Origin of the sequence: Alistipes sp. UBA1686 (assembly GCF_002320215.1) — a bacterium.
Lineage (GTDB): Bacteria > Bacteroidota > Bacteroidia > Bacteroidales > Rikenellaceae > Alistipes > Alistipes onderdonkii.
The window spans coordinates 57,672-115,342 of sequence record NZ_DCKA01000010.1; the positions used below are offsets into that span (position 1 = coordinate 57,672).

At 59.6% G+C, this 57,671-nt stretch carries 53 protein-coding genes and 2 pseudogenes (2 of these 55 cut by a window edge); 35 read left to right on the top strand and 20 right to left on the bottom strand.

The annotated features are described in order from the left end of the window. On the bottom strand, window positions 1-221 hold the beginning of the coding sequence (locus tag B3C38_RS03400; protein ID WP_286725339.1) for a sensor histidine kinase. The gene continues 1,738 nt to the left of window position 1, outside the view; the window shows 221 of its 1,959 coding nt (coding positions 1-221); its start codon is at window positions 219-221; its stop codon lies off the left edge, out of view. A gap of 11 nt (window positions 222-232) precedes the next feature. Beyond that, window positions 233-625, bottom strand: a complete 393-nt coding sequence (locus tag B3C38_RS03405) for a response regulator (protein ID WP_117507810.1) — start codon at window positions 623-625, stop codon at window positions 233-235. A gap of 349 nt (window positions 626-974) precedes the next feature. Here B3C38_RS03405 and B3C38_RS03410 point away from each other — a divergent pair. The 9 genes and pseudogenes from B3C38_RS03410 (at window position 975) to B3C38_RS03450 (ending at window position 10,264) form a co-directional block, all read left to right on the top strand. Continuing rightward, window positions 975-1,342: pseudogene (locus B3C38_RS03410) on the top strand (response regulator). Next, entirely contained in the window at window positions 1,339-2,505 is a 1,167-nt protein-coding gene (locus tag B3C38_RS03415) for a sugar transferase (protein ID WP_279143517.1), read from the top strand. Before B3C38_RS03410 ends, B3C38_RS03415 begins: the two are co-directional and overlap by 4 nt. Before the next feature lie 13 nt (window positions 2,506-2,518). Next, window positions 2,519-2,890, top strand: coding sequence for a hypothetical protein (locus B3C38_RS03420; RefSeq protein WP_286725348.1), 372 nt, complete (start codon window positions 2,519-2,521; stop codon window positions 2,888-2,890). An 18-nt stretch (window positions 2,891-2,908) separates the two neighbouring features. Beyond that, window positions 2,909-3,328: pseudogene (locus tag B3C38_RS03425) on the top strand (TolC family protein); the annotation flags it as partial. A 3-nt stretch (window positions 3,329-3,331) separates the two neighbouring features. Next, entirely contained in the window at window positions 3,332-5,539 is a 2,208-nt protein-coding gene (locus B3C38_RS03430; protein ID WP_141405092.1) for a GumC family protein, read from the top strand. A 13-nt stretch (window positions 5,540-5,552) separates the two neighbouring features. Then, entirely contained in the window at window positions 5,553-7,058 is a 1,506-nt protein-coding gene (locus B3C38_RS03435; RefSeq protein ID WP_286725352.1) for an O-antigen ligase family protein, read from the top strand. 1 nt (window position 7,059) lies between these two features. Next, entirely contained in the window at window positions 7,060-7,950 is an 891-nt protein-coding gene (locus tag B3C38_RS03440; protein ID WP_286725355.1) for a glycosyltransferase family 2 protein, read from the top strand. Next, window positions 7,947-9,149 (top strand): glycosyltransferase, encoded by a 1,203-nt coding sequence (locus tag B3C38_RS03445; RefSeq protein WP_022332622.1) that lies wholly within the window; start codon window positions 7,947-7,949, stop codon window positions 9,147-9,149. Before B3C38_RS03440 ends, B3C38_RS03445 begins: the two co-directional genes overlap by 4 nt. Beyond that, on the top strand, window positions 9,146-10,264 hold the full coding sequence (locus B3C38_RS03450; protein WP_286725358.1) for a glycosyltransferase family 4 protein: 1,119 nt from the start codon (window positions 9,146-9,148) through the stop codon (window positions 10,262-10,264). The genes B3C38_RS03445 and B3C38_RS03450 overlap by 4 nt, the downstream gene beginning before the upstream one ends. Window positions 10,265-10,441: 177 nt before the next feature. On the opposite strand, the gene B3C38_RS03455 is transcribed toward B3C38_RS03450, so the two are convergent. Further along, the gene (locus B3C38_RS03455) at window positions 10,442-11,689 is read right to left on the bottom strand and encodes an LruC domain-containing protein (protein ID WP_286725360.1); all 1,248 of its coding nucleotides are present in this window, start codon (window positions 11,687-11,689) and stop codon (window positions 10,442-10,444) included. Between the two features lie 226 nt (window positions 11,690-11,915). Between B3C38_RS03455 and B3C38_RS03460 the strand changes: the two genes are divergently transcribed. The 7 genes from B3C38_RS03460 to B3C38_RS03490 all read left to right on the top strand — a co-directional run bounded on the left by B3C38_RS03460 (window position 11,916) and on the right by B3C38_RS03490 (window position 24,642). Next, window positions 11,916-12,530 (top strand): acyltransferase, encoded by a 615-nt coding sequence (locus B3C38_RS03460; protein ID WP_022332625.1) that lies wholly within the window; start codon window positions 11,916-11,918, stop codon window positions 12,528-12,530. Next, window positions 12,523-13,467 (top strand): glycosyltransferase family 2 protein, encoded by a 945-nt coding sequence (locus B3C38_RS03465; RefSeq protein ID WP_286725364.1) that lies wholly within the window; start codon window positions 12,523-12,525, stop codon window positions 13,465-13,467. Before B3C38_RS03460 ends, B3C38_RS03465 begins: the two co-directional genes overlap by 8 nt. Further along, the gene (locus tag B3C38_RS03470; RefSeq protein ID WP_022332627.1) at window positions 13,464-14,918 is read left to right on the top strand and encodes a lipopolysaccharide biosynthesis protein; all 1,455 of its coding nucleotides are present in this window, start codon (window positions 13,464-13,466) and stop codon (window positions 14,916-14,918) included. Before B3C38_RS03465 ends, B3C38_RS03470 begins: the two co-directional genes overlap by 4 nt. A 4-nt stretch (window positions 14,919-14,922) precedes the next feature. Beyond that, window positions 14,923-16,050 carry a glycosyltransferase family 1 protein gene (locus tag B3C38_RS03475; protein WP_286725368.1) on the top strand — a complete coding sequence of 376 codons (1,128 nt, stop codon included), beginning with the start codon at window positions 14,923-14,925 and terminating at the stop codon, window positions 16,048-16,050. Beyond that, window positions 16,047-17,219, top strand: a complete 1,173-nt coding sequence (locus B3C38_RS03480; protein ID WP_022332629.1) for a glycosyltransferase family 2 protein — start codon at window positions 16,047-16,049, stop codon at window positions 17,217-17,219. The genes B3C38_RS03475 and B3C38_RS03480 overlap by 4 nt, the downstream gene beginning before the upstream one ends. Before the next feature lie 59 nt (window positions 17,220-17,278). Then, window positions 17,279-18,460, top strand: a complete 1,182-nt coding sequence (locus B3C38_RS03485; protein ID WP_022332630.1) for a hybrid sensor histidine kinase/response regulator — start codon at window positions 17,279-17,281, stop codon at window positions 18,458-18,460. Window positions 18,461-18,621: 161 nt separating this feature from the next. Further along, complete coding sequence (locus tag B3C38_RS03490) at window positions 18,622-24,642, top strand: carboxypeptidase-like regulatory domain-containing protein (RefSeq protein ID WP_286725375.1); 6,021 nt, start codon at window positions 18,622-18,624, stop codon at window positions 24,640-24,642. A gap of 42 nt (window positions 24,643-24,684) precedes the next feature. Here the strand turns inward: B3C38_RS03490 and B3C38_RS03495 are convergent, their stop codons facing one another. Beyond that, a complete protein-coding gene (locus tag B3C38_RS03495) occupies window positions 24,685-25,731 on the bottom strand; it encodes an endonuclease/exonuclease/phosphatase family protein (RefSeq protein ID WP_195338205.1) in 1,047 nt (348 codons plus the stop codon). A 92-nt stretch (window positions 25,732-25,823) separates the two neighbouring features. On the opposite strand from B3C38_RS03495, the gene B3C38_RS03500 reads away from it, so the two are divergent. Further along, window positions 25,824-26,783: a UDP-glucuronic acid decarboxylase family protein gene (locus B3C38_RS03500; protein ID WP_018697041.1), complete on the top strand. Its 960-nt coding sequence runs from the start codon at window positions 25,824-25,826 to the stop codon at window positions 26,781-26,783. A gap of 110 nt (window positions 26,784-26,893) precedes the next feature. On the opposite strand, the gene B3C38_RS03505 is transcribed toward B3C38_RS03500, so the two are convergent. Together B3C38_RS03505 and B3C38_RS03510 are read right to left on the bottom strand one after the other, a co-directional pair. Further along, window positions 26,894-27,877: an alpha/beta hydrolase gene (locus tag B3C38_RS03505; RefSeq protein WP_055210134.1), complete on the bottom strand. Its 984-nt coding sequence runs from the start codon at window positions 27,875-27,877 to the stop codon at window positions 26,894-26,896. Window positions 27,878-27,979: 102 nt separating this feature from the next. Beyond that, complete coding sequence (locus B3C38_RS03510) at window positions 27,980-29,380, bottom strand: Gfo/Idh/MocA family protein (RefSeq protein WP_286725385.1); 1,401 nt, start codon at window positions 29,378-29,380, stop codon at window positions 27,980-27,982. Between the two features lie 95 nt (window positions 29,381-29,475). Here B3C38_RS03510 and lnt point away from each other — a divergent pair, with 95 nt between their 5' ends. The 3 genes from lnt to B3C38_RS03525 all read left to right on the top strand — a co-directional run bounded on the left by lnt (window position 29,476) and on the right by B3C38_RS03525 (window position 33,270). Further along, complete coding sequence (gene lnt, locus B3C38_RS03515) at window positions 29,476-31,062, top strand: apolipoprotein N-acyltransferase (protein ID WP_286725388.1); 1,587 nt, start codon at window positions 29,476-29,478, stop codon at window positions 31,060-31,062. A gap of 15 nt (window positions 31,063-31,077) precedes the next feature. Further along, a complete protein-coding gene (locus B3C38_RS03520) occupies window positions 31,078-32,367 on the top strand; it encodes a bifunctional folylpolyglutamate synthase/dihydrofolate synthase (protein ID WP_286725390.1) in 1,290 nt (429 codons plus the stop codon). A 135-nt stretch (window positions 32,368-32,502) separates the two neighbouring features. Continuing rightward, the gene (locus tag B3C38_RS03525) at window positions 32,503-33,270 is read left to right on the top strand and encodes a TlpA family protein disulfide reductase (protein WP_117507848.1); all 768 of its coding nucleotides are present in this window, start codon (window positions 32,503-32,505) and stop codon (window positions 33,268-33,270) included. Window positions 33,271-33,315: 45 nt separating this feature from the next. On the opposite strand, the gene B3C38_RS03530 is transcribed toward B3C38_RS03525, so the two are convergent. Further along, entirely contained in the window at window positions 33,316-33,621 is a 306-nt protein-coding gene (locus B3C38_RS03530; protein ID WP_055202132.1) for a DUF3467 domain-containing protein, read from the bottom strand. Between the two features lie 194 nt (window positions 33,622-33,815). Here B3C38_RS03530 and B3C38_RS03535 point away from each other — a divergent pair, with 194 nt between their 5' ends. The 10 genes from B3C38_RS03535 (at window position 33,816) to yidD (ending at window position 42,099) form a co-directional block, all read left to right on the top strand. After that, complete coding sequence (locus tag B3C38_RS03535) at window positions 33,816-34,490, top strand: LysE family translocator (protein WP_117507850.1); 675 nt, start codon at window positions 33,816-33,818, stop codon at window positions 34,488-34,490. Next, window positions 34,480-35,178: a (d)CMP kinase gene (cmk, locus tag B3C38_RS03540; RefSeq protein WP_055202128.1), complete on the top strand. Its 699-nt coding sequence runs from the start codon at window positions 34,480-34,482 to the stop codon at window positions 35,176-35,178. Before B3C38_RS03535 ends, cmk begins: the two co-directional genes overlap by 11 nt. Window positions 35,179-35,215: 37 nt before the next feature. After that, entirely contained in the window at window positions 35,216-36,082 is an 867-nt protein-coding gene (locus B3C38_RS03545) for a 4-hydroxy-3-methylbut-2-enyl diphosphate reductase (protein WP_172678676.1), read from the top strand. Between the two features lie 139 nt (window positions 36,083-36,221). Further along, complete coding sequence (locus B3C38_RS03550) at window positions 36,222-36,692, top strand: hypothetical protein (RefSeq protein WP_055202124.1); 471 nt, start codon at window positions 36,222-36,224, stop codon at window positions 36,690-36,692. Continuing rightward, the gene (locus B3C38_RS03555; RefSeq protein ID WP_286725402.1) at window positions 36,685-38,349 is read left to right on the top strand and encodes a S41 family peptidase; all 1,665 of its coding nucleotides are present in this window, start codon (window positions 36,685-36,687) and stop codon (window positions 38,347-38,349) included. Before B3C38_RS03550 ends, B3C38_RS03555 begins: the two co-directional genes overlap by 8 nt. Before the next feature lie 9 nt (window positions 38,350-38,358). Beyond that, a complete protein-coding gene (locus tag B3C38_RS03560; protein ID WP_286725404.1) occupies window positions 38,359-39,537 on the top strand; it encodes a sensor histidine kinase in 1,179 nt (392 codons plus the stop codon). Beyond that, window positions 39,534-40,607, top strand: a complete 1,074-nt coding sequence (locus B3C38_RS03565) for a DUF4271 domain-containing protein (RefSeq protein WP_286725406.1) — start codon at window positions 39,534-39,536, stop codon at window positions 40,605-40,607. The genes B3C38_RS03560 and B3C38_RS03565 overlap by 4 nt, the downstream gene beginning before the upstream one ends. 38 nt (window positions 40,608-40,645) lie before the next feature. Then, a complete protein-coding gene (locus B3C38_RS03570; protein ID WP_286725408.1) occupies window positions 40,646-41,506 on the top strand; it encodes a uroporphyrinogen-III synthase in 861 nt (286 codons plus the stop codon). A gap of 7 nt (window positions 41,507-41,513) precedes the next feature. After that, a complete protein-coding gene (locus B3C38_RS03575) occupies window positions 41,514-41,882 on the top strand; it encodes a ribonuclease P protein component (RefSeq protein WP_082426542.1) in 369 nt (122 codons plus the stop codon). Continuing rightward, on the top strand, window positions 41,839-42,099 hold the full coding sequence (gene yidD, locus B3C38_RS03580) for a membrane protein insertion efficiency factor YidD (protein ID WP_018697015.1): 261 nt from the start codon (window positions 41,839-41,841) through the stop codon (window positions 42,097-42,099). The genes B3C38_RS03575 and yidD overlap by 44 nt, the downstream gene beginning before the upstream one ends. Window positions 42,100-42,271: 172 nt before the next feature. Here yidD and B3C38_RS03585 read toward each other — a convergent pair whose 3' ends face one another. The 8 genes from B3C38_RS03585 to B3C38_RS03620 form a co-directional block, all read right to left on the bottom strand. Continuing rightward, complete coding sequence (locus B3C38_RS03585) at window positions 42,272-43,165, bottom strand: cation diffusion facilitator family transporter (protein WP_286725414.1); 894 nt, start codon at window positions 43,163-43,165, stop codon at window positions 42,272-42,274. Window positions 43,166-43,170: 5 nt separating this feature from the next. Then, window positions 43,171-43,776 (bottom strand): response regulator transcription factor, encoded by a 606-nt coding sequence (locus B3C38_RS03590; RefSeq protein ID WP_286725416.1) that lies wholly within the window; start codon window positions 43,774-43,776, stop codon window positions 43,171-43,173. Beyond that, entirely contained in the window at window positions 43,773-44,531 is a 759-nt protein-coding gene (locus B3C38_RS03595) for a hemerythrin domain-containing protein (RefSeq protein ID WP_232045721.1), read from the bottom strand. Before B3C38_RS03595 ends, B3C38_RS03590 begins: the two co-directional genes overlap by 4 nt. 76 nt (window positions 44,532-44,607) lie before the next feature. Next, complete coding sequence (locus tag B3C38_RS03600) at window positions 44,608-46,446, bottom strand: LTA synthase family protein (RefSeq protein ID WP_286725419.1); 1,839 nt, start codon at window positions 46,444-46,446, stop codon at window positions 44,608-44,610. 292 nt (window positions 46,447-46,738) lie between these two features. Continuing rightward, entirely contained in the window at window positions 46,739-47,395 is a 657-nt protein-coding gene (gene upp, locus B3C38_RS03605) for a uracil phosphoribosyltransferase (protein WP_055202112.1), read from the bottom strand. An 18-nt stretch (window positions 47,396-47,413) separates the two neighbouring features. Beyond that, window positions 47,414-48,631 (bottom strand): GTPase HflX, encoded by a 1,218-nt coding sequence (gene hflX / locus B3C38_RS03610; RefSeq protein WP_414630897.1) that lies wholly within the window; start codon window positions 48,629-48,631, stop codon window positions 47,414-47,416. A gap of 170 nt (window positions 48,632-48,801) precedes the next feature. Continuing rightward, window positions 48,802-49,479 (bottom strand): energy transducer TonB, encoded by a 678-nt coding sequence (locus B3C38_RS03615; protein WP_286725423.1) that lies wholly within the window; start codon window positions 49,477-49,479, stop codon window positions 48,802-48,804. Between the two features lie 98 nt (window positions 49,480-49,577). Continuing rightward, on the bottom strand, window positions 49,578-50,261 hold the full coding sequence (locus B3C38_RS03620) for an energy transducer TonB (RefSeq protein WP_018697007.1): 684 nt from the start codon (window positions 50,259-50,261) through the stop codon (window positions 49,578-49,580). A gap of 158 nt (window positions 50,262-50,419) precedes the next feature. Between B3C38_RS03620 and rlmN the strand changes: the two genes are divergently transcribed. Both rlmN and B3C38_RS03630 read left to right on the top strand, forming a co-directional pair. Continuing rightward, window positions 50,420-51,451 carry a 23S rRNA (adenine(2503)-C(2))-methyltransferase RlmN gene (rlmN, locus tag B3C38_RS03625; protein WP_286725427.1) on the top strand — a complete coding sequence of 344 codons (1,032 nt, stop codon included), beginning with the start codon at window positions 50,420-50,422 and terminating at the stop codon, window positions 51,449-51,451. A gap of 38 nt (window positions 51,452-51,489) precedes the next feature. After that, complete coding sequence (locus B3C38_RS03630) at window positions 51,490-51,915, top strand: thioredoxin fold domain-containing protein (protein ID WP_286725428.1); 426 nt, start codon at window positions 51,490-51,492, stop codon at window positions 51,913-51,915. 10 nt (window positions 51,916-51,925) lie between these two features. Here the strand turns inward: B3C38_RS03630 and B3C38_RS03635 are convergent, their stop codons facing one another. From B3C38_RS03635 to B3C38_RS03655, 5 genes are read right to left on the bottom strand one after another with little or no spacing between them, the layout of a single operon-like run. Then, entirely contained in the window at window positions 51,926-52,255 is a 330-nt protein-coding gene (locus tag B3C38_RS03635; RefSeq protein WP_286725431.1) for an HXXEE domain-containing protein, read from the bottom strand. Continuing rightward, complete coding sequence (locus B3C38_RS03640) at window positions 52,219-52,458, bottom strand: HXXEE domain-containing protein (protein ID WP_286725433.1); 240 nt, start codon at window positions 52,456-52,458, stop codon at window positions 52,219-52,221. Before B3C38_RS03640 ends, B3C38_RS03635 begins: the two co-directional genes overlap by 37 nt. A 6-nt stretch (window positions 52,459-52,464) precedes the next feature. Next, the gene (locus B3C38_RS03645) at window positions 52,465-53,088 is read right to left on the bottom strand and encodes a 16S rRNA (guanine(527)-N(7))-methyltransferase RsmG (protein WP_286725435.1); all 624 of its coding nucleotides are present in this window, start codon (window positions 53,086-53,088) and stop codon (window positions 52,465-52,467) included. Between the two features lie 25 nt (window positions 53,089-53,113). Continuing rightward, the gene (locus tag B3C38_RS03650) at window positions 53,114-53,677 is read right to left on the bottom strand and encodes an RNA polymerase sigma factor (RefSeq protein ID WP_055202095.1); all 564 of its coding nucleotides are present in this window, start codon (window positions 53,675-53,677) and stop codon (window positions 53,114-53,116) included. Then, window positions 53,668-54,822 carry a glycosyltransferase gene (locus B3C38_RS03655; protein ID WP_286725439.1) on the bottom strand — a complete coding sequence of 385 codons (1,155 nt, stop codon included), beginning with the start codon at window positions 54,820-54,822 and terminating at the stop codon, window positions 53,668-53,670. The genes B3C38_RS03650 and B3C38_RS03655 overlap by 10 nt, the downstream gene beginning before the upstream one ends. A 91-nt stretch (window positions 54,823-54,913) precedes the next feature. Here B3C38_RS03655 and tgt point away from each other — a divergent pair, with 91 nt between their 5' ends. The 3 genes in view from tgt to B3C38_RS03670 are tightly spaced (at most 36 nt apart) and all read left to right on the top strand, a layout consistent with a single transcriptional unit that may run on beyond the window. Further along, window positions 54,914-56,044, top strand: a complete 1,131-nt coding sequence (gene tgt / locus B3C38_RS03660) for a tRNA guanosine(34) transglycosylase Tgt (RefSeq protein ID WP_286725440.1) — start codon at window positions 54,914-54,916, stop codon at window positions 56,042-56,044. A 36-nt stretch (window positions 56,045-56,080) separates the two neighbouring features. Further along, window positions 56,081-56,953 carry a hypothetical protein gene (locus tag B3C38_RS03665; RefSeq protein ID WP_286725441.1) on the top strand — a complete coding sequence of 291 codons (873 nt, stop codon included), beginning with the start codon at window positions 56,081-56,083 and terminating at the stop codon, window positions 56,951-56,953. A gap of 11 nt (window positions 56,954-56,964) precedes the next feature. Beyond that, window positions 56,965-57,671, top strand: partial view of an LptF/LptG family permease gene (locus B3C38_RS03670; RefSeq protein ID WP_055202093.1) — the 5' portion only. The gene runs 397 nt beyond the window's last position; 707 of the gene's 1,104 nt are visible here — the first part of the coding sequence; it begins with the start codon at window positions 56,965-56,967; its stop codon lies off the right edge, out of view.

Sequence of the window (57,671 nt, forward strand, 5' to 3'; positions counted from 1 at the left end):
TCGAGCGTTTCGACATAGATATCGCACGGGATGCCCGAAGCCATGATGTTGCGTTCGAACTCGGCGATGAAGCCCGACATGCGGCGCGTATCCGGATTATACGAGGAAATAATCAGGATACTCTCCCTCTCCTGCGGCGCTTGAGCCCGAAGCAATGCGGGCAACAGGGCGCAACACAGAAGAAGAAATATCCGATTTTTTTTCATTGGGTTCCTGGTCATAGTTTCCCTTTCTATCGCGAAAGCAGCGCCGCAATCCGCGTGCGGAGTTCATCCGCCCGCAGGGGTTTGGCAAGACATTCGTTGAAACCGGCCTGGAACATGCGTTGGCGGTCGGTTTCGAACGCATAGGCCGTGAGTGCGATGACGGGGACGTCGGGCGAAATCTCCCGCACGCCCCGGAGCGCCTCATAGCCGTCCATGACGGGCATGTTGATATCCATCAGCACCAGGTCGGGGCGGCAGTCGGCGAACAAGGCGACGGCCTCCTCTCCGTTCCAGGCGTGCAACAGGTCGTAATCACGGCGCAGCAACACCTCGACGAGCTTATAATTACTCGGATTATCCTCGGCTACCAGCAAGCGGGGACGGTTGCCGACCGGACTTACACTATTGCCACACTCCATCACTTCATCGGTTTAACAAAATAGCCCGACAACAATAAAGACCGGACAATTGCACAAAAATACCATTTTTTTGATTAATAATAAAATATTTCTTTAAAATTAATAACATCCAGAAAACGGAGGTGTAAAATCCGGACGTTTTTGCTATATAAATTACCTTAAAAAGTTTATAATGCCAATTATTTTACCGATATTTGCACTGGGTATCCGGATCAGGAGCGGGAAACGGCACGTTTTGCAACGCCCGCACCGGAATTCCAGGTAAATAATAAACAACCGACCGGAACCGGACAACGAGCATGCGACGCTTCCCGTTCCGGAAAAACCCGATGACAACGAACCGCCGAACATGAACCGCAAGAAAGTACTGATCGTAGATGACAAGGAGCAAATCGCAAAAATCCTTTTCGCATACCTCCACCAGGATTACGAATGTTTTTACATGCAGAACCCGCCGCAGGCCATCGAATGGCTGTTGCGGGGAACATGCCCGACCTGATCATCTCGGACATCCGCATGCCCGAAATGCGCGGCGACGAATTCCTGGCATACCTCAAGCTCAACGAACTCTTCAAACAGATCCCGGTCGTGATGCTTTCGAGCGAGGACAGCACCTCGGAACGCATCCGCCTGCTGGAAGAGGGTGCGGAAGACTATATCGTCAAACCGTTCAACCCGCAGGAACTCAAAATAAGGATTAAAAAGATTTTGGATTGAAGTACCCCGTCATCTACATCAAAGGCAGAGGCAACCACACGGCCCGTTTCACGGAGCTGACCGAGGGACAGATGCGTATCGCAGGGGACATCGGTGCGGCTATGGGCAAGTTGAGGCCGCTCAAGGACGACCACGCCTTCATCCTCTACGAACAGCAGGGCGAGGAGGACATCCGCAGCATCCGGTTCCTGCGTTCCTGGTTCCCGGGTGCCGGCATCATCCTCATCATCTCGGGGCAACTGACCGGGGAGGAGCGGCGCGCATACCTCGGAGCCGGCGTGAACAGCGCCGTACCGGGCGACATATCGCGCGCAGATTTCCTCCGCATACTGCAATTCATGACCGACTATACGTTCGTCCACAAACCCGTCGCAGGTAGCGGGAACGACGTAGAGTTGTTCCGCATGCCGCTCTGGAAACGGGCGTTCGACATCGCGGCATCGCTCTCGGCGATCCTCCTGCTCTCGCCCCTGCTCATAGCCGTGGCCGTGGCCGTCAGACTCGACAGCCCGGGGCCGGTCATCTACAAGTCGAAACGCGTGGGGAGCAACTACCGGATCTTCGATTTCCTGAAGTTCCGCTCGATGCGCTCCGACGCAGATCAGCGGCTCAAGGAGCTGGAGGATCTGAACCAGTATGCCTCGGAACCCGTCGCCGAAGACGATGCGAAGATGGCGCTCAACGACGACGAGATTCGCAAACTGCTGGCGGACACCGAAAACGGCATGCTCTATGCGGACGATTTCGTGATCCCCGAGGAGGCCCATCACCACCAGCTGGAAACCGAACAGGAAAACGCGTTCGTGAAGATCGAGAACGATCCCCGCATCACGCGCCTGGGGCGTTTCCTGCGCAAATACAGCATCGACGAACTCCCGCAGCTCTTCAACATCCTGCGGGGCGACATGTCGGTCGTGGGCAACCGCCCTTTGCCCCTCTACGAAGCCGAACGTCTCACGAGCGACGAATATATCGAACGGTTCATGTGCCCCTCGGGCCTCACGGGGCTGTGGCAGGTCGAAAAACGCGGGCAGGCAGGAAAGCTCTCGCCCGAGCAGCGAAAGCAGCTCGACATCGAATACGCCCGCCAAATGTCGCCGTGGTTCGACCTGAAAATAATCCTGCGCACGTTCACCGCATTCATACAGAAAGAAAATGTATAATAAACAGCAACATATGAAAAGGGCCGTCTTAACACTCTGGCTGCTGCTGGCTGTCGCCGCCGTTACGGCGCAAAGCGAGCCTACGCCTCCCGAATTCGAGTACAGCGACCTGCAACGGCTTACCCCGGAAGACTATATCGACATGCAGCTTCCCCCGCTCCACGTACTGATGGAGAATGCGCGCCACGCACCGCAGGTCGGCTATTACGAGTCGAACCGCGAGATCGAGGAGCGCGAACTGAAAACCGTGCGCCGCAACTGGATGCGCAATTTCAAGCTCAACGCCAACTACAACTACGGGTCGTCGGACATCTACAACCAGAATTATCAGGACAGCAACATCCCGATATGGACGACGACCACGACCGGGCGCGAGCAAAGCTAGTGGAACGTCGGGGCATCGTTTTCGATCCCGCTCGACGAGATTTTCAACCGCCGCAACAAGATCAAGCAGCAGAAGAAGCGTATCGAGAACACCCAGTACGACCTCGACCGCTGGTACGACGAGTTGCGCATGAAGATCATCGACGCCTACACCACGGCCGTCGAGCAGCTCTCGATCCTGCGGAGCGCCGCCGAAGCCAAGATCACGTCCGAGGCACAATACCGCATGACCGAAGTGGACTTCGTCAAAGGCAAGCTCGACGCGCAGACTCTGAGCCGCCAGAAGAGCCTCGAAAACTCGGCGACCCGCGAATACGAGCAGGTGCGGCGCAACCTCAACGACGCCCTGCTGCGGCTCGAGATACTCACGCACACGCCGATCATCAACAAACCCATATCAATGCCCGGGGTGTCGAAAGAAGCGCCCGAAACCGAATAGCATATGAATTACATCGCCTATACCGCGCGGTTTCTTTACCGCATCAAGTGGTGGCTGATACTCTGTCCGCTGCTGGTCGCACTGCTCGTCTACCTGAAGATGGGTACCAAGCCGCGCAACTATAAATCCACGACGACGATCTACACGGGCATCGTCTCGGGATACGACATCACGACCACCGAAGGCTCGCGCCAGGACTGGAACGTCATCAACAACGCGATGGACAACCTGATCAACATCATCCTGTCGCAGTCCACGCTCAAGAACGTCTCGCTGCGCCTCTACGCACAGGGGCTTACGCATCTCGACCCGGACAACGACAACCAGTACCTCTCGGCACGTACTTCACGGTACCTGCTGAGCAAAACCCCGCCGGACGTCATGGAGCTCGTCGACCACACTTCGGAAAAGAACACTTACGAGAATCTGCGCAAATACGAAGAGATAGACCATAACAACCACGTCTACGGCATGTTCCACTGGAGCCCTCCGTATTACAGCTACCAGGCGCTGAGCCAGATCAAGGTCAAGAGGCTGGCCAACAGCGACATGCTGGAAATCAGCTACGAGAACGACGACCCGTATATCGTCTACAACACGCTGATTATCCTCAACGACGAATTCGTCAAGCAGTACCGCGACCTGCGGTTCGGCGAGACGAACAACGTCATCGCCTATTTCGAATCCGAGCTGGAGCGGGTGGGCAACAACCTGCGCAACCTGGAGGATTCGCTGCGCGACTACAACGTCCAGCACCGTGTCATCAACTACGACGAGCAGACCAAGCACATCGCCGCCCTCTCGCGCGACTACGAATTGCGCTACGAGGAGATCCTGCTGAACTTCGAGAGCGCCGAGAAACTGCGTGCCTCGATCGAGGGGCAGCTCGAAGGGTTGCAGGAGACTTTCCGCAACAACGCCGAGTTCATCGAGAAACTCCATAAGATCGGGAGCATCTATTCGCGCCTGTCGGCCGCCGAGGCCTTCCAGCCCGAAACCGACGGCACGGAAGGTATTTCCGACCGGACGGCCATGCCCGCCAGCCGCAACGACACGGGGCAGTTACGCAGGAAACTGAGCGAGGAGACCCGCAGCCTGCAGGAGCTCACGACGAACATCGCCAACCAGCAGTATACGAAGGAGGGACTCTCGGCAAATTCGATCGTGACGGAGTGGCTCGCCGCCGTGCTGCTGGCCGAGAAATCCCGCGCCGAACTGGCGGTGATGAAGCTCCGCAAGCAGGAACTCGACCAGAAATATACGCAGTTCTCGCCCGTGGGCTCGACCCTGAAACGCAAGGGACGCGAAATCAACTTCTCGGAACAGTCTTACCTCTCGATCCTCACGGCGCTCAACACGGCCCGCCTGCGCCAGAAGAACCTGCAGATGACCTCGGCAACGCTGAAGATCATCAACGCTCCGGTGCTTCCCCTGGAGGCGGAACCGAGCAAACGCAAGATGATGGTTGCCGCGGCAGGCCTCGCCACGCTCCTGTTCGTACTGGGATTCTTCATCCTGCTCGAACTGCTCGACCGCACGCTGCGTGACAAAGTCCGCGCCGAGCGCATCACCAAGGGGCGGGTCATCGGGGCCTTTCCCGGCAAAGCCTATTTCGGGCAGCGGAGGTTTACCAAGCAATACCGCGAGATCGCATCCCGCTATATCGGCAATGCGGCAGTCAACTATTTCGACCCGGCAAAACAGCCCAACGTACTCAATATCCTGAGCACCGAGCGCGGGGACGGAAAGAGCCTGATCGCCGAACACTTGGCGGCATTCTTCCGCGAAGCGAATATGAAAGTCCGCATCGTATCGTGGAACAAGGATTTCGACATCGAACGCAAAGAGTACCTGCTGGCCGAGAAACTCGGGGATTTCGTGCACGACACCCCGGGCGAAGTTCCCCTCGCCGAGGCCGACGTAGTGCTGGTGGAATACCCGCCCTTCGCCACGAGCTCCGTCCCGAAGGAGTTGCTGCGCCATGCGGCGCTGAGCATCGTCATCGCCCCGGCGAACCGCACGTGGAAAGACACCGACCAGCTACTTTTCGAGAAGGCCGAAAAACTCTCGGGACGCACCCCCGTCGTCCTCTGCCTCAACTGTGCGGGGCGCGACGTGGTGCAAACCTTCACGGGCCTGATGCCCCCTTACAGCCGTCTTCGCAGGCTGGGGTATCAGATCAGCCAGTTCGGATTCACGGCCGTCAAATAAACTGCGGCACGTCATGGAACACTACGGCAGCATAACCACCCCGGTCAGCGTGCCCCGGCTCATCGTAGGGGCAATGCTTGCCGCCGGCGTGGCCGTGCTCATCATGGCGTTCACCAAATACGGGTTGCTCGCCGGCCTGGCCGTCTCGGTGATCCCGGCTGCACTGTGCATCCTGTGGGTCACGCTGCGCAACCCCGCCATATCGATGCTCGGGCTGTTCGTGGTCAACTATTTCATCATGACGCTCACGCGTTATGCCTACGACCTGCCGTTCGGGATGATCCTCGACGCACTGATCTTCTACAACTTCCTGATAATAACGCTGCAAGCCCTGATGCGCCCCATCGAATGGAAGCGAGCCAGCTCGGGACTGACCGTTGTGGCGGCGATCTGGATGGCCTACTGCATCCTCGAAATAGTGAACCCGGAGTCGGTCTCGGTCGCGGGATGGTTCTCATCGGTGCGGTCGATCGCGTTTTATTTCTTCTTTATCGTCGTGCTCACGCAGCTCACGATGACCGAGTACAAATACCTGAAATACATGCTCGCCGTATGGTCGGTGCTGACGCTGATCGCCGTCGGAAAGGCCTGCATACAAAAATTCTTCGGCTTCAACGCTGCGGTGAACTACTGGCTGTTCGTGCTGGGCGGCCGTTCGACACACATCATCCACAGCGGCGTGCGCTACTTCTCGTTCTTCAGCGACGCGGCCAATTTCGGCGGCTCGATGGGGCTGTCGATGGTCGTGTTCTCGATTTCGGCGCTCTATTACCGCAACTCGTGGATGAAGCTCTACCTGCTGCTCGTGGCGGCCGCGGCATGCTACGGCATGCTGATCTCGGGAACCCGCAGCGCACTGGCCGTACCGTTCGTGGGCTACTCGGCCTTCATCATGATGTCCCGCAATATCAAAATGATCGGCGCGGGTATTTTCCTGGTCATCGCAGCCTTCGTCTTCCTGAAATTCACCACTATCGGGCAGGGGAACAGCATTATCCGGCGTGCCCGCAGCGCCTTCAATACAAACGACCCCTCGTTCCAGGTGCGCCTGGCAAACCAGGCCAAACTGCGCGAGCTGATGGCAGACAAGCCTTTCGGCGCCGGACTGGGGCACGGTGGCGGCAAAGCCAAGACCTTTGCCCCGGACGCCCCGCTGTCGCAGATCCCGACCGACTCGTGGTTCGTGATGGTCTGGGTCGAAACGGGCGTCGTCGGCATCCTGCTGCACATCGGCATCCTGCTCTACATACTGGCGCGTGGCGCCTACCTGGTGGTCTTCAAACTGCGGAACACCCAGCTGAGGGGATTCACGGCGGCGCTTACGGCGGGAATCTCGGGTATCGTGGTCATGGCCTATGCCAATGAAATTCTGGGACAGATCCCCACGGGCGCCATCCTCTACATGAGTATGGGTTTCATCTTCCTCGCGCCGCGTTTCGACCGCGAACTGGCGCGCAAGGAGATACTGGACAGGGCGATGTCCGCACAACGGCCACACGCAAGGGAAAATTACGAATAGCATGAAACCGCTGATTTCGGTCATATCGGTCAACTACAATGGCTACGCGCTTACCTGTGCCATGGTCGAATCGCTGCGGCGGCACGTCACCGCGCCGCTGGAGATCATCGTGGTGGATAACGGCTCCGCCCGCGACGAGGCGGCCATGCTGCGCGAACGCTACCCGGGGATCAAGGCACTGCGCAGCGAGCGCAACCTGGGATTCGCCGGAGGCAACAACCTGGGGTTCGCAGCCGCGGCAGGCGATTACCTGCTGCTGCTCAACAACGACACCGAGGTCGAAGACGACACGCTGCACTACCTCTGCGAAACCCTGGCGGGCAACCCTGCGATCGGCGCCGTATGCCCGAAGATCCGGTTTTTCGCTCCCCCGCGGCATATCCAGTTCGCCGGGTATACGCCCCTGACGCGCGTCACGCTGCGCAACGCGCTCATCGGCTTCGGGATGCCCGACGACGGGTCGTTCGACACGCCGCGCGACACGCCCTACGCCCACGGCGCGGCGATGATGGTACGGCGCGAAGTACCCGCAAAAGCCGGAACGATGCCCGATATCTATTTCCTCTACTACGAAGAACTCGACTGGTCGGTGCGTATCCGTGAACAGGGCTGGCAAATAGCCTACGACCCCCGTTGCACGGTATTCCACAAGGAGAGCGCGACGACCGGACAGCAAAGCCCCCTGAGGAGTTACTACCTGACCCGCAACCGGTTGCTGTTCGCATGGCGGAACCTGCACGGCACCGCCCGGATGCTTTCCGTCGCCTACCAACTATGCATCGCCGTCCCCAAAAACATCGCCGCGGCGCTGGCACGCGGGCGCGGCGACCTGGCAAAGGCCGTACTGCGCGGTGCCGGGGGCTTCTTCACCCTGAAAAACAAAACGGCATGACGCTACTGCTCGACATCCTCGACTGGACATTCGTCTTCGTACTGGGACTCCCGGTGCTCTACCTCTTCGTCTTTGCGGCCGCCTCGACGCGCGCACGCAAGGACACCTATCCCCCGGCACGGCGGCAACGCCGGTTCGTGACGCTGATCCCGGCCTACAAAAGCGACGCGGTGATCGTCCATGCAGCGCAGTCTGCGCTGCAACAAGACTATCCGCAGGAACTGCACGAGGTAGTCGTCATCGCCGACCGACTGCAACCGGCCACGCTCGCCCAATTGCGCCGGATGCCGATCCGCGTACTGGAAGTCTCCTTCGAAAACAGCTCCAAGGCTAAGGCGCTCAACTTCGCCGTAGGGGAAATCGGCCCGGACGGCGCGGAGGCCGTGGCCATACTCGACGCCGACAACCTGGCGGGCAGGGAATTCATCGCCCGCATGAACGACGCCCTCGACAGCGGCATCCAGGCCGTGCAGGCACACCGCACGGCCAAGAACCGCGACACGGACACTGCCATACTCGATGCGGCGAGCGAGGAGATCAACAACTCGATTTTCCGTCGCGGGCATGTGGCGCTGGGATTCTCTTCGGCGCTGATCGGCTCGGGCATGGCCTTCGATTACAAATGGTTCCGCGACAATATCGCCCGCTGCACCACTTCGGGCGAGGACAAGGAGCTCGAAGCGCTGCTGCTGAGGCAGGGCATCTACATCGACTACCTGGACGACGTGCGCGTGCTGGACGAGAAGGTACAGGGCGAAGGTGCCTACTACAACCAGCGGCGGCGCTGGATAGCGGCACAGTTCTACGCCCTTTCATCGGCCGTAAGGCAGCTTCCGGGCGCAATCCTCTCGGGGAATACGGATTACTGCGACAAGCTGCTGCAATGGTGCCTGCCGCCGCGCATCCTGCTGCTGGGGCTGGTGCCCCTGTGGGCCGTCGTGATGACGGTATGCGCACCCATGGGTTCGATAAAATGGTGGGTGGCCGTCCTGCTGCTGCTCCTGGCCATGGCGATGGCGCTGCCCGACGAGCAGGCCGACGACCGGCTGGGACACGCCCTTAGGCGAATGCCCGTCCTGTTCCTGCTGACGCTGGCCAACCTCTTCCGGCTGCGGGGCACCAAAGACAAATTCATCCACACCGAACATACCGGGGCCGGAAACAAAGCCCCCGGAAACAATACCGGAAACCGACCATGAAAATTGCGATCGAGGCACAGCGCATCTTCCGCCCCAACAAACACGGCATGGACTTCGTGGCGCTCGAAACCATCCGCTGCCTGCAACGGCTCGACACGAAGAACGAATACTTCATCTTCACGGGCGAAGGCGAAGACCGTTGCCTGGAGGAGAGCCCCAACATGCACATCACGACGCTCCGCTGCCCGAGCTACCCGCTGTGGGAACAGTGGGCGCTGCCGCGCGCCGTGGCCCGCGTGAAACCCGACCTGCTGCACTGCACGAGCAACACGGCGCCCGTATGGGGGAATACCCCGCTGATCCTGACGCTCCACGACATCATCTTCCTCGAGCAACAGGCCGCGCGCAACAAATCGCTCTACCAGTCGCTGGGGCGCGTCTACCGCCGCCTGGTAGTGCCGCGCATCCTGCCCAGATGCCGGATGGTCATCACCGTCTCGCAATTCGAGTGCGACCGCATCCGCACCGCACTGAACTTCGACCCCGGACGCATCATGGCCATTCACAACGGCTACAACGACCGGTTCCGCCCGATGGAAGGCACGGCGGAAACCGTCTGTAAATACCTGCAAGACCCCGAATTCCTCTTTTTCCTGGGCAATACCGACCCAAAGAAGAACACGCCCGGCACGCTGAAGGCTTATGCCGAATACGTACGGCGCTCCGAAAAGCCGCTGCCGCTGCTGATCGCAGACCTCGGGGAACAACCCGCGGAAGCGATCCTGCGGGAGATCGGCGAACCCCGGCTGCGCGGGATGCTCCGCCTGGCGGGATATATCCCCAACAGCGACCTGCCGGCCATCTACAACAGGGCTTCGGCGTTCCTCTACACCTCGCTGCGCGAGAGTTTCGGCATCCCCCAGCTCGAAGCGATGGCCTGCGGCACGCCCGTGGTGACATCCGCGACCTCGGCGATCCCCGAAGTGGCGGGCGAAGGCGCCATCCTCGTCGACCCGACCGACCCGAAGGCAATCGCCGACGCCCTGCTGCGGCTCGAAACCGACGCAGCGTTCCGCGCAAGGCAAGTCGCCTACGGCCTCGATCGGGTAAAACAATTCTCGTGGGAAAAGACCGCCCGGCATTTGCTGACACTCTACGAATCGCTCGGGAAGTAACCCGGACACAGCGCAAACGATTGAAAAAACCCGTCGTCCGGAAGCGGACAACGGATACATCGCGAGTTCTTCCGACAATCCGGGAACCCGCACATCGGCGGACAGGACTCCGGCGACGAAAAGAGGGTGCCCGCACTTGCGGACACCCTTCTATTCAGGAAGTTCCTTGCTACCTGTTTATTTCTTCCTCACCAGGTATTGCTCGACCCCGTGCAAATACCAATCCTGCGATTTTGCACCGCCCGACTGCGCCCAATCGGCCATCTCGGGATAAGCCTTCAGGAAATCCACCTTCTCATAGGTATGCCGGATATCATGGGGAATGTTGAGCGCCCATACCAGCCTGTCGTTCGAATAATAATAATCGCCGGCCTTGTCGGTAGCAGCACTCCCGGCTTTCAGGAAAGCGTAATCGGGTTCGGCATCGGGAGTCGGCTCGAATCCGCCCATATGAATTTCGATGTTGTTGCCGTCACGTTCGCGGCTGAGGAAGAAATCGAACGTGTCGAAAGCCACATCCCCGATAGCGATCGAATTACGGAACTCGACAAAGAACGAGGCATTGACCAACTGCTCCTCCGTCATTTCGTACCCTTCCTCGGTATTCACATAAGCGGCGCCGGACTGCCGGTTGGGATTGGTGCGGATATTCTCGAAGCGCAGGACGGCAGGGTCTTTCACGTAGTTCGCCGAATTGAGCGCCACGAGCCGGGCATTGCCGGTATTATACATTTCGACAGGCTCGATCCCGTCGATCTCACCGCCTTTCACACCTTTCATCGCAAGGCAAAGGTCATAGGGCAAAGACCCGCCGACCGCTTTCACACGAACGCCGATATGCATGCCCCAAACCTTGTTCTTGTTGTTCATATGGAGCTGCACCTTATAATTAATGACGAAATCGTTGAAATCGAAATCACCGTACGACGGCCACAAATCCTCGAAAAGAAGCGTTCCCCAACCGCTTGCAGGCATATAAATCACATCGCCGATCGTGGTGTTCTTGTCCCCGTCCTCGATGCCCGTATAATCCTTCCCGTTCGAAGCGAGCGCATACGATACGGCCGAACCGGCCACAGGAACGGCCTCTTGCGGCGACAAGCCGTTTTCAGTTTCATAACTTACGTAAAGCGTCTTGGCCGTGACAGGCAGATCCAGCTTCACGGCATCGGCACCGTCGCCTACCATGAACGAAGCGAAAGGCTCAGCGCCGCGTTGCGCAGCCACATGCACACGCGAAAGGTGCGGTGCGGTGAACTCGCAGGCCACAGGAGCCGTCGTTTTCCAATCGAACGATGCGGGAACGGACATATCCACGACCCGCTCGACATCTTCGGGAATGCCATTCGGATTCGAAGGAACCTTTTCCACACATCCGCCCAGCAACAAGGCGAACATAGCCGTAAAGAGGGATAGGTTTTTCATAATCAACGTAATTTTCAAACGTAATTAACACCCGGATCCGGATGTAATTTAAAACTGCACAAATGTAAACATTTTAATTCTATTTTATATCAAAAAAGCCCGAAATATTTTCAGCCCCGCATTCTTCCGCCGCAAAACGCCCTTTTTGCACCGAAAAAACACCCGGAATGGCAAATCCCGCAAAGTTTGCTTATATTTGCATACTGACGCATATGGATACAACAAGATGATCGACCGAATCAAAAATAATCCCCGGCTCAAACAATTCGTCATCGGGCTGATTTCGCCGCACAAGCACCCCCGGCCCCGTCTTTGGGTGCGCTGGTTCGTGAACCCTTTTGTTCACAAAAAAGGCCGCGGTGCGCTTATCCGCCGCCACGCGCGGCTCGACGTTTTCCCCTGGCGGCGCTTCGAAGTGGGACGCGACGCCCTGATCGAGGATTATGCGGTCGTCAATAACGGTGCGGGAGACGTGGTGATCGGCGACCAGGCGCGCATCGGCATCGGATCGGTGATCATCGGCCCCGTGCGCCTGGGCGACCGGGCCGGACTGGGCCAGCATGTCTTCATCTCGGGGTTCAACCACGGTTATGCCGACGGGACACGAGACTCGAATGCACAGGAACTCGTGCGTAAAGAGGTGACGATCGGACGTGAATCGCATATCGGCGCCAATTCGGTGGTCGTGGCGGGCGTCACGATCGGCGAACGCTGCCAGATCGGCGCCGGGAGCGTCGTCACCAAGGACATCCCTTCGTACAGCGTCGCCGTAGGCAACCCGGCGCGCGTAATCAAGCGTTATGACGCCGCACGCGCAAAATGGATACGTGTCGATGAATAACCCGAAAGTCAGCGTCGTCATTCCCGTATACAATACGGAGGCCTATGTCGAACAGACCCTGCGTTCGATCATGGGACAGACCCTGCGCGACATCGAACTCATCGTCATCAACGACGGTTCGACGGACGGCAGCCTCTCCGTACTCGAACGCATAGCCACCGGAGACGACCGCATCCGGCTCTACACCCAGCCCAACAAAGGGCTTTCTGAGACCCGCAACGCAGGGATCGACCGTGCCCGGGGCGAATTCATCTACTTCATGGACAGCGACGACCTGCTGGAACCCGACGCCCTCGAACGCTGCTACGAACGCTGCCAGTCAGACCGGCTCGATTTCGTGTTCTTCGACGCCGAAAGCTTCGGGGCAGCGGCCTCCGACGCCGCATGGTTCGACTACCGGCGTGCAAAATATTTCGGAACGGAGGTCTGCGACGGCACCGCCCTGCTGCGCAGGATGCTCGCACTGCACTGCTACCGGGCTTCGGCCTGCCTGAGTTTTATCCGCACCGCCTACCTGCGCGGGCTGGGACTGCGCCTCTACCCGGGGATACTCCATGAAGACGAACTCTTCACCCCGCAACTTTACCTCGGGGCGTCGCGTGCAGGTGGAATCGAACGCTCGTTCTTCAAGCGGCGCATACACGGGGATTCGATCATGGGACGCGGGTTTTCGCGCCGTAACCTCGAAGGCTACACTACCGTCCTGCGGGAACTCAACCGCTTTGCCGCGCCGCGCGACGCCGGCCAGCGGCAACTCATACGCACGCTCACGAGGCAGATACTGCGCCCCGTGATGCGCAACGCCTGGGCACTTCCGGCCGGGGCACGCTGGAAACTGGCCTGGGATGCCCTGCGGCACTACCCGGGCAGCATCGACGGCCGTGCCCTGGCGACGCTGCTGTTCAAGAAACCGCTAAAAAAAGAAAACGGGAAATGAGTGTCAGGCGGGAATTGGCTTCGGGCGTATTCTACACCTCGATCGCAAAGTACGCGGGCATCGTCGTAACGCTCGTGGTGACGGGTATCCTTTCGCGCCTGTTCACCCCCGAGCAGTTCGGCGTGGTGAACATCGCCACGGTAGTGATCGCCTTCTTTGCCATCTTCAGCGATCTGGGCATCGGCCCGGCCGTCATCCAGCACAAAAACCTCGACAGGCACGACCTGGGCGGGATATTCTCGCTCTCGGTATGGTCGGGGGCAGTCATGGCGCTGCTGTTTTTCGCAGCAGCCGGCACGATCGCCTCTCTCTACGGCGATTCGCAGGTGCTGCGCAACGTCCTGCGCATCCTCGCGCTGAACCTCTTTTTCGCCGCGGCCAACATCGTCCCCAATGCACTTATCCTGAAGGAGAAACGCTTCCGGTTCGCCGCCATGCGGTCGCTCACGGTGCAAATCGCAGGGGGCACGGCCGCCATCGCCGCGGCCTATGCCGGGGCAGGCATCTACGCACTGACGATCAACCCGGTGTTTTCGAGCCTGATGCTCCTGGCGATAAACTACCGCCAGAACCCGCTGCCGCTGCGCCTGCGCCCGGGACGCAAGGCGCTGGGCAAAGTATTCTCGTTCTCGGCCTACCAGTTCTCGTTCCAGTTGATAAACTATTTCAGCCGCAACCTCGACAAGCTGCTCATGGGACGTTACATGAGCCTCTCGCAACTGGGTTATTACGACAAGTCGTACCGGCTGATGATGCTCCCGCTGCAAAACATCGCCTATGTCATTTCGCCCGTCATGCACCCCATTTTTTCGGAGATGCAGCACGACCTGAAGCAGTTGGGCGCCTCCTACCTGAAAGTCGTCCGGCTGCTGGCGTTCATAGGGCTGCCGCTCTCGGCCGTGCTCTTCTTCACGGCGCAGGAGCTGGTGCTCATCATCTTCGGCGACCAGTGGGAGCCGTCCGTCCCGGTGTTCCGGATACTGGCGCTCTCGGTCGGCATCCAGATCGTGATGTCCACCTCGGGCTCGATCTTCCAGGCCGCCAACGCCACGCGGATGCTCTTCCTCTGCGGCGTATTCTCGGCGGCGCTCAACGTCGCGGCGATCTGCACCGGCATCTTCGCATTCGGCACGACCGAAGCCGTGGCCTGGTGCATCTGCGCCTCGTTCGCCGTCAACTTCGTGCAGTGTTACCACGCGTTGTTCTGCCTCACGCTGCGCACGGGATGGCGCCGGTTCTGGCGGAATTTCCTTTCGCCGCTGCTGCTCACGGCACTCGTCGGCCTGCCCCTGGCAGCAGTCGGATGGCTTCTCCCGCCGATGCCGCTCGTGGCGTCGCTCGCCCTCAAGGGGACGGCGGCACTCGGCGTATGGCTCCTTTATGTGCACCTGAGCGGCGAATACGACCTGAAAGGACTTGCAGGACGGCTCCTGGCCCGCAAAAAACGATAACAACATGAAAGGATTATTTGTCGTCTTCCACGGGTTTTCGGCCCACAGCGGCATCAGCAAGAAGATCTTTGCCCAATGCGACGCACTGCGGCGCAACGGTGCCGACATCGAGTTGTGCCACATCGAGATAGCGCCCGACGGCACGCAGCGCCGAATGGTCGGCGGACAGGCGATCCGCACCTTCGGCAAGGGATTGCGGGCCAAGCTCGAAAAAAGGGTCTCGCTGAGCGACATCACGCGCTACATCCGCCACGAAGGGGTGGAGTTCCTCTACATCCGCCACGACCACAACGCCAGCCCGGTGCTGATCCACTGGCTGCGCAAGGTCAAAAAACTCGGCGTGCGGATCGCGCTTGAAATCCCGACCTACCCTTACGACGCCGAATTCGCGCAGTCGCCCGCGGTGCGGAAGCTCAAACTGCGCATCGACCGCATGTTCCGCTGCCGCATGGCCCGCTACATCGACCGCATCGTCACCTTCTCCGACGATACGGAGATATTCGGCCGCCCGACGATCCGTATATCCAACGGCATCGACTTCCGGAGTATCCCGCTCAAAACCCAGGTACACGGGGATCACCACAACTTACGGCTGCTGGCCGTGGCGAACATCCATTTCTGGCACGGCCTCGACCGCGTGATCGAAGGGCTCAGGGAGTATTACGCCGCCCCGCACCAGTGCATCGTCCGCCTGCGTATCGCAGGCGACGGCGTGGAAACGCTCATCGCAGAATACCGCCGCAGGATCGACGCATACTCCCTGGCAGAGTATGCCGAGGTCATCGGCCCCCGTTCGGGCGCGGCGCTCGACGCCGAATTCGAGTGGTGCGACATGGGCATTGCCAGCCTCGGGCGCCACCGCAACGGCATCACCGGTATCAAGACGCTCAAAAACCGCGAATACGCCGCACGCGGCATCCTGTTCGTATACTCGGAACGGGACAGCGACTTCGACGGCATGGACTACGTGATGAAAGCCCCGGCCGACGACACGCCCCTCGACATCGCGGCGCTCGTGCGTTTCCACGACGGGCTGCATCTCACGCCCGCCCAGATCCGCGGCACGGTCGAGGGACGCCTCTCGTGGGACAACCAGATGAAACAGGTATTAACCGAACTTTTCGAAGCATGACGACCGTAGCGATACTCTTCTGGGCGGGGGTATTCCTCGTCTTCTACACCTACCTCGGATACGGCATCCTGCTGTGGCTGCTGGTGAAGATCCGCGAAGCCGTGCACCCGGCACGGCGGTACGCCTTTCCTGCCGACCCGCCCGAGGTGACGCTGCTCATCGCCGCCTACAACGAACAGGAGGTCGTGGCGGAAAAGATGGCCAACTGCCGGGCATTGGATTATCCGGCCGGAAAGCTCCGCGTGACGTGGATCACCGACGGCTCGACCGACCGCACCGTCGAACTGCTCGCCGCCTACCCCGAGGTGACGGTGCTGCACGACCCGCGCCGGGGCGGTAAGACCGCGGCGCTGAACCGGGCGCTGGGAATAGTCCGCACGCCGCTGGTCGTATTCACCGATGCCAATACGATGCTCAACCCCGAAGCCGTGGCGCAGGTCGTCCGCTGCTTCGAAGACCCCGCAGTGGGGTGCGTGGCCGGCGAAAAACGCGTCGCCGGGACAGGGAATACGGGCGCCGCCGCAACGGAAGGCGTCTACTGGAAATACGAGTCGAAGCTCAAGGAGCTGGATCACCGCCTCTACTCGGCGGTGGGGGCAGCGGGGGAGTTGTTCGCTGTGCGGCGCGAACTGTGGCAGACGCTGAGGGAGGATACGCTGCTCGACGATTTCGTCTGCTCGATGCTGATCGCGGCACAGGGATACAGGATCGCCTACTGCAAGGAAGCCTATGCGCTGGAGAGCCCTTCGGCCGACATGGGCGAAGAAGGCAAACGCAAGAAGCGCATCGCGGCGGGCGGGCTGCAATCGGTATGGCGGCTGCGCAAGCTGCTCAATCCGTTCCGTTACGGGGTGCTGTGGTTCCAGTACGTATCGCACCGCGCGCTGCGCTGGACGCTGACCCCCGTAGTGCTTGTCGCACTGCTGCCGCTCAACGTCGCGCTGCTGTGGTCGGGCCATCCGGCGCTCTATGCCGCGATCCTCGCCCTGCAATGCGCATTCTACCTGGCCGCCCTCACGGGATGGGCGCTGGAGCGCAGCGGGCACCGCAACAGGCTGCTCTTCATCCCCTACTATTTTCTCTTCATGAACCTCAATGTTTTCCGCGGGGCATCGTACCTGGCGACCCACCGCGGAAAGGGTGCCTGGGAGAAAGCCCGCAGAGCCTGACCGATTTTTGAACGGAACCTGAAATATTATGCTATATTTGCATGTCTAAACCTCTCCTCATGAAAAACATCGCCATAAATCCCGAGGACTACACGATCCTGGCCGTCGACGACATTGCCACCAACATCATGCTGCTGAAAGCCGTGCTGAGCCGTGCCAAATACAAGATCGTCACGGCATCGGGAGGTAACGAGGCACTCGAAAAGGCCGCGACGGAGCTCCCCGACCTGATCCTGCTGGACATCATGATGCCCGACATGGACGGCTACGAGGTGATCAAACACCTGAAGGCTGATCCCGCATTGCAGGACATCCCGGTGATTTTCCTCACGGCGCTGCACAACCCCGAAGACATCGTCAAGGGGTTCAAACTGGGAGCCAGCGACTACGTCTCCAAGCCGTTCAACCACGAGGAGCTGATCACCCGCGTATCGCACCACATCTATTTGGCGGCGGCGCAGCGCACGATCATGCAGCAGCGCGACGAATTGCAGGCCACGGTCGACGCCCGCGACAAGATGTACTCGGTAATAGCCCACGACCTGCGGTCGCCGATCGGCACGTTGAAGATGGTTTTCAACATGCTCTCGATAAACCTTACGCAGCAACAGATAGGCGAAGACAACATGGAGATGATCACGATGGGCAACAACATCACCGAGAGCACCTTCATGCTGCTGGACAACCTGCTCAAATGGACGAAGAGCCAGATCGGACGCATGAACACGGTGTTCCAGGAGGTCGACATTTCGGAGGTCGTGGTTTTCGCCAGCAAGATGTCCGACCTCGTGGCACAGGTCAAGAACATCGCCGTCGAATACGACATCCCCGGCCCGATTACCGTCCCGTGCGACGTAGACATGGTGAAAACGATCATGCGCAACCTGATGTCGAACGCCATCAAGTACAGCAACGAAGGCGGACGGATCGTCATCAGCGTGCGGGAAACCCCCACCCATGCCGTAATAAGCGTACGCGACTTCGGCACGGGTATCAGCGAGGAAAACCTGCCCAAACTGCTCAACCCCGAAATACACTACACCACCTACGGCACCAAGAACGAAGAGGGATCGGGGCTGGGCCTGCAGCTCGTGCAAGACCTCACGCGCCGCAACGGCGGGGAGCTGACCATCGAATCGACACTGGGCGAAGGCTCCACGTTTACGTTCACCATCGCCAAGGTGCAACCTAAGTCCGAGACCGTAGAAGACTCGGAGGGGGGGGGTATTGCGCGTCCCTGAGCGATAAATGGTTCGATAGTCTGACCGCATTTTTCCGCGTGGAAAAGGCGGAAGAGACGATATCTCCGTAAAATCCGGACGGACACGCACAGATAGTTCCCCGAAAAGGTCGCCATGAGCGATCTTTTTGTTATATTGCAGGATAAAACCCCGACCTCGCCATGAAGTATTGCAGTACGATCCTCGTGGGGCTTCTCTGCACGGCCGCCTGCCTGGCGCAGACCCCGCTGCCCGAAAGCCGCCGCACCTCCCCGGAAATATTCATCTATAAACCCAATGCCAAAGAGCTCCGCGAACTGCATGTGAAAGGCAAGGCGCCCGACGAAGAAATGCTGCACACGTTCGTCGGCAAATATGCTGCGGCAGGAAAGATCCCGCAGCTCTCCCGGGGAAACTACCTGCGGGTCTGGACGGACGGAAACGAACTCGTATACAGCGACCATGTCGTGGACAATTTCTACTACCGGCTCGTCAGGGACGAGCAGGTGATGCTGATACTCTGCGACACGCTGGGCAACACCATCGACGATGCCGTGGTAAAACGGGGCTCGAAACGGATGAAATACGACCCTGCCACACGCACCTACAACCTGCCGCGCATCCGCGGCGAAGAGGCCACGGTCGAAGTAAACAACGACGGCGTACTGCATTACATCACCATCGGGAACGAACCGGACTACACCTACCGTCCCGGGTTCTTCAAAACGGCCTGGGGAACGGTCAAAACAGCCTTCAAGCGGGTTTTCGCACCGGGGAAGCTGCCCGCGCGGAACAAGTACGACGGGTTCGTGGTATTCAGCAAACCCAGGTACAAACCCGGGGAAACGGTGAAATTCAAGGCGCACATCAACCGCAAAGGCAAGCCCCTCGACGGGAAGGTCGACGTGGCACTCGTTTCGTATTACTCCCCGTCGATAGACACGACCCTCGTATCGCTGGCGCCCTACCGTCCCGGCATGTACGAATGGGAGTTCAGGCTTTCGGACAGCCTCCGCCTCCGTCTCGACAAGGATTACACACTCCGTTTCCGGACGGACGACAAGCGTGCGAATGACGTCACGGGCCGTTTCCGCTACGAGGAGTACGAACTCGGGAAGCTCACCTTCACGGCCAGGGCCGACAAGCAAAAATACGCCCGGGGCGACACGGTGAGGATTTCACTGAGCGCAGCGGACGAGAACAACATGCCGGTATACGACGGGCGGGTAAAGGTCTTGGTCAAACCCGCCAGGTACATGGGCTGCAAATTCCTCGCCCGCACGGCATTCGTCCCCGACCGGCTCTGGGAGCATACGTTCGGCATGGAGGGCAAGTCCACGAAGGAAATCATTCTGCCCGACTCGATATTCGTCGACGGCGTGTCGATGTATTACGACGTCGCCTGCTCGTTCTTCGATGCGGGCAACGAACGCAGGGATGAGCGCATAAGCCTGTACCGGGACGCAAGGCGGAGGCGGATCGACTATTCGGCCGACCAGGGGATGCTCGCCCTGCGTGAACTGTACGACGGCAAAAGCGTCGAAAGCCGTGCCCTGGTAACCGCCTACAACCCGGAATACGGGATCGTATGGCAGGATTCGGTTACATTGCCCTGCAGTGTGCCGCTGTCGTGGATCGTCAGCGAATACGAGGTGCAGAGCGCCACGGCATCGGAGGACATCGAGGTCGGAAAGCTGCCGGGCGAACTGATCGGGCACCGCTTCTTCCGCCGGGACGGCAACGTCCGGCTGGTGGTGAACAACCCCGCGAAATTCCCGTTCTGGTACACCATCTGCATGGGGGACAAGACGATTGCCAAGGGGTATGCCACCGAACTCGACTTCGCGCGCAAGGACAACGGCCGCAAGGGCTATTCGATGCAGATAGCCTACCTGCAGGGCGAGAATGCCCGGACGATACGCGGCGAACTGCCCTTCACGGAGAAAAACATCACGATGGAGGTAACGACGGCGGCGACCGTCTACCCCGGACAGAGCGCAAAGGTCGAAGTGGCGGTCAAAGACCGCAAGGGACGCCCGGTGAAAAATGCCGACGTGACGGCCTATGCGTTCACCTCGAAATTCGAAGCCCTGCCGCCGGCAGTGGCGATATACGGGAAGTCGGTGTCGGGAAAGGCCATCACCCCGAAGAACTACGAGGCCGACGAGGATTTCCTCTACAACACCCGCAGCAGGATGGATTGGCCGCTGTGGCGGCAGCGCATGGGACTCGATTCGATCGAATACTACAAATTCCTCTACCCGGAGCCGTTCTACGCCTACACCGAGGAAGCCCCCGGAAGGCTCACCCAGCTATCCCCCTATGTGGTCGTCGACGGGGAGGTGCAGGGCATCCATGTCCTGTGGATCGACGAACAACCCCACTATTTCAAACAGGCGCAGCAACTGACGCCGTACAGCTTCCCGATATGGCCGGGATTGCACACGCTGCGGCTGCGCACCTACGACAGGGAGGTGACCATCGAGAACGTCTATGCGGGCGAAGGGCTGAAAACCATCGTTTCGGTAGACGGCGGACGATCCGCAGTGCAACCCTGGGAGGCTTCCGGGGACAACCATCCCGTGCGGATCTCCGTCCGGGAATACGGAAGAAAAGAGAAAGGCATGCTCACGCAGCGCGAGACAGCGCTGCTGACGCGGCACATGATTACGGTCGACAATACCTTCGGGAAAGCAACCCTGCTCACAGGACAGCCGGACAGGCAATCCTCCTACACGGTTGAAACCGAGCTGCCGGGCATTATAAATGCCGGCGGGGTCGGCTACTACCTCAACGGCGCGGAGAAGCAGGCCCGCCGCTACCGCTGGGACAGGCCGCAGGCCGAAACGGCGATCCTGGCCGGGCCGTTCCCCTACCGGGGATTCACCACCGGGGGCATGCAGGTCGGAACGCTCTATTCGGATACGCTTGCAGTCAACAGTTTCGAGATCGAGGGCGGCTACCGTTACGACATTCGGAACAACTACCTGAAACAACAGAGTTGGGAGCAGAACCCGATCCGGAGGCAGCTCGAACCGTTCACGCAGGAGGTCTGCTTCGGGCAGGACGCGCTTACGGCCGAATCGATCCACGGCATATTCAGGCGGCAGCTCGCCGACATGGTCGAAAACGAATCGGGGCTGATCTCTGCCGTCCCGCAGATATCGCTCATGGACAGCTGCCGCCTGCAACTGTCCACAGGCAAGCTGGCGGACGGCACAAGGGCACAGCCGATCATGGTGTTCCTGCAATCGACGGGCAAGTACCCCGCCAGCAGGCTCTACTACGGCACGACGACCGAAATCGACAGGCTGCCGGAGGGGAACCTCCGCGTAGACCTCATCTTCAGGGATACGACCCGCTGTTCGGCCACCATAAGGCTGCGGAAGGGCGGCATCAACTACCTGCGGATGGATTCGCTCGTAAAGGAGCCGGCCGACGACCGCAGCCGCGCGCTGTTCGGGAAACTGGAAAGAATGTTGCGCGTATCGCGCCCCGCGGCACCGCTGGCCGACTACAAGCCCGCGGAGGCGGAGCGGGACAACCCGTTGCGGAACCCGGGACGCATCAGCGAAGCCAACCTGACGGGCAAAGTCGTCACGGGCACCGTGCGCGACCCGTATGGGGAGCCCATTGCCGGGGCATCGGTGCAGATCGACGGGACTAACGTCGGAACCGTCACGGATACGGACGGAAAATTCACCCTTTCGGACACGGGACGGGGAACGCTCGTCGTCAATTATATCGGCTACCGGAATTTCGCCACCAAACTGATCTCCGGCTACAACTATAACATCGCCCTGGAAGAAGATTACAACGCACTGGAAGAGGTCGTGGTCGTAGCTTACGGAAAGTCCGGAAAGAGGGCCGTGGTGGGAAGCACGGCCAATTCCGCGACGGTCACAACGGAAGTGGCATTCGCAGAATTCGACGAGGAAACGGAAACGCTCACAAGTACGCTCGCGGGCATGTCCGCCGGGATACAGGTGCGGGGAACGGGCACAATCGCCGGCCAGGCCCCGATGATCGTCGTGAACGGCGTACCCTACGACGGGGCGCTGTCGGACTTCGATCAGGGAAGCATCCTGTCGATGAACATCGTCAGGGACGCGAACACAGCAATCTACGGGACGAGGGCCGCAAACGGGATCATCTTCATCGAAACCACCGACCGGAACGGGGCGGGCGGCGACCGCTTCCCGCTCGAGGCCGGCATGCCGAACACGCTGCGCACCGATTTCCACGACGACGCATTCTGGAAGCCCCGCCTGACGACCGACAAAGCGGGGCGGCTGACCTTCGAAGTGACTTATCCGGACGACATCACCAGCTGGGACGCCAACTTCATCGCCGTAGGCGGCCGCAGGCAGGCGGACAGGAAGCAACTGCGCATAAAATCGTACAAGCCGCTCAACGCCCAGCTCTCCGTCCCCCGCTTCGCCATCGCGGGCGACAGCCTCAATGCTGCCGGACGGCTGACCAACCACACCGGCGACACCTTGTCCGTACGCCGCACGATCGAAACCGACGGACGGACAGCCGAGGAGCAAATACGCATCGCCACCTCGCATACGGACGCAATACCCGCCGTCGCAGGGGATGCCGACAGCATCCGGATCGTCTACTCGCTGACGACGCCCGGAGGCTATTTCGACGGGGAGCGGCGTGCGATCCCGATCTACAAGGCCGGAATCCTGGAAACCCACGGGGAGTTCGCCGTCCTCAACGACACCGCGGCCCTGCGGTTCACGCCCGACCCGGCGCTGGGCACCGTGACGATCCACGCCGAGGCATCGGCCATGCAGGCATTCCTCGACGAGATCGAAAACATCGACCTCTACCCCCACCTCTGCAACGAGCAGATGGCTTCGAAGGTCAAGGCGCTGCTCTCGAAAAAACGGATATACAGCCTGTTCGGACGAAAATTCAAGGACGACGACAAGGTCACGAACCTGCTGCGCAAACTGACGGCCAACCAAAACGACGGCAAGTTATGGGGGTGGTGGAACCGGGAACAGACCGAACTGTGGATCTCACAGCAGGTCGTGGAGGCATTGCTCGACGCCGAAACGGAGGGTTATAAGACCGGCCTCGACCGGCAGGCACTGACGGACGCGCTGCTGGCCGGCCTGAACCGCCGTATGCCGGCAGCGGCATCCGACACGACAGGGATGCGAAAAAACGAACTGCTCTCGCTGGTGGGGCTTCTGCGCAAGCTGGACGCCAGGATCGACTACCCGCGCTACTGCGCCTTCATCGCGTCGATCCCCGATGCGACGCTCGGCAACCGGCTCCGGACGGCGGAAATGCTGCAACAGCTCGCCCCGGGTGGGATGCCCGCCGCGGATTCGCTGCTGGCACTGGCCTCCCGAACCATGATGGGATCGTTGTACTGGCGCGACAAAGCGCCGCTGGAACCGACGCCCCGCAGGTTCGCGCAGCCGGACATGAGCGACGTCGAGAACACGCTCACGGCATACCGCATCCTGCGCGCCGCGGGCAACCGCAAGGCCGAGTTGGAAAAGATCCGCAACTACTTCTTCGAACAGCGTAAAAGCGGTTCGTGGCGCAACACCTACGAATCGTCGCGGATCGTGGAAACCATCATGCCCGACATGCTGGAAAAGGACGGCGGCGCGTTCCGCGAAGCGAGCCTGACGATCGACGGACAACGGTTCGGCAAATTCCCGCTGACCCGGACATACGAGCCCGGAAAGGAGATAACCGTCCGCAAAGAGGGTTCCATGCCCGTATTCTTCACAGCCTACCAACAAGCCTGGAACGACAAACCGGAACCTGCGGCAGAAGGCTTCACGGTCTCTACCCTGTTCCGCAAGGACGGCAAGCCCGTGACAACACTCCATGCCGGGGAGCGCGTCGAACTGGTGGCAACCGTAACGGCCGATTCCGACGCCGAATACGTCATGGTCGAGATCCCGATCCCCGCGGGCTGTTCCTACGACTCGAAAGAGAAAGGCGATTTCTGGAAAGAGGCGCACCGGGAATACTACAAGGAGAAGGTCGCCGTCTTCTGCAACAAGCTCCGCAAGGGGACGCATACCTTCACCGTCAGGCTCCTGCCCCGCTATACAGGCTCCTACCGCCTCAACCCGGCGCGTGCCGAACTGATGTACTACCCGGTATTCCATGGCCGCAATGAGATGAAAAAGTGCGGCGTGGCCGAGGCACAGGAGGCCCGCTGATCCCGGGAAAAAGACATGACGGCAGCGTGACGATTGCGTCCGCTACCTGAACCGCAGTTCAGCGACCACGGCCTTGTGGTCGCTGACGTCTTCCGGAGGCATGTAATAACGGATGCCCTCGAAAGCGTCGTCGTAAAAGATGTAGTCGATGCGCAGTACCCCTCCCAGATAGCGGAAAGTACCGCCGTAACCGCTCCCGCTGTCACGGAAACCGTCGGTCATGTCCCCCTTCATCGTACGGTAGGTATAGGACGAAGGCGTATCGTTGAAGTCGCCCGCAAGGATCACCGGATAGGGCGAAGCATCCATTTCGGCACGGATTTCACCTACCTGCCCGGCACGGATACTACTGTTGTGTTCCAGTTCGCCCAAGATTTGCTCGACGGGGGCGTCGCGGTCGTAATCCTTCCGGAACCGGTGCCTGAGCTGGGCAATGCCCGAAGTCTGGAGGTGGACAGCGAAGAGTCGCACCGTATCGCCGACGACGAGCAGGTCGGCACGCAGGTAGTCGTTGCTCGTATCGGCAAACCGGACGTATTTATGATCGAGAACGGGATATCGGCTGACCAGGGCCGCACTGCCCTCATGCAGGAAATAGGGCATCCGCGGGGCAAAGACCTTCCCGATGCTGTCGGCCGGGAATTCCCTGCTGTCCATAAACTCCTGCAGGCAAAGCACGTCGACCTGCTCGCGGTTCATCATGCCGGCGATGGCCCTGGCCGTAGCGGGCATGGAACCCAGCCTGCGGAATCCGTTTACGTTGAGCGTGGCGATGCGGATGTCGTGCGGGTCACCCGAGTCCTTGAAATCGGGAAGCTGTACCATGGCCGAAATATACCCCAGGTTGAGCACCAGCGCGACCAGTGGCATCAGCAGGACAATCCATTTGCGGCGAACCGTCCACCAGACCAGCGCAACCACGTTGGCCAGCAGCACGACCGGCATGAGCAAAGCGAGCGTCGCCCAGAATCCGCCCTCCCCGGGGGAGACGGACGAAGCATACCGGCACAGGACGGCGGCGACCAGAAGCAGCCCGGTGAGCACCACCGAAATACCATAAAAAAGAATAGAAACGGCTTTGCGACCCATTTTGTTCACTATTTAAGCGATTTGCGCGTACAAAGATATGCTTTTCAAAATATATTTAGTATATTTGACGATCAAAAAAGACGCAAATTGGAATGAAGAGGGTTTTAATCTCCGGCGGTGCCGGATTCATCGGTTCGCACCTATGCGAAAGGCTGCTTGGTGAAGGAAACGACGTAATCTGCATCGACAACTATTTTACCGGTCACAAAAGCAACATCCGGCACCTGCTGAAACACCCCAATTTCGAAGTCATAAGGCACGATATAATCTACCCCTACATGGCAGAGGTCGAGGAGATCTACAACCTCGCCTGCCCCGCCTCGCCGATCTACTACCAGCACGACCCGGTCAAGACGACGCAGACTTCGGTCATCGGTGCGATGAACATGCTCGGCATGGCGCGTTACAACCGCGCCAAGGTCTTGCAGGCTTCGACCTCGGAAGTATACGGCGACCCGCTGGTACATCCGCAGACCGAGGATTACTGGGGCCACGTGAACCCGCTGGGACTGCGCTCGTGCTACGACGAGGGCAAACGCTGTGCCGAATCGCTCTTCATGAGCTACTACCGCGAACACGGCATCCCGGTGAAAATCGTCCGTATTTTCAATACCTACGGCCCCAAGATGGACATCAACGACGGCCGCGTAGTCTCGAATTTCATCGTCCAGGCATTGCGCAACGAACCGATCACAATCTACGGCGACGGTGAACAAACCCGCTCGTTCCAGTATATCGACGACTTGGTCGAAGGGATGATCCGCCTGATGGACGATACGCCCGACGACTTCACGGGCCCGGTCAACATAGGCAACCCCAATGAATTCACCATCAACGAACTGGCAGCCATCGTCCTGGAACTCACGGGTTCGAAGTCGAAGATCGTACACATGCCCCTGCCATCGGACGACCCGCAGCAGCGCAAACCCGACATCTCGCTGGCCCGCAAGATGCTCAACGACTGGGAACCCACGATCCAGCTGCGCGACGGACTGGTAAAGACCATCGCCTATTTCGAGGATATCCTGTCGCGGGGGAGCGTCCGGCACTGATCCGCCCCTGACATCGGCCCGGCCCGCCCTTCTTTGAACACCGTCAGCCTGTTGAGCACCGCCCGCCTGTTTGAGTACAGCCCGGCACAATTCCCAATGCAGCCCCAATCCTATTTTTCCAGGTAATCCCGCAATACGGAGCCAACCAGCCGTATCAGCGTGCGCGTCGGATGCAATGCGGCGAACCCGTTGAGCATTCCCCAATCGTGTACCACACCGTTGAAGCGCACGGTCGTCACTTCGACGCCCGCCTCGTCCAGACGACGCCCCATCGCCTCGCCCTCATCACGCAGGATGTCGTTCTCGGCAACGGCGATCAGCGTCGGAGGCAATCCCCGCAGCCGTTCGGCAGAAGCACGCACGGGCGACATGAGGTCGTTGCCGCGCTGAGCCGGGTCTGAAACGTACTTGCCGAACATCCATTTCATCAACGGCGCGGTCAGGAACCGCTGGCGGCCGTATTTCACATACGAATCCCAGTCGTACCCCGCATCGGTCACGGGCCACATCAGCACGAGCGTGCGCAGCCGCGGCCCGCCGTGATCCTCGGCCACGAGCGCCGCCGCAAGCGACATGTTACCGCCGACGCTGTTGCCCGCCAGCGCCAGCCGGCTGCCGTCGACCCCGATCTCCCGGCCGTTTTCGGCCACCCATTTCACTGCGGCATACACCTCCTCGACAGCCTTCGGAAAATGCGCCTCGGGCGAAGGCGTATAGTTGACGAATACCGCCGCACAACCCGACTCCACGACAAGGTCGCGCACCAGCCGCCTGTGGGTGGGATAGTCGCCCAGCACCCAGCCCCCGCCGTGAATGAACACGAACGCCGGAAGATGCACGCGCCCCGCCCCCGAAGGGCGGACGAGGTTCAGGCGCAGCGTATACCCTTCGCTTTCGACCGTCCGTTCGGACTCCTCGATGCCCGACAGATCGACATGCACGGCCGCCTGCACATCGGTCAGGACGCGACGGGCCTCCCCGACCGGCAACGATTCGACGGGAGCGCCGCCGTTCAACACTTTCAGATAAGCTTTGGTTCCCCGCGACAGGTGGTCGTCCTGCAAATAATCCGGAGCTTCCTTCAGATGATCCATAACAAACCGTTTTAAAGTTTATGACACGGACTGCAAAGGCGCTGCCACAAACGAAAAAAGCCGGACGAAATGTCCGGCTTTTCGGTATGTCATAAGCGGTTTTTACTGTGCCATGGCATGACGGAACCCGTCCACCTTGTCCCAGTCGCCGCGCGTGAAGTCGGGCACGGCGACCGGCATACTGTTGTGTTCGAGCGACGCCGCGGTCAGCGACCCGATGCACGACCATTCGGCAGCGTCGTAAACGTCCTGATCGAGCGGCAGGCCATGCTGCAGGCAGTAAACGAGGCGATAGTCCATGATGAAATCCATGCCGCCGTGGCCGCCCACGCGGCGGGCCTTCTCCTCGATGTCCCGGGCGATCGGATGCTTGTAACGCTCCATCAGCGCCGCCTTCGCCGCCTGGGGGATGAACGAATGCTCGCTCAGATTCTCGTGGTCGGGAATCTCCTCGCCGGCGATTTGCTCGGGACGGAACGCATAGCCCTCGACAGGGTATTTATTGGCGAAGCCCTCGGTGCCCGTAAGCTGGTACATGCGGCTGTAAGGACGGGGCGTATAGACGTTGTGTTCGAGCAGAATCGTGCGTCCCCGCTCGGTCTTGATGAGCGTCAGCGTCTGGTCGGCATTGGCGAAGGTCTCGGCACCCATCTTCTCCTTGGCGAGTTTCAGGCCGTTGACCGACTTGGTATCCATCGCCACGAGGTAATTCATCTTGTCGCCGCGGTGGATGTCCAGCAACTGGCAGGCGGGGCCGAGGCCGTGCGTGGCATAGACGTCGCCGCGGTGCGACTGGTTGAAGTCGAGGCGCCAGTTGCCCTGGTAATAATCCCAGTAGGGTTCGAGGTTATGAATATAGGAGCCTTCGGTGTGGAGTATCTCGCCGAACAGCCCGTGCTGGGCCATGTTGAGCGTCGTCAGCTCGAAGAAGTCGTAGACACAGTTCTCGAGCATCATGCAGTGGCGCTGTGTCTTCTCGGCAGTGTCGACCAGTTGCCAGCACTCGTCGAGCGACATGGCGGCTGGGACTTCGACGGCGACATGCTTGCCGTGCTCCATGGCATAAACGGCCATCGGGACGTGCAGCTGCCACGGGGTGCAGATGTAAACCAGGTCGATGTCATCGCGCCGGCAAAGTTCCTTCCACCCCTCCTCCCCGCTGTACGGGGCGGCGGCCGGGAGGTTATGTCCGGCGAGGATCTCCTGCGACTTGTCGACACGCTCGGGGTAGAGGTCGCAGAGCGCCACGATCTCGACCCCGTCGATATTTGCGAAGCGTTCCACGGCGCCCGGGCCGCGCATACCCAACCCGATGAACCCTACGCGTACGACCGGGATCGGGTCGACCGTCAGCCGCAATACGGAATGCTGGCCCTCGGCGCGGGCCGGGACGTCGAATACGATCACGCCGTCGACGATGCTGTAACCTTCCTTCGGCGAGGTGCTGCAACCGCAGAACAATACGGTCGCCGCCGAGAACAATAAAAAGGCAAATTTCTTCATTATATCCGGGATATTTAGATGTTTAGACAAAAGTATGAAATATTTTGAAATCTGCGCTCATTTGACTACTTTTGCCGACGTAAAAATCACACACCATGTTTCGTAGATTAGCGGCGGTAATCCTCTCGGTCGTCCTGCTCTCACCGGGCTGGCTCGGCATGACGGGGCTCACGCTGCCCTTCGCCATGATCCCGCTGCTGTGGATCAGCGCATCGTACGACCAGACGCGCCGCTCGTGGTGGCGCATGTTCGGCTGGGCGGCGCTGACCTTCGCGCTGTGGAACATCTCGACCGTCTGGTGGATATGGAACGCCACTCCGGTGGGGCCCGTGGCCGCGACGCTCGCCTCGACGACGCTCAACATGATCGCCTTCATGTTGTTCCACACCGTCTCGAAGAAAGGGCCGAAGGCTCTGGCATACACCTTACTCATTGCCGGGTGGATCGCAACGGAATACTGGTATACGGTCGGCGAATTCTCGTGGCCGTGGCTGATCCTGGGCAACGGGTTCTCGCACGACGTATGGCTCGTACAGTGGTACGAATACACGGGTGTCTTCGGCGGTTCGCTGTGGGTGCTGCTCTGTAATATCCTCTTCTTCGAGGCGCTGCGGGCACGCCGCAGCATCGGGCGGTGGATCCCGGCCGCGGGCGTCCTGCTCCTTCCGGCCGCCGTGTCGCTGAGCATCTGGTGGAGCTGGGAGCAGCCCGACGAGGGGACGGCCGAGGTGAGCATCCTCCAACCCAACGTCGACTGCTACGACAAATTCAACGGCCGCGCCGACTGGCAGGAAGATAACATCACCGACCTTCTGGCACAGGTGCCCGCCGGGGCGCAATTCATCCTGCTGCCCGAGACTGCCGTCCCGGGGCATTACTGGGAACCGGGTCTTTCGGAATTCCGCCCGGCCGACGAACCGGGCATGTTCTGGCAGGAACTGACCGACAGCCTGCGCCGGTCGCACCCCGGGGCGCTGCTCGTCACGGGCGCCAACACCCTGCGTTATTATGCCGCCGGGGTACAACCCCGCACGGCACGCAGGGACGGGTTCGGCGAAGGTTACTACGACGTATTCAACACGGCCGTAGGGCTCGACTCCGCAGGCCGGATGCAGCTGCACCACAAAGGCAAACTGGTGATCGGCGTGGAAAATACCCCGACACTGCTCTTCGACATCCTGCAATTCCTCGTGATCGACCTGGGCGGCGTCGTGGGACAGATCGGCATGGGCCAGCACGGCACGGCCTTCGAACACCGGGGCATGAAAACCGGCCCGGCAATCTGCTACGAAGGACTTTACGGCGATTTCTTCGGCGATTTCGTGCGCCGCGGGGCGCAGTTCATGGCCATCATCTCCAACGACGGCTGGTGGGGCGACACGCCCGGCTACAAACACCTCTTCACGATCTCGCGCCTGCGCGCCGTCGAACACCGCCGTGCCATCGCCCGGTCGGCCAACACCGGCATGTCGGGCTTCATATCGGCCCGCGGCGACATCGGCCAGACGCTCGGCTGGGAAAAACGGGGCGTGCTCACCGCGGCCGTGCCCCTCAACTCCGAACTCACCTTCTACACCCGGTACGGCGACTACCTGGGACGCATCTCAGAATACCTGATGCTGCTCTGTGTGCTCTACTACATCGCCTACCGGGCCAAGAAAAAGAACCACCTCGTAAAATAAAACCCGAAACCCGATATGAATTACACCCAGACCCTCGAATTCCTCTTCCAGTCGCTGCCGGCCTTCGAAACCAAAGGCGCAACGGCCTACAAGCCGGGATTGGAGCGCATCACCGCATTCTGCCGCCACATCGGCAACCCCCAGCGCAATTTCTTCACGATCCACGTGGCGGGCACAAACGGCAAAGGTTCCGTATCGCATATCATCGCCTCGGTATTGCAGCAGGCCGGCTACCGCACGGGGCTTTTCACCTCGCCCCACCTGCAGGATTTCCGCGAACGCATCCGTGTCGACGGCGAGATGATTCCCAAACAGAAGGTCGTGAACTTCGTGGACAAACACCACGACAAGATGGTCGAGCTGGAACTGTCGTTCTTCGAAATGACCGCGGCACTGGCTTTCGACTACTTCGCACAGAGCGACGTCGAGGTCGCGGTGATCGAAACGGGACTGGGCGGACGACTCGACGCCACGAATATCATCGTACCGGTCGTAAGCGTCATCACCAACATCGGGCTGGAGCATACGGCGCTGCTGGGCGACACGCTCCAGAAGATCGCAGCCGAAAAAGCCGGGATCATCAAGAAGAGCATCCCAGTCGTGATCGGCGAGGGCGACCTGCGCTACAACGACGTGTTCGAGCAGGTCGCTGCGGCCAACAAATCGAAAGTCATCTATGCCGAAAAGGTATTCTCGTGCCAAGAGTGCGGTTGCCGGGAAGGGCGGCAGCACTTCTGCATGCACCGCATGCGCGACGACCGCAAATTCGAGGTAGACCTCGACCTTACGGGCAATTACCAGCGCCATAATATCCTGACGGCCGCGGCGACGGTCGATTTCCTGCACGAGGAGACCCCGCTGACGATCTCCCGCCGTGCCTTCCTCGAAGGGACGCGCGATGCGGCGGCCATCACCTCGCTGGCGGGACGCTGGCAGAAGCTGGGTGAAAATCCGCTCGTCGTCTGCGACACGGGGCACAACCCCCACGGCATCGCCTACGTGGCCGAACAGCTCAAAGCGACGCCCCACAAGGAGCTTTACTGCGTGATCGGGTTCGTCCGCGACAAAGACCTGGCACACATCCTGCCCCTGCTGCCGCGCGACGCGCACTACATCTTCACGCAGGCACAGACCGAAAGGGCATTGCCCGCCGCCGAACTGACAGCCAAGGCTGCGATCTACGGGCTCAGGGGGGAAACCATCCCCGAAGTGCCGGCCGCCGTGGCACACGCCCGGGAACTTGCCGCTGCGGACGATATGGTCTTCATCGGCGGCAGCACCTATGTCGTCGCCGAAGCGCTCTGATACATACGATATTCAGAACCCGTATAAAGTCCGTCCGAGTGTCTCGGACGGACTTTCTTTTGTCATCGCGAATAAAACTATAAAAAATAGTTTCATGTGAAGATTTTTTAGTTATATTTGCAGAAAACCAATCGCATGAAACGAATCCTTCCGCTCCTGGCGGCCATGATCGCATTGACAACCGTACTCCCCGGCAAGGCGCAAACCGGCAAATATTACATCGACGGACGGGAAACCACCCGTGAAGAGCTATTGAAGCTACCCGCGGGTACAATCGAATCCATGGCGAATTCGGTGGAAAACGGATTGCCCGTAGTGCGTATAAAATTAAAACCCGAAGGCGGGGAACAGGCTCCGGCCACCGGGCAACAGGAAAAAAACACTGCGACCCCGCATGAAAAAGCGATGCAACTGGTACGAGGAATCTACGAGCAGCACACCCTGCTCAAGGAGGGCGACCTGGCGGCCGATTTCCGGGCCGCGAAATATGCCGGAGGGGATCTCACGCTTACAGCCCTGCGCGGCAAAGTCGTGCTGCTGAACTTCTGGGCTACCTGGTGCGGCCCCTGCCTGCGGGAACTGGCGCCGGAAGCCCTGCCGAAAATCATTCTCGAACGGTTTGCCGCAGACAGCGAATTCGTATTCCTGCCGGTCGCCTATACCGATTCGAAAGAGAGCCTCGACAAGTTTTTCGCAGGCGACGAACAGCATAATTACGCTTATCTGCGCGACCTGACGGCAATGGATCCGGATAAACGGGTATTCGGCCTTTATGCGGAGCAGGGCGTCCCGCGCTCCTTCGTAATCGACCGCAACGGCCGCATCGTCCTCGGGTCGCTGGGTGCGGCACAGGAGGAGCTGGAACGCATAGCGGCGGCTATCGAAAAAGAACTTTCCAGATAACGGATAAAAACAGCCCGGCCGAAAAACGGTCGGGCTGTTGCGATTTTAAGCTTCACCCATCTTGGGACCCGTTTCGGGAACCGGCGGAGGAGTGGGTATTTCGATCTTGCCCACATTGCTTTCATAACGCACGATATTCTCCTGCAGCGAACGCAACAGCCGTTTGGCGTGTTCGGGCGTGAGGATAATGCGGCTCTTGACGCGGGCTTTCTGCACGCCGGGAAGCACCGCGGCAAAATCGATAATGAATTCCGAGGTGGAGTGGGATATGATCGCCAGGTTCGAATAGTGGCCCTGGGCCACCGTATCGTCGAGTTCGAGGTCGATCCCGAATTGTTTCATTTCTGCCATAGGCCCGCGCTTGTTGTTTCTGCAAATTTACCGACTTTCGACTGTCAGTATACAACTCTGCGGCCAAAGTTTTCGATATTTTATCAACATATCGGCCATTTCCGACAATCGGCCGCGCCCTTTTTTCACCCGGCCTTGACGGATGTCCGAGGTTTTTCGTATCTTTGTTGCCTGAAACTCCGCAACCGAAGAAAATGGGATTGGAAATCTTGGACATTATGTTCCGTGGCATCTGCGTAGGCGTGGCGGCATCGATCACGGTAGGCCCCGTGGCCGTGCTGTGCATCCAGCGCACCCTGTCGAAAAGCCGTCGTTCGGGAATCGTCTCCGGCCTGGGCGTAGCCTGTGCCGACACCTTCATGGCCATGGCAGCGTTGTTTTTCTACTCGATGCTCCAGACCCAGATCGAACAGTACAACACCCTGCTGCGCGTGATAGGCGGCATCTTCGTGGTAATCGTCGGCGTCTACATCTTCGCCCAGAACCCCGTACCGCAGATACGCCGCAACCGGGCGGGCAAGACGTCGCTGTGGCAGGACTTCGCCTCGATCTTCGGGCTGACGATCGCCAATTTCATCATGGTGATCCCCTACATCCTCGCCTTCTTCGCGGTATTCAAGATTTCGGGCGGCGACATCACGCACGAAGGCGTGGGAGGCTTCTTCCGCGCCATGTTCATCATCGCCGGATTCTTCGGCGGCGCCGCAGCCTGGTGGACGATGCTGGCCTTCGTCATCAACCTTTTCCGCCGCCGCTTCCGCCCGCGCCACATGCTGACGATCAACCATGTCGCCGGCCTTATCATCGGGATACTGGGTATTTACACGATACTTTCAACATTCTTTGATATATTCCCCAATGTCGGATAACAAACACAAGATCATAATCGCCATCGACGGCTTTTCGTCGTGCGGCAAGAGTACGTTCGCCAAAGCCATCGCCCGCGAGCTGGGTTACATCTTCATCGACACCGGTGCCATGTACCGCGCCGTCACGCTCTATGCGTTGGAACACGGTGCGATCCGGTCGGGCATCGTCGACGAGGACGCAGTCGTCAGGCTGCTCGACCAGATCGCCATCACGTTCCGTTTCAACCCCGAACGCGGTGCCAGCGACATCTACGTCAACGGCGACCTGGTCGAAGGCAAGATCCGCACGATCGAGGTGAGCAACTGCGTGAGCCGCGTGAGCGCCATCGCCGCAGTACGCAGGAAACTGGTGGCCATGCAGCAGGAGATGGGGCGCCGCCGCGGCGTGGTGATGGACGGCCGCGACATCGGCACGGTGGTTTTTCCCGATGCCGAACTGAAGATTTTTATGACGGCCGACCCGCGGGTTCGCGCCTGCCGCCGCTATGACGAGCTGCGCGCCAAGGGAGACCCGGTGTCGCTCGAGGAGATCGAACGCAACGTGCGCGAGCGCGATAAGGCCGATATGGGGCGTGCGATATCGCCGCTCAGGCAGGCCGAAGACGCCATCGTACTCGACAACAGCTGCATGACGGTCGGCGAGCAGATGGCGTGGTTCAGGAAGGAATTCGAACAAGTTACCAGATAGAAGCACGGATCGCCGTGCGCAGGGCACAGTGAAAGGGTTGCGAATAGAGATCGATGACAAATCGGGCTTCTGCTTCGGCGTAGTCCGGGCTATTTCGGAGGCCGAGAAAGCCCTCGCCGAGGGGAGTACGGTCTATTCGCTGGGCGACATCGTCCACAACCGCATCGAAGTGCAGCGCCTCGAACGGCTGGGGCTGCGCACCGTAACCCACGCCGACATGCCCGCACTGGGCGGCCGGCGGCTGTTCATCCGCGCCCACGGGGAACCGCCCACGACTTTCGCGCGCGCGAAAAAGCTCGGCATCGGGGTGATCGACGCCACCTGCCCGGTGGTCGCCCGTTTGCAGAACCGCGTGGTGAAGGCACACGAACAGATGCACCCCGTCGGAGGACAGGTTGTGATCCTCGGCAAACGGGGCCATGCGGAAGTCGTGGGGCTCACGGGACAGGTGCAGGCACCGACCATCGTCATCGAAGGCGAGGAAGACCTCGGCCTGATCGACTTTACGCGGCCGGTCTATTTCCTGTCGCAGACGACCCAGAGCATCGCCCTGTTCGAGGCCCTGGGTGCCGAGATGCGCCGCCGGGCAGCACATCCGGACGGGGTGCGGATCGATGACACGATCTGCCGGCAGGTATCGAACCGCGAACAACACCTGGCAGAATTCGCACGCCGCTTCGACGTGGTGGTGTTCGTCTGCGGGCGCAAGTCGTCGAACGGCAAGGTGCTCTCGGAGGTGTGCCGCAGGGCGAACGCCCGGACACATACGGTCGAGGAGGCCGCCGAGATCGACCCGGCATGGTTCCCGGGTGCCGAGTCGGTCGGAATATGCGGCGCCACGTCGACCCCCAAATGGCTGATGCAGGAGGTTGCCGACCGCATCGGGCAAATTGGGAGAAGATGATAAACAGAAAAACGACCGCATGCAACAAGCCCCTCCCACAGAAGAGGTTTAGGATGAGGTCAAAATTGCAAACGGCGCCGGCGGCGGCTACGACCGACAACGGCATTGTAACGATACAAATCCAACAAAAATCACTGTTATGAAATACTTCATCCGCTCGTTAAAATATTTCGTCGCCCTGTGCGTTATCTGTGTAGCCATCCTGGCCCTGATGCTCGCAACGGGGACTTCGGCACTGACCCTCGACCAGACAGTCTACGTAATGTTCCACACCAGCCGTTACGCGACGCTGTTCGCGGCAATCGTGGTGCTTGCGGCGCTATACCCGAAATTCGGGTTCGTGGTGCGCAAGGTCGAAGGCGACGTGGAGGAGAACCGCGAACAGATCATCAACGCCTTCAAGTCGGCAGGCTTTTCGCTGCGCGGAGAGGAAGACGGGGTGATGACATTCCGCGCCGACGGCCCGCTGCGCAAGCTGATGCTGCTGGGAGAGGACGAAATAAAGGTTTCACAATACGGACAGTGGATTCAGATCGACGGCATACGCCGCGGCGTCGCCCGGGTCGAATACCGGCTGGATTCGTACATACAAATGAGTAAACATGATTAGGAAAGGATACAGATACCTGCTCACGGCCGTCATTGCGGCCTCGGCGGCAGCCCTTTTGACCTTTGCGGCCCGCAACGACTTCGGGCTGGGGCGCAACATGGAGATCACGGTCAATATGATGCGCGAACTTTCGCTCGGCTATGTCGACCCGGTAGACCCGGACAAGCTGATGGAAGGTGCCGCAGAAGGCATGGTCAGCGACCTCGACCCCTACACGGAGTTCATCCCCGAAGACCAGATGTCCAACTTCGAGCTGCTCACCACCGGTAAATACGGCGGCGTGGGTTCGCTCATCCGCAAGAAAGGCGACTGGGTAACGATCGCCCAGCCCTACAAGGGATCGCCCGCCGACCGCGCCGGGCTGAAGATCGGCGACAAGATCCTCGCCATCGACGGCAAAGATGCCAAGGGCTTCACCACCGAGCAGGTCAGCTCGCGCCTCAAGGGAGACCCGGGCAGCAAGGTCAGGGTGACCGTCGAACACCTGACGGGCGGCACCGAGACCGTCACCCTGCAACGCGAACGGATCGCCATTCCGGGCGTACCCTACGCGGGATGGGTGGCCGAAGGCATCGGGTACATCCGCCACAGCGATTTCACCGAAGGTTGTTACGAGGATATGCGGGCGGCCATCGAACGGCTGCGTTCGGAGGGCGAACTGAAGGGGCTGATCCTCGATTACCGCAGCAACGGCGGCGGCATCATGCAGGAGGCCGTGAAGATACTGGGGATGTTCGTCCCGAAAGGCACCGAAGTGGTGAGCACCAAAGGCCGCACGGAAGATTCGCGCCGGGTATACCGCACCGAATCGGAACCGATACTCCCGGACTTGCCGCTGGCGGTGCTCGTCAACGGCAACTCGGCATCGGCATCGGAGATCGTGACGGGAGCGTTGCAGGATCTCGACCGCGCGGTCATCATCGGCCAGCGCAGCTACGGCAAAGGGCTCGTGCAGACCCCGCGCCCGCTGGGATACAACGCCATGCTGAAGCTCACCACCGCCAAATACTACATCCCTTCGGGACGCTGCATACAGGCCATCGACTATTCCCACTCGCAGGAGGGTACCGTTCGCTCGGTACCCGACTCGCTCATCTCGGAATACACGACCCGCGCCGGACGCAAGGTCTACGACGGGGGCGGCATCATGCCCGACATCCGCACCGAACCGGAGTACATCAGCCGCTTCGCCATGACGCTCTATGCGCTGGGATTCATCGAGGATTTCGGGGACGAATACGTACGCCGGCACCCGGGACAACAGATCGACATCCGCACGTTCTCGATCACGGACGGTGATTACGCCGAGTTCGCCGAGTTCATGAAGGACAAGGAGGTTCCCTATGAGTCGGATACGCGGCGGGCACTCAAGAAACTGCGCGAGGCTGCCAAAACGGATCGCTTCGAAGAGGTGGAACAGCAGATCGCAGCCATCGACTCGACGCTCCGGGACGACACGGCGACCAATCTTGAAACCTACCGCAAGGAGATCGTCGAGTCGATCAACAACGACATCGTACTGCGCCACGGCTATTCGGAAGGCGTCATCGAGCATTCGCTTCCCGACGACGGGGACGTGCTGAAAGCCATCGAAATACTCGGCAACAGGCAGGAGTACGCGCGGATCGTCACCGAGCAGGACACCCCGCGTAAATAAACACAGGCCATGAAAATCCGCCGCGACATATTCTCGTTCCGCAACCGCGTGGTGGTCATCATCGTGGGGGTATCCCTCGGCATGGTGTCGCTGCTCTACACCAACAACATGGCCAAGCGCCTGAAGGAAAAGGAGCAGCACGACGTGGCACTGTGGGCCCATGCGATGGAACGTGCGAACCGCAACGTGATGGGAGGCTCGATGGAAGACCCGCTCATCACCGACATCGTGTCGAACGGCAACAACATCCCGTTCATCATGACCAACGAGAACCTGGAGGTACTCCAATTCCACCTGGTTCCCGAAAAGATCATCGACCACCCCGACCGGCTGCGCAGGCAGATCGACAAATTCACGGCCGAGAACACCCCGCGCACGGTGCGCTTCTGGTGGTCCAACGACCACTACCACATCATCTTCTACGGGCGATCGGCACTGCTCAAATCGCTCTACTACTTCCCCTATGTCCAGATATTGGTCATAACGGCCTTTATCCTGCTGGGGTTCATCGCATTCCGGTCTTCGAAACACGACGAGCAGAACCGGGTGTGGATCGGGCTGGCGAAGGAGACGGCACACCAACTGGGTACCCCCACCTCGTCGTTGCTCGGGTGGATCGAATACCTGCGCTCGCAGGACGTGGATCAAAGCGCCGTGGAGGAGATGAACAAAGACCTCACGCACCTGATGAAGATCGTCGACCGCTTCTCGAAGATCGGCTCCGAAACGCCCCTTACCCCGGCCAACATCAACGAAGTCGTGGGCGAATCGGTCATGTATTTCCGCAAGCGCATCCCGCGCAACGTGACGCTCGACTATAACGGGCTGGCCATCGCCCCCGTGCAGGCCAACATCAACGCCGCACTGTTCGAATGGGTGGTCGAGAACCTGATGAAAAACTCGCTCGACGCCCTGCAGGGGCACGGGTCGATCGACGTGCGCATCTCGTCGGACGACAAGAACGTGATGATCGACGTCAAGGATACCGGCAAGGGCATCCCCAAGGGGAACTGGAAGCGTATCTTCGAACCGGGATTCACGACCAAGACCCGTGGCTGGGGGCTCGGGCTCTCGCTTTCGCGCCGCATCGTGGAGGATTACCACCAGGGGAAGATCGGCGTGACGGAATCGGAGATCGGCAATGGCACGACGATCCGCATCACGCTCAAACGTATATTCGAGGAATGACCGACACGCTGAGACATACCGTGCCGGTTCCGCTGCCCCCAACGCAGGAATCCGGCGTTGCGCCGATACACGGCACCGGGGGTTCCGCCACGCCACAGGCCGCGGCCCCGTCCGGGGATTCCGTACCGCATCGCCATGCAGGTATGCCCGCGACGCGCCCGGGGGACTCGCCCGCAGCACGGACGCTCCAGGCACAGTCCCCGACGGACAATACGGGAAATACGACCTCAGGCGACACGCTCGCCGCAGACAGTGCCGCGGACGGCGAATTTCCGTTCCTCCCCTTCGGCGACCCGTTCCCGGAGCTGCCGGCAACGCCCTGGCACGACGTCCCGGCCGCGGAGGTCTTCGGCACGGCATCCGTGCTGGTTCCGCAGCAGCCGATATATTCCGCCCGGGCGGAGTCGCTCACCGAAAATCCCGTTTTCCAGGGTTTCGTGCTGTTGCTGGCCGCAACCTATGCCATGCTCCTCTACCGCAATCTGGAAGATGTGCGCCTGCTGCTGACACGTGTTTCGCGCGACAGGGCCACGGGAGAACGCCTGACCGAAGACCCCGGCGGCAGCGGGTTTTCGCGCTTCCTGAATATCGCCACGACGATCGGCATGCTCTTCATGGGGGTCATGGTCGTCAAATACGGGGATTCCCTGATGCCGGGACGCCTGACCGAACTCCTTCCGCACGGAGCCGTGCTGGCCCTGAGCCTGCTGGCGACGCTTGCCTGCATGGGGGTGGTGCTCTTCCAGCTGGCAACCGTAAGGATGGCCGGGGCGGTAACGCTTTCGCAGCCCTTCATCTCGCAGGTCATCCTGCTGAAACGCACCTACTTCACCCTTGCCGTCATCGTCACGTCACCCGTACTCCTGCTCTTCGCCCTCTGTCCCCGGGGTACCGGAGGCGTCTGGTTCTGCATCATTGTCATCGAGTTGATCGTAACGGCTATCTTATACCTCAGGGAGGTGCTGAACCTGTTTATTTCCAAAAAAGTTTCGATTTTGCATTGGATTTTGTACCTTTGCATCGTGGAAGTCTTCCCGGTCAGCCTGTTATGGCTGCTCGTGGCAAGGTGATTCAGTGATTGAAGAACAACGTAAAACTTAGGTCAGCATTGAAAGTTAAAAAAGTATTGGTTTCGCAGCCGAGGCCCGCAGTTATAGAGAAGTCCCCGTTCTACGAATTGTCCGAGAAATACAACGTAGAGATCGCCTATAAACCTTTTATACGTGTCGTGGGCGTATCCCTGAAGGAGTTCCGTGCCCAGCGGGTCGAGATACTGACACATACGGCCGTTATTTTCACGTCGCGCACGACGGTAGACAGCTTTTTCCATATCTGCGAGGAAGCCCGCATCACCGTGCCGGAAACCATGAAATACATCTGCCAGACGGAAGCCGTGGCACTCTACCTGCAAAAATATATCGTTTACCGCAAACGCAAGATTTCGTTCGCCGACGGATCGTTCACGTCATTCATCGAACTGATAATCAAACATAAGGACGAGAAATTCCTGCTGGCGCTGAGCGAGCCCCACAAACCCGAGCTGCCCGAGACGCTTGCCAAGCTCAAGCTGGCGGTAGACCCCGTCATCCTGGCACGCACGGTGGCTTCGGAACTCGAAGACGTACAGCTTACGGATTACGGACTGCTGGCGCTCTATTCGCCTTCGGACGTCAAGACCCTTGCCGACAAGTTCGGCACCGAAAACCTGCCCGCCGTGGCGGTATTCGGTGAAGGCACGCTGCGCGCTGCCCTTGCGGCAGGCATCACGGTACAGGCCAATGCCCCGACCCCGGTGGCCCCGTCGATGGCCAAGGCCGTCGACATCTATTTGCAGAAGGTTCATAAAGGCGAGGAGATAGAACCTGTAGAGTTGGTTACCGATACGGAAAAAGAGGAGTTCATCCGCAGCCAGCAGCATAAACTGGCCAAAAAGAGCCGCACGCGCCGCACTGCCGAACCCCGCAAATAAAATAGCCATGCCCGACTGCTCGCTTCCCCGCACGGAACGGCTCCGTTCGCTCGGTGCCGTGCGCCGCATGTTCGAGAGCGGGGAGAGCGGGTTTATCTTCCCGTTCCGGTACGTCTGGTTCGCCGAGGCCGACGAGATACCTTCGGTCGAGGTATTGTTCTCCGTGCCCAAGAAATTCCACAAGCGGGCCAACAAACGCAACTTGCTGCGGCGCCGTATCAAGGAGGCATACCGGTTGCAGAAACAGACGTTGAAGAACGGCAGCCCGGCGAACCTCGACCTGGCGCTGATCTACTCCTCGAAAGAGGTGCTGCCCTATAAAACCATTCAAAATGCAGTCCGCCGGATTCTGGAAACAGTCGTGGAACACCTTTAAACGCATCTGCGCCCTGCCGCTGATCGCGTTGGTGAAGTTCTACCAGCTCTGCATCTCCCCGTTCACGCCTCCGTCGTGCCGCTTCACGCCGACCTGCTCGCAATATGCCCTCGAAGCACTGCGTAAATACGGGCCGTTGAAGGGGCTGTGGCTGACGCTCCGGCGGCTCGCACGGTGCCATCCGTGGGGAGGCAGCGGTTACGACCCGGTACCCTGAACCCGCAGGAAGACAAAGCCCGAAAGGCACAAATGCTGCCCGGGACAATAAAAACATCCGACCTTTCCGGGTCGGATTGTTTTTTCAGACAGCATACGTGCCCCCGCAGGGCGGAAAAACCGGAGGAACCCGCAAAAGGCAGGCACACAGTCCCTCCCGGCCGGTCGCGCGATCAGTCGCACGTCCCGGGGCAATGTTCGGCCGAAGATTCGAATTCGAGCGTCACATGATGGATCCCGGCCGTTTCCAGCTCCGCTTTGAGCTGTCTCTTGACCGTTTCCATACGGGGCGGCTCTGCCAACACGACATGCGCCGTAAGGGCATTTTCGGTAGTGCTGATCGCCCAGACATGGATGTGGTGCACGGCCTTGACACCCGGCACGGCCTCCATCGTCTTTTCCACCTCGTCGATGCGGATACCCACGGGAACGCCGTCGAGCGACAGACGCAGGCTGTCGCGCGTCAGCGACCAGACCGATGCCACGATCACGGCGGCAACGACAAGCCCGACGACGGGGTCTACGATCGTCCATCCCGTCCACGAGATCACGACACCCGACACCAGCACCCCCACCGACACCAGCGCATCGGCGGCCATATGCAAATAAGCCCCTTTCACGTTCAGGTCTTTGTCCTTATCCTTCATGAAAAGCCAGGCCGTAAAGCCGTTGATTACGACCCCGACGCCGGCCGTCCAGGCAATGGCTCCGCCCTCGACGGGTGCCGGATGCAGCATCCGCCCCACGCTCTCGGCAACGATGACCCCCACGGCGACGAGCAGGATCACGGAGTTGAGCAGCGAAATGAGCACCGTGCTCTTCTTATAGCCGTAGGTATACCGGGGCGTAGCATGGGCCTGTGCAAGGCGGAAAGCCAGCATGGCCAGCAGCAGGCTCGCCACGTCGGAAAGGTTGTGCCCGGCATCTGACAGCAGCCCCATCGACCCGTAATAGAGCCCGACGGCGAATTCGACGACAACGAATGCCACGTTGAGCGCAATGCCGAGGATAAAGGCTTTGTTGAGCGACGTGACCGTATGGTCGTGATGATGGTGTTCGTGTGCCATAACCGTTATATTTCGGCGATCGTATCCCGGATGTCCGAGAGATCGACCAGTTTGTTGACAATGGCGTAGATCGTAAGCCCTGCCGGAGAGTGTATCTGCAACTTGGCCACGATGTTGCGCCGATGTGTGATGACCGTATGGGTCGAGATGCAGAGTGCATCGGCTATCTGCTTGTTGGTCATTCCCTTGACGATGCAGACGACGATCTCGCGTTCGCGGGCGCTCAACGGTTCCTGGCGCTCTTCACGGGGTGCATCGCCGACCGGTTGCATGATCTTTTCGCGCAGCGTCTCGACCGGGTCGTAGACCGAAAGCACCTCATCATAGGCATTGAGCATAGCAGCGTCCGTCACAGCCATTTGCAACGCAATACAGCGCAGGCCCTCGCAACCGGTTTGCATCCTCAGTTGCTGCGGCGTACAGAACCCCAGCGAAGCCGGGTTGACGACCAGCACGTCGGGGCGATAGCGCGACAACTGTGCGGTGAGCTGCGAAATATCGGCGATTTCGAGGATATCGACGTCGGGGGCCGGCAGGCGGCGCAGCACGGCGATGATGCCGCAGCGCAGGATGGCCGAAGGCTCGGCGACGGCGAGTTTCAACGCCTTCATCGACGGCCTCCTTTCTTGGGGGCGGGTTGCCTCGGAGGCATGTCCCCGGGCTGTGCGCCCGATGCCCGGCCTCGCGTTCCTGTCTGCTCTTCGAGCCGCTTGATTGCCGGAATGAACAGACGATCCTCGATATCGTTGTGCGACGCCAGGTCGCGCTCGCAGGTGAAGATGTCAAAAAGCACGCCGTTCAGTTCGTTGGTGCTACCCGAGGGGTAATAACGGATGATGATCCGCTTCAGTTCGGCGAGTTTCGCCTCGACCTGGTCGTGGTGCCGGCGGAATATGTCGATCGAATAACCCTCGGGATGCTCCCCCCGGAGCAACCCTTCGACATAGGGGAAAACCTTTTGTTCCTCGTAGTCCATGTGCTTGTGCACTTCGGCGACGTACTCGTCGAAGAACCGCAGGATGGCGAAAGCCACGTCGTTATGACTGCAATCGATCGCCTCGATCAGCTTGCGGCGGATGGCCGGAAGCCGGAAATCGAGAAAATAGACATGCGAATTGCGCAGGTAGCCGACGAGCGCAGCCACCGAGATCGTCTCCGGGTCGGGAGCCTTGTCGTCGGAGTGCATGTTGACGACAGCCAGGAAAGTAGCCGTATCAACCCCGCTGTCGAGGCAGACCTCGCCGATGGTCTTGTCACCGAAACCCAATGCGATACCGAAGCGGCTCATGATAAGCAGCACGGGATAGCGGTCGCAAACCAGGTCGCACATGCGGTCGTCGGAATTGTATCGCCCTATTCTATACATAATATGTTCTATATCTGCAAAAATAACGAATTACCGCACACCGCGCAATACCTAATTTCAGGTATTTGTCCCGGAATCAGCGGTTTCCGATGTCGACATAGGTTGTCTGAAGCATCGTGCGGCCGATATCCAGCAGGCCGGGCGCGGTCTCGCTGACGGCCTTGCCGCTCGTAGCGTCCCACACGGCCTCCCCCGAGGCATCGACCACGCCGAAACCGTCGTTGAACGTATAGTAAGCGAATTTGCGGGGGGGGGTCGGGGCGAAAATATCCTTGCTGTAATCGAAATCCGAATGGTCGATCCCCAGCTGCCCGAGGATCGTGGCGCAGATGTCGATCTGCGAGGCGTAGGTATCGACCACACGCGGTGCAGCGACGGCGCCGCCCAGCCAGATCATCGGGATGCGGTGGCGCAGCGGTTCGTTATAAGAGAGGCTGCGCGGCCACGGATAGCCGTGGTCGGCGACCAGCACCAGAAGCAGATTGTCCCATGCCGGCGAAGCCTTCAGTTTGTCGACCATACGGCCGACGCACTCGTCGGAAAAGGCGAAGGCGTTGAGTTCCTTGTCGTCGAACTTCGAGAACGGCACGTCGAACGGGCGATGGCTGCTCAATGTCAGCATGCCGGCCAGGAACGGCTCGCCCTTCCCGCTCAGGGCGATCACGCGGTCGGCGAACCAGTCGCACATCACCGCGTCGTCATAGCCCCAGTCGGCCGGCGGGGTATCGAAGCGCAGGTCTTTCTGCCACGTGAGCTGCTGCCAGCCCGTAGCGTACATGTACGAAGCCTGGTTGGTGAAGTTCAGGTCGCCGCCATAGGAGAAGCAGGTGGCATACCCCGCGCCGGAGAGCGAACGCGCCAGCGAGGGCAGGTTACGGCTCTTGGCCGGGAGCTTCATGATCGACATGCGGGTCTGGGCAGGGAATCCGCTCAGGATAGCCACCTCGCCCCGGTCGGTGCGGAACGAGTTGGCGAAGAAATTTTCGAACCAGATGCCTTCGCCCTTCAGGCGCTGCATGTTGGGCATGACGGGCAGGCCGCCGACATCGGCATCCATGACCGTACGGGCGAAACTTTCGAGAATGACCACCACGACATTGGGGCGCGGGGTCGTCAGCACCCGCTCGGGAGCGGCGGCGGAAGGGTTGTTCCCGCGCAAGGGGGCAAACCGTTCCTCGCGTCCGGCCTCGTCGAAGAAGGGGTATTCGGCGGCATAGTCGGTATGATCGCCGAGGCTCGTGAGGAACGAAAAGACCGGGTTGGTCGCCGCATGATTCAGAAACATGTTCGCACTGAAATAGGCCTTCGACACATTGGCGACCGAAGCCCCCAGCCCGCCGCGGATGGCGAGGAAATCGCACCCGGCGAGCAGCAGCAGGACAAGGCTCCACAGCAGCGCCGCACGCCGGCGGAGCGGCTCCCCGTCGAACAGGCGGCAGACGAGGCGGTAGACCCAGACCATGAGCGCCGCGTAGGCGACGGCCAGCAGGGTCTGGCGCACCCCAAGCCAGAAATCGACGCTCGCCATGGCTTCCCGGGGGTCGGTAAGGTAAATCAGGATCGTTGCATCGAGGCGGAAGCCCCAATGCTGGTATAACTCGACATCGACGGCGAAGATGACCGCCGTGACGGTTGCGACCAACACGAAATAGCCTGTCAGCACCCGCCGCCATATTCTCCCGGGCAGCCGCACCCACAGCGACACAAGGGTCAGCAGCAACGGCAGTGCGGTGACATACCCGGCGACGGTGCTGTCGAGCGTCAGCCCGTGCCACACGACGCCCAGCCATTCGCCGACGGAAGCCTGCGCGGCATCGGCCGCATAGTAGGCCAGGAAAACGGGTTTCTGGACGGCCATCAGCAGAACGGTCGCACAGAACACCGCTAAAACAAAAGCTATCTTCTTCTTTACCATGCGCACATCTTAAATTGGCGGTTATACCTATCAAAGTGCCGGAACCCGCCGAAAGCCCGCCCCGGCAGGGCACATCCGTTCCGAACAGACGGCCACAGGAAGCAGCGGATCGGATTTTTCCACCGCAAGAAACCGACACCGGCTCCTCCGCCATACGGAGCAGAGGTTCGTTTGTCGGTCGACACCGGGTTCTCCGCCCCCTACCGCAGGGCTTGAGGTCGGCGGCACCCCCGACACCGGGATTTTCCGAGACAGATCGGTGCCGGATGAATCCGGCACAGGGATGCCGGGGTCAGACCTTCTCGCCGTAGGCCAGGTCACCGGCATCGCCGATACCCGGGACGATATAGCAGCGCGAGGTCAACTCCTCGTCGACGGCGGCCGCCCAGACCGTGGTGGTTTTGCGCGGCATATTCTTCTGCACGTAGTCGATCCCCTGTTCGCTGGCAATCACAGCCGCAACGTGCGTATATTTGGGCGTACCACCCTTCTCGCACAAGGCCTTATAGGCCAGCACGAGCGAAGAGCCCGTGGCGAGCATCGGATCGACCAGCAACAAGACCTTGCCTTCGAGGTCGCCGCACGAGATATACTCGACCTTGACCGTAAACTTGCCGTCTTTCGTACTTTTACGGTAAGCCGAAACAAAAGCGTTCTCGGCATCGTCGAAGTAGTTCAGGAATCCCTGGTGGTAAGGCAGCCCGGCCCGCAGGATCGTCGCTACGACGACCTGGTCGTCGATCAGCCCGACCTCCGCTTCGCCCAGCGGCGTCTCGACGACACGGGGCGAATAGGCGAGCTCCTTTGAGATCTCGTAGGCCGTGATTTCCCCGATACGCTCCAGGTTACGACGGAAACGCATCGAATCCTTCTGCACCGACTTATCGCGGATCTGTGCGATGAACTTGTTGAGGACGGTGTCCTGTTTGCTCAAAATATGCAAGGTCATAGGTATGAAGTTTGGTTGTCAATAGAGGAAGTTGTTGAAGGGGTAACGCCCGGCATGGATCTCGCGTACCATCCCGTAGAGATCCGAACGGAATTTCTCGATGTTGGTCTTGGCAAGCGCCGAAAGGAAAATGCAGGGGGTATTTGCCCGGGCGATCCAGCTCTTTTTCAGGTCGTCGAGCGACAGGTTCTCGCGCGTGGCGGGCGTGAGGTCGTCCTCGTCCTTCCTGACATAGGTATAGGCATCGACCTTGTTGAAGACCAGGTAAACGGGTTTGTCGCCCGCGCCGATATCCTGCAGGGTCTGTTTCACCACGTCGATCTGCTCTTCGAACTGCGGATGCGAGATGTCGACCACATGCACCAGCAGGTCGGCTTCGCGCACCTCGTCGAGCGTCGATTTGAACGACTCGATCAGCTCGGTGGGCAGTTTGCGGATGAATCCCACGGTATCGGACAGCAGGAACGGGAGGTTGTCGAAAACCACCTTGCGCACCGTCGTGTCGAGTGTCGCAAAGAGTTTGTTCTCGGCAAAGACCTCGCTTTTGGAGATCAGGTTCATCAACGTGGACTTGCCCACGTTGGTATAGCCTACCAGCGCCACACGCACCATCGAACCACGGTTCGAACGCTGCACGGCCATCTGACGGTCGATTTTCTGCAAATCCTCCTTGAGTTTGGAGATCCGGTTGCGGATGATACGGCGGTCGGTCTCGATCTCTCGCTCACCCGCACCGCCGCGGGTTCCGGTACCGCCGCGCTGCCGTTCGAGGTGAGTCCACATGCCCGAAAGGCGGGGCAGCATATATTCGTAGTTGGCCAGCTGCACCTGCGTCTTGGCATAGGCCGTCTGCGCCCGCGACATGAAGATGTCGAGGATCAGGCGCGTACGGTCGAGGATGCGGCAGGGCATGGCCTTTTCGATATTGCGCGTCTGCGACGGGGAGAGCTCGTCGTCGAAAATCGCCACGTCGATCTGCTGTTCCTTGCAGTATCCGGCAATCTCGTCCAACTTGCCGGGGCCGACGTATATGCGGGCCGAAGGCTGCGGCAACCGCTGCGTAAAGCGTTTCACACTCACGATATCGGCCGTTTCGGCCAGGAATTCGAGTTCGTCGAGGAACTCTTCGGCCTGCCGCGGATCCTGGTTGTCGCGGACAACGGCGACCATCACGGCGCGCTCCCGGCAATCGGAGACAGCCTCGGGGCCCGGAGTTATATTTTTATTCTCAGTCAAAGTCGTACACTTAATTTTAAACGGTTACAGCGTGCGCATGTTGCGGCACGAAAGGCGCTCCCTGCGGGGAGCAAACATTATGCTACAAAAAGGGTATCCTGCTTTCGGCGGATACCCTGTTCATTAAATTGTCATGCAGAACATTCTCAACTCAAACCACATACGTCCGGTCAGTTCTGTACGCGAAAATCGACCGGGAGCGTGTATTTGACACGCACAGCCTGGTTACGCTGCTTGCCGGGACTCCATTTCGGCGACTTGTTGAGCACGCGGATGGCTTCTTCGGCAAGCGACCGGTCGGGCGACTGCAACACCTCGATATTGGTCAGGCGACCGTCCTTGTCAATTACAAACGAAAGAACGACACGACCCTGAATCTGGTTTTCGAGGGCGAGCTGCGGGAACTTGACGTTCTGCATCACCCACGTCCGGAACGTATTGAGGTCTCCGTCCTGAAACGATGGCATCGTCTCGGCGGTAATGAAAATCGTGTCGTCCGCGAAATCCTCGTCCTTGGCCGGCGGCACAATTTCGACAATCGCATCCGGATCGAACTCCTCGAACGTGAGATCTGTCTGCACGAACCGGTGATTGGGAATGACCTCAATCAACTGGGAAAGGGCCTTTACCTCGACCTTCTGGGGTTTCTGTTTGGGCAGGTCGGTCGTGACCGGGACAATATCGACATCGACGGGCATAACATTCACTGCGACTTTCTGGATCCTGTACTCGTCCGGCGTATAGGTAAATGCGACAATGACCAGGGACAATGCCACGACCAAACCGATCTCCAATAAAAGGCCTCTCTTATTCCTAAGATCTGCCTTGAATGATTTTTTAATCTCCATATCAATCAGAATTAGGTGGTTAGTACGCGAATCCAGTGCAGCGTATGTATCGTCGGGATTCCGGGTCGCTGCCGCCGGAATCCCCTCACCGTCCCGGCTTAGTTCTGCACGCGGAAGTCAACGGGCAGGGTGTACTTTACACGTACAACCTGGTTACGCTGCTTGCCGGGGCTCCACTTCGGCGACTTGTTCAGCACGCGGATGGCCTCTTCGGAAAGCGACCGGTCGGGCGTCTGCAACACCTGGATGTTGGTCAGGCGTCCGTCCTTCTCGATCACGAACGAAAGAACCACACGGCCCTGGATGCCGTTTTCGAGGGCGATCTGCGGGAACTTGACGTTCTGCTGAACCCACGTACGGAAGGTATTAAGGTCACCTCCCTGGAACGAAGGCATCGTCTCGGCGATCAGGAACGGCTGGTCGTCCTCGATGGTCTCCTCGACCACGTCGACCTGCTGGATCACCTCGGTGTTCTCGTCGAATTCGGCAAAGTCCACCTCGGTCGTGATCTTCGTGTCGTTGGTCACCACCTGCAACAGGTCGGCGATCACCTTCACCTCGACCTTCTTGGGAGGTTCGGGCGGCTTCTGATCCTGACGGGTAATCTCGGTAATTTCTTCTTCGACCGGGCCGTAGTTCAAGTCCGGCTTTTCGATCCGGTACTCCTTCGGTGTGTAGGCAAAAGCCGCAATAACCAGGATAAGGGCTACGACAAGTCCGATTTCAAGCAAAAGACCCCGCTTGTTCTGAAGGTCTGCTTTGGGTGATTTCTTGATTTCCATTTATTTTAAATTTAATTGTTCGGCAATGATAAATCGCACATAGGCATGCTATGCACCACAAATATATGGATAAAAATTCAAAAATGCGCCATTCGGCACGAAAATCTTTATTTTTTGCCTACTTTTGCGGGGTAAAAGATCACATCGGAGATTGATAAATGGCCGTTTCGGAACCACTATACGGGAAAAACCCTGCGGAGCTCGCCGCCCTCTGCGCCGAGACAGGTCTGCCGCGTTTCGCGGCACGACAGCTCGCCCGCTGGCTCTATGCGAAGCACATCGAAGACCCGATGCTGATGACCGACATCCCGGCCGCCCGGCGCACCCTGCTGGCCGAACGGTTCCGGCAGGTGCTGGCCCCGCCCGAACGGGTCACCGAATCGGCCGATGGCACGAAGAAATACCTCTTCCGCACACAACAGGGAGCCTACATCGAATCGGCCTATATTCCCGACGGCGACAGGGCCACGCTCTGCGTCTCGTCGCAGGCCGGGTGCCGCATGGGGTGTAAATTCTGCGCCACGGGGCGGCAGGGGCTGCAACACTCGCTTACGGCGGCCGAAATCCTCAACCAGATCGTCTCCCTGCCCGAACGCGACACGCTGACGAACGTAGTTTTCATGGGCATGGGCGAACCGCTGGACAATACGGACAACGTGCTCAGGGCGCTCGACATCCTCACGGCGGAGTGGGGCTTCGGCTGGTCGCCCACGCGCATCACGCTCTCCACGGCAGGCGTCGTCCCCGAGTTGCGGCGGTTGCTCGACAGCACGAAGGTGCACCTGGCCGTGAGCCTGCACAACCCCTTCCACGAGGAGCGGGCAGCCATCATGCCCGTCGAACGGGCATGGCCGGTCGCCGAGGTCGCGGCAATCCTGCGCCGATACGACTTCACGCACCAGCGCCGCGTATCGTTCGAATACATCGTCATGAGCGGGCTGAACGACTCGCCGCGGCATATCCGCGAACTGTGCCGCCTGCTGGACGGCATCAAGTGCCGCATCAACCTGATCCGGTTCCATAAAATCCCCGGGTCACCCTATTTCTCGCCGGACGACGCAGCCATGGTGCGTTTGCGCGACACGCTGACGGCCAAGGGCATACAAACCACGATCCGGGCTTCGCGCGGGGAGGACATCCAGGCGGCCTGCGGGTTGCTGAGCACCTCGGCGCTCGAAGGCGGGCAATAGCGCACGGTTCTTGCACGTTATACGGAAAACGAATCCGCATGAAAAAACTGATCTTCATACTGATGCTGGCACTCGCAGCGGGCGCCGCACAGGCACAGGTAAAATTCGAAACAAAATCGACCGACGCCGTCCGGGAGATGGCGGTCAAAACCGGGAAACTGGTCTTCATCGACCTCTACGCCACGTGGTGTCCGCCCTGCCGCACGATGGAACGGGAGGTTTTCTCACGCAAGGACGTGGGGGATTTCATGGAACGGCATTTCGTGGCCGCCAAATACGACGTGGACAAAACCACGGGCAAGGAACTGCTCAAACGCTACGGAAGCGGGGCGATCCCGCTCTACCTGGTCTTCGACACGCAGGGCGAACTGCTGGGGCGCATACAGGGGGCGGCCAAGCCCGACAAATTCATGGCCGACCTGCAAACGATCCTCGACAGACAGCAGCCCAAACAGGGAAAGTAATCACCTGGGCTCATGCATCGTCTGGCGGCGCCGCCAGACGATGCACGAGCCAGAGATTGACCGCGGCGACGGCACATCCCGCCATCCCGCATAACACGAACTCCCGGAGCGAAAAGGCCCGGGAGTTTATCATGATGCACAGTCCCCGGCCACAGCAGGCCAGGCACGGCAGCGACGTCGCAATGACGGGGACATAGCGTCCCACGGCAGCCCACTGCCCGAGATGGATCAGCAGGTGCATCCCGAACGCAAGGAACAGGGCCAGCCACGGATAATAACAGCCGGCAAGGGCCGCACAGGCCGTTACCGCCACCAGCAAAACCAGTTCTTCGGCAGCCATGGCGGCAAACCGCAAGGGGGGGGGGAGATCCCGTCGAAATGCAGGAGCATGCGGCGGGCGAGCTGCGGAAAACGCCGCACCAGCAACTCCCGGTTGCGGCGAAGCCACGGCGGAAGAAAGAGCACCTCCTCGGCATCGTGGAGCAGGAACATCGCGGGCAGCGACCACAACAGCCACCCGGGAAAGAGCGCGCCGCCTGCCATACAGATTTATTTTTTAGGGATATAGACCACTTTCTTGGTCTCAAAGAACTCCTCTCCGAAGAACCGCGGAATATCGTAGATATACCAGCGCATACCGGTCTGCGCCAGTTCTTCGGCCAGGTCGCCGCCCTTGAGGTAGAGGATGCCGTTCGGAAGCGAGCCTTTCTGTCCCTTCCCGATTTTCGCCCAGATCCATCCGACGAACTCCGGCATTGCCGTGACGGCACGCGAAACGACATAATCGTAGCGTTCCTGCAGCGTCTCGACCCGCACGCAGCGGGGATCGAGGTTCCGCAGCCCGAGCCCGGCGGCGACGCCCCCGACGACCGTGATCTTCTTGCGGATGGAATCGGCGGCGGTGAAATGCGCCTCGGGAAAGAGAATCGCCAGCGGTACCGAAGGAAAGCCGCCGCCGCACCCCACGTCGAGGATACGGGCACCGGCATCGAACGTACAGACCTTGGCAATGGCGAGCGAATGCAGCACATGGCGCAGGTAGAGCTGGTCGAAATCCTTGCGCGAGACGACGTTGATCTTGGCGTTCCAGTCGGCGTAAAGGCCGTACAGGGCGGAGAACTGCTGCCGCTGCAATTCCGTCAGGCCGGGGAAATATTTGTCGATAAGTTCCATGCGGATCGGTTTTTCCGGGGGGGGGTCAGTTTTTCTCGCCTTCGGTTATCAGGCGGCACATCTGTTCGCGGGCACGGTGTATCTGCGTCTTGACGGTGCCGAGCGGCAATTTGAGGTTGGCGGCGATCTCTTCGTAAGAGTATTCGTCGAAGAACCGCATGACGATCAGCGTCCGGTAGCGCGGGGCGAGGCGTTCGAGGTAATGCTCGATCTGCGTCCGCTGCTGCATGCTGATGACGCTCTCTTCGGGCGTCGGAGTCGTCGACGGAGGCGAGGAGAAACGTTCGTCGATCGACAGGTCGTCCTGGCGGCGCCGCACGAAGTCGATGAACGTATTGCGGGCGATGGTGTAAACCCACTGCCCGAAGGTATAGGCGGTACTGTAACGGTGCAGGTTGATGTAGACCTTGATAAACGTCTCCTGCAGCAGGTCGTCGGCATCGTTGACACCCCCCAGCCGCTGTACGAAAAGACGGTGGATCGCATCGCGGTAACGGTTGAACAGGTATTCGAAGGCCCTGTCGTCGCCTTCGAGCACGAGTTCCACCAGGCGCCGGTCTTCGGCGACGATATAGTCGGCTATCTCCATACGCGGTCATCTCGTCGCAGCAGCAGCACCCCGAGCAGGAACGCCCACAGCGGACTGAGCAGGTCGTAAACAAAATAACGGCCGGCCATGCCCGCCTCTCCCAGGCGGCGTGCGATGCGTCGCACCTGAATCGCCACGAGCAGGTAGCGACCCAGCACCAGCACGAGGGCCGCGATCTTGTATTCGAACGGCATCACCGCCAGCGCACAGGCGGCCGTGATGAAAAAAAGCGCCCGCGACCCCAGTTCCCACTGGATGTAATTCTTCACCTGCTGCGGATAGAACGCGAATGCCGAACCGTAATAACGCAACTGCCCCATCCACCAGCGCATACCGCCCCACATTTTCTCGCGCAACGTCGCACGCGGCGAGAGAATCACGCTCACATTATCGTGCGTCATGACCTTCTGCATGTAGAGGTCGTCCTCGCCGATATTCATGTTGAGATGGCTGAACCCCTTGGAGCCGAAATAGATGTTCTTCGTAAACCCGATGTTGTGGAGCGTTCCCCGGTAAGGGTTTCGGCGCACGGCACGGGCGATCCAGTCGGCGGAGTGCATCATGCGCCAAGCGCGCATCATGTAGTTCGCAAAGCCTTTCCTGCGCTCCACGCCGCAGTAACCCACAACGATCTCGCCCCGCGTAAAGCCCTTGGCCATCAATGCCAGCCAGCGGTCGGTCTGGGGGACGGCATCGGTCGAAGTGAAGACCATGCACTCGTAGTGCGCCGACTTGATGCCCACGTTGAGCGCCATCTTGCGCGAGATGGGAAAGCGGGGATCGAGGTGAATCTTGGTCGTCACGATTTGGGGGAACGACTGTTTCAGCCGCACTAGCTCCTCGTAGAAATCGGAATCGTGGCCGACGTAGACGATCACCACCTCGAAATCGGGGTAGTTCTGCGCCAGGATCAGCGGCAGCCGCTCCTCGACGAACGAATAGTCCTCCGAGAAGAGCGGGATAACGACCGACACCTGGGGATCGGCCTCCAGCACGGCCGGGCGGCGGTTATTCTTGTAGCCGGGGATACGGCCGTAAACGAAAATATAGTAGTACAACTGCACGCCGAACATGGCGAGCACGGCCCCTGCGAGGGCAATGCCTTCCCAGCCGTAGCATGTCAGAATAGTATCGAAAAATTGCATACAGGCGAAATATGTGCAAAGGTACAAAACAATTCAGAATTCAGAATTCCCAAATCAGATTATTTTATGTATTTTTGCCGAATATATGAGCATGAAGTTTACATTACAGCATAAGGATCCGGCGTCCAAAGCCCGCGCGGGCGAACTGGCGACAGACCACGGCGTCATCCGCACCCCGATTTTCATGCCTGTGGGTACAGCCGCCACGGTCAAAGGCATTTTCCACCGCGACGTGCGCGACGAGGCCCGGGCGCAGATCATCCTGGCGAACACCTACCACCTCTACATGCGCCCCGGCATGGAGATCATCGAAAAGGCGGGGGGCGTACACCGTTTCTCGACCTGGGAAGGGCCGATGCTCACCGACAGCGGCGGCTTCCAGGTCTTCTCGCTCGCAGCTTGCCGCAAGCTCAAGGAGGAGGGATGCCATTTCCGATCGCATATCGACGGTTCGAAACACCTCTTCACCCCCGAAAGCGTCGTGGACACCGAGCGCACGATCGGCGCCGACATCATGATGGCTTTCGACGAATGCCCCCCGGGCGACGCCCCGCGCGAATACGCGGCCAAATCGCTGGCGCTGACCGAGCGATGGCTGGATCGCTGCTTCGACCGTTACCATCAGACCGAACCCAAATACGGCCACTACCAGGCGCTGTTCCCCATCGTACAGGGATGCACCTACCCCGACCTCCGGGCGCATGCGGCCGAAAACGTGCAACAGTACGGCGCCGACGGGTATGCCATCGGCGGACTGGCGGTCGGCGAACCGACCGAGGTAATGTACGAGATGATCGAAGTGGTCAACGCCATACTGCCCGAAGACCGTCCCCGTTATTTAATGGGCGTGGGCACGCCGGTGAACATCCTCGAAGGGATCGAGCGCGGCGTGGACATGTTCGACTGCGTGATGCCGACGCGCAACGGCCGCAACGGGCAGCTGTTCACGGCCGAAGGCGTCATCAACATCCGCAACAAGAAATGGGAGGACGACTTCTCGCCGATCGACCCCGAGGGCACGGCGTTCGTCGACACGCTCTATACGAAAGCCTACCTGCACCACCTGGTGAAATGCGGCGAAATGCTGGCGGCGCAGATCGCCTCGCTGCACAACATCGCCTTCTACCTGCGGCTGGTGACGATGGCCCGCCAGCACATCGCGGCCGGGGATTTCAAGCCGTGGAAGGAGGCGATGGTCGGCAAACTGATGCGCAGACTGTAAAAGGCTTTTATCAAACAACCAAACGAAAAAAAGATTATGAAAAGATCAATTCAAGTCATCCTGTTCGGGTTGTGGGTCTTGCTGGCCAGCCCGTCCTGTTCGGAGAACAAACCGGCGGCGGCATCTCCTGCGGTTGGGGTTTGGGCTGATAAGGACTGCGAACTGTTCCGTTCAAAACGCTTCGCGCTGCTATTCGAGCGCAATGACAGCATAACAACCTCCCTCCTGCAACTCACGGACGCCACGGACACCGTGTTATTGGGTAAAACCGTATTCACGCCCGACACGGTGCTCATGCAGTATATCTGGACACCCGGAGAAGCACGACAATCCGCCGATTTGGGAACCGTGCAGCCCGACGGACGGCTGCGTATCGTGGTAGACGGTCGGGAACGAATGCTCGAAAAAGTGGAAAACTTTGAGGTCGTCGCACCCTACGAGATGCTGAAAGCCTCGCCGTTGGAGATCGGCTCCTGCATCCAGCAATGGTGCTTGGGCACGAGATGCCACTGCGAAAACGGAACCGTCAGCTTCCAAGCGGGAACCAACCGGCACAGTTATACGTTCAATATCGAGCCGGGATTCGTCTATTGCCGAGCCGCCCGCCTGCGGTTTAACGACCACGGCGGACTTTTCGCACAGAACGTCCGTATGATGGACAACTCGCGGGAGCACACCGCCTACATGGCCCCCGACAACCGCGCCGAGAGCGCCGAACCGCTGAAAATTGACAACACGAAATTCAGTCCCGACCAGTGTGTCTTCGACGAGGACGGCATCTACTGGTCGTTTATCCGGTTCGAAGGCAATACGGCCGTTATCCACGGCTGCGGAGAGTTGTACAGGTTCGCACGGCCTGCGATCGACGATCCGGATCAAACCGAATGGATCGCATTCGAAAAATATTGACAACCGAAAAGATGAAGCTGCGTTTTCCGGGGTTTAAGATCTTAGACCGCTACATACTGGGGAAATTCCTCGCGACCTACTTCTTCGCCATCGCGATGATTATCGTCGTGGTCGTACTGTTCGACTACGTGGAGAAGATCGACGACTTCACGGAACTGCACGCCCCGCTCAACGAGGTGATCTTCGACTACTACCTGAATTTCATCCCGTTCTTCATCAACCAGTTCAGCGGACTGTTCACCTTCATCGCCTGCATCTTCTTCACCTCGAAGATGGCCTACCAGACCGAGATCGTCGCCATGCTCTCGGGCGGCATGTCGTTCCGCCGCCTGATGTGGCCCTATTTCCTCGGGGCGCTGATCATCGGCAGCCTTTCGCTGACGCTGAACCTCTGGCTGATACCCATTTCGCAGCGGCACATCGTCAATTTCGAGTCGCAGTACATAAAACGCAAGCAGAACGCCAAGTTCAACCGCCACATCTACCGGCAGATCGAGCCGGGGACGTTCGCCTACATCCGCGGTTACAACGACGGTTCGCAGCAGGCGTCGTTCCTCGCGCTGGAGGAGTATTACAGCGGCACGATGACCCGCTCGCTCGAAGCGGCCGACGTGAAATTCAACCCCGAGACCAAACGCTGGACGGCACCGCGCTACACCAAGCGCGAATTCGACTCGCTGGGCATCGAGAAATTCGAGCAGTTCCGCAACCTCGACAC

Coding starts and splice junctions, on each gene's coding strand:
- B3C38_RS03475 (WP_286725368.1), top strand. CDS start 14,923: ATGAAAGGATTATTTGTCGTCTTCCACGGGTTTTCGGCCCACAGCGGC.
- B3C38_RS03620 (WP_018697007.1), bottom strand. CDS start 50,261: ATGGAAATCAAGAAATCACCCAAAGCAGACCTTCAGAACAAGCGGGGT.
- B3C38_RS03535 (WP_117507850.1), top strand. CDS start 33,816: ATGGGATTGGAAATCTTGGACATTATGTTCCGTGGCATCTGCGTAGGC.
- B3C38_RS03485 (WP_022332630.1), top strand. CDS start 17,279: ATGAAAAACATCGCCATAAATCCCGAGGACTACACGATCCTGGCCGTC.
- B3C38_RS03520 (WP_286725390.1), top strand. CDS start 31,078: ATGAATTACACCCAGACCCTCGAATTCCTCTTCCAGTCGCTGCCGGCC.
- B3C38_RS03440 (WP_286725355.1), top strand. CDS start 7,060: ATGAAACCGCTGATTTCGGTCATATCGGTCAACTACAATGGCTACGCG.
- B3C38_RS03525 (WP_117507848.1), top strand. CDS start 32,503: ATGAAACGAATCCTTCCGCTCCTGGCGGCCATGATCGCATTGACAACC.
- B3C38_RS03650 (WP_055202095.1), bottom strand. CDS start 53,677: ATGGAGATAGCCGACTATATCGTCGCCGAAGACCGGCGCCTGGTGGAA.
- B3C38_RS03600 (WP_286725419.1), bottom strand. CDS start 46,446: ATGGTAAAGAAGAAGATAGCTTTTGTTTTAGCGGTGTTCTGTGCGACC.
- B3C38_RS03500 (WP_018697041.1), top strand. CDS start 25,824: ATGAAGAGGGTTTTAATCTCCGGCGGTGCCGGATTCATCGGTTCGCAC.
- B3C38_RS03635 (WP_286725431.1), bottom strand. CDS start 52,255: ATGGCTGCCGAAGAACTGGTTTTGCTGGTGGCGGTAACGGCCTGTGCG.
- B3C38_RS03565 (WP_286725406.1), top strand. CDS start 39,534: ATGACCGACACGCTGAGACATACCGTGCCGGTTCCGCTGCCCCCAACG.
- B3C38_RS03640 (WP_286725433.1), bottom strand. CDS start 52,458: ATGGCAGGCGGCGCGCTCTTTCCCGGGTGGCTGTTGTGGTCGCTGCCC.
- tgt (WP_286725440.1), top strand. CDS start 54,914: ATGAAGTTTACATTACAGCATAAGGATCCGGCGTCCAAAGCCCGCGCG.
- B3C38_RS03615 (WP_286725423.1), bottom strand. CDS start 49,479: ATGGAGATTAAAAAATCATTCAAGGCAGATCTTAGGAATAAGAGAGGC.
- B3C38_RS03505 (WP_055210134.1), bottom strand. CDS start 27,877: ATGGATCATCTGAAGGAAGCTCCGGATTATTTGCAGGACGACCACCTG.
- upp (WP_055202112.1), bottom strand. CDS start 47,395: ATGACCTTGCATATTTTGAGCAAACAGGACACCGTCCTCAACAAGTTC.
- B3C38_RS03595 (WP_232045721.1), bottom strand. CDS start 44,531: ATGTATAGAATAGGGCGATACAATTCCGACGACCGCATGTGCGACCTG.
- B3C38_RS03530 (WP_055202132.1), bottom strand. CDS start 33,621: ATGGCAGAAATGAAACAATTCGGGATCGACCTCGAACTCGACGATACG.
- cmk (WP_055202128.1), top strand. CDS start 34,480: ATGTCGGATAACAAACACAAGATCATAATCGCCATCGACGGCTTTTCG.
- B3C38_RS03460 (WP_022332625.1), top strand. CDS start 11,916: ATGATCGACCGAATCAAAAATAATCCCCGGCTCAAACAATTCGTCATC.
- B3C38_RS03420 (WP_286725348.1), top strand. CDS start 2,519: ATGAAAAGGGCCGTCTTAACACTCTGGCTGCTGCTGGCTGTCGCCGCC.
- B3C38_RS03405 (WP_117507810.1), bottom strand. CDS start 625: ATGGAGTGTGGCAATAGTGTAAGTCCGGTCGGCAACCGTCCCCGCTTG.
- B3C38_RS03435 (WP_286725352.1), top strand. CDS start 5,553: ATGGAACACTACGGCAGCATAACCACCCCGGTCAGCGTGCCCCGGCTC.
- B3C38_RS03655 (WP_286725439.1), bottom strand. CDS start 54,822: ATGCAATTTTTCGATACTATTCTGACATGCTACGGCTGGGAAGGCATT.
- lnt (WP_286725388.1), top strand. CDS start 29,476: ATGTTTCGTAGATTAGCGGCGGTAATCCTCTCGGTCGTCCTGCTCTCA.
- B3C38_RS03590 (WP_286725416.1), bottom strand. CDS start 43,776: ATGAAGGCGTTGAAACTCGCCGTCGCCGAGCCTTCGGCCATCCTGCGC.
- B3C38_RS03510 (WP_286725385.1), bottom strand. CDS start 29,380: ATGAAGAAATTTGCCTTTTTATTGTTCTCGGCGGCGACCGTATTGTTC.
- B3C38_RS03665 (WP_286725441.1), top strand. CDS start 56,081: ATGAAAAGATCAATTCAAGTCATCCTGTTCGGGTTGTGGGTCTTGCTG.
- B3C38_RS03575 (WP_082426542.1), top strand. CDS start 41,514: ATGCCCGACTGCTCGCTTCCCCGCACGGAACGGCTCCGTTCGCTCGGT.
- rlmN (WP_286725427.1), top strand. CDS start 50,420: ATGGCCGTTTCGGAACCACTATACGGGAAAAACCCTGCGGAGCTCGCC.
- B3C38_RS03490 (WP_286725375.1), top strand. CDS start 18,622: ATGAAGTATTGCAGTACGATCCTCGTGGGGCTTCTCTGCACGGCCGCC.
- B3C38_RS03470 (WP_022332627.1), top strand. CDS start 13,464: ATGAGTGTCAGGCGGGAATTGGCTTCGGGCGTATTCTACACCTCGATC.
- B3C38_RS03450 (WP_286725358.1), top strand. CDS start 9,146: ATGAAAATTGCGATCGAGGCACAGCGCATCTTCCGCCCCAACAAACAC.
- B3C38_RS03560 (WP_286725404.1), top strand. CDS start 38,359: ATGAAAATCCGCCGCGACATATTCTCGTTCCGCAACCGCGTGGTGGTC.
- yidD (WP_018697015.1), top strand. CDS start 41,839: ATGCAGTCCGCCGGATTCTGGAAACAGTCGTGGAACACCTTTAAACGC.
- B3C38_RS03455 (WP_286725360.1), bottom strand. CDS start 11,689: ATGAAAAACCTATCCCTCTTTACGGCTATGTTCGCCTTGTTGCTGGGC.
- B3C38_RS03555 (WP_286725402.1), top strand. CDS start 36,685: ATGATTAGGAAAGGATACAGATACCTGCTCACGGCCGTCATTGCGGCC.
- B3C38_RS03550 (WP_055202124.1), top strand. CDS start 36,222: ATGAAATACTTCATCCGCTCGTTAAAATATTTCGTCGCCCTGTGCGTT.
- B3C38_RS03495 (WP_195338205.1), bottom strand. CDS start 25,731: ATGGGTCGCAAAGCCGTTTCTATTCTTTTTTATGGTATTTCGGTGGTG.
- B3C38_RS03630 (WP_286725428.1), top strand. CDS start 51,490: ATGAAAAAACTGATCTTCATACTGATGCTGGCACTCGCAGCGGGCGCC.
- B3C38_RS03465 (WP_286725364.1), top strand. CDS start 12,523: ATGAATAACCCGAAAGTCAGCGTCGTCATTCCCGTATACAATACGGAG.
- B3C38_RS03480 (WP_022332629.1), top strand. CDS start 16,047: ATGACGACCGTAGCGATACTCTTCTGGGCGGGGGTATTCCTCGTCTTC.
- B3C38_RS03430 (WP_141405092.1), top strand. CDS start 3,332: ATGAATTACATCGCCTATACCGCGCGGTTTCTTTACCGCATCAAGTGG.
- B3C38_RS03445 (WP_022332622.1), top strand. CDS start 7,947: ATGACGCTACTGCTCGACATCCTCGACTGGACATTCGTCTTCGTACTG.
- B3C38_RS03645 (WP_286725435.1), bottom strand. CDS start 53,088: ATGGAACTTATCGACAAATATTTCCCCGGCCTGACGGAATTGCAGCGG.
- B3C38_RS03585 (WP_286725414.1), bottom strand. CDS start 43,165: ATGGCACACGAACACCATCATCACGACCATACGGTCACGTCGCTCAAC.